Consider the following 53,787-nt stretch of genomic DNA (forward strand, 5'->3'; position numbering starts at 1 on the left):
CTGGCCGAGTACTACGACCCGGCCGGCAACGGCGGCAAGGGCGGCTGGATATACCCGCCGGCCGACGGCTACGTCACCCTGCCCGACGGCAGCCCGATCGAGTTCGACCTCACGCTCTACCCGAACCAGAACATCGACCGCTACGGCAGCGAGTACGGCGCCTACCTCGCCCCCGAGGGCCTGCCCTACGCCAACCGGGCGCTCCCGCCGCAGAGCCTGGACGGCAACCCGCCGGCCGCCTGCAACTACCACGACTACAAGGTGGTCAAGGCCTTCACCGTGCACGCCGGCCCGATCGCGCCCTGGTTCAACCAGCCCGGCTGGGGCCTGCAGTACCAGCTCGACGCCACCCTGCTGCCCGGCGGCCCGGCCAAGCTGAACGTGCTCTGGCTGGTGGAGAACGGCTACCTGGCCCGGATCTGACCCCGCCCCGCCCGCCCGGCGGCGCCCGGTGACCGACCGGCCGCCGCCGCGTGGGCCGGGGGACCGACCGGCCGTCGCCGGGTGCGCCCGGCCGCCGGGAAATTCGCTGGCGGGCCCGGGAGACGTGGGGATAGGAAGACGGGATGACCATCAGCGATCCGGCCACCGACCGCCGCGTCTTCCGCCCCACCGTCCTCGACCTCGGGGACGCCCTGCTGCGCCCGTGGGGGCCCGGCCTCGACGTGGCCGGTGGCATCGGGCCCGCCCTGACCGCCGCCGCGGCGGACCCGGCCGTCGCCCGCTGGAGCCCGCTCGGCGCCGGCGGCCCGGTCGTCGTCGAGACCTACCTCGCCCGTTGCGAACAGCGCTGGGCCGACGGCACCGCGGCCCCCTTCGCCATCGTCGACGCCGCCGACGGCAGCCTCTGCGGCAACGCCTACCTGGGGTGGACCAACCGGGACGACGGAGTGGCCATGATCGGCTACTGGCTGCTCGCCGCCGCCCGCGGCCGGGGCCTGGCCAGCCGGGCCACCACCGCCGTCACCCGCTGGGCGGTGGAGCACGCCGACGTCCGCCGCATCGAGCTGTACCACGCCGTCGCCAACGAGGACTCCTGCCGGGTCGCGGTGCGGGCCGGTTTCCCGTACGAGGGCACCCTGCGCGGCTCCTACACCTACGGCGGGGGCGTCTACGTGGACGAGCACCTGCACGCCCGGCTGGCCTCCGACCCGTTCACGGACTGAGGGCTCCCCGGCGGGAGCCCTCAGTCCGTGAACGGCTCAGCCCCAGACCGTCCCGCCGTGGACCCCGCCGAACACCGGGGTGGCGGACTCGGTGAAGCGCTCCTCCTGCATGGCCGTCAACCGCTGGACGACCAGGACGGCGAAGACCGCGGCCACCACCGACAGCAGGTCGGCGATCAGCAGCCAGCCGACGGCCTCCTGGTAGCCGTCCGCGTACTTCGCCGCGCTCGTACCGAGGTAGTGGCTGCCGAACCGGTCGGCCGCGTTGGAGAGCCAGAAGGTCGCCCACCAGAGGGTGAGCAGCGTCTGCGGGAGCCGCATGCGGATCCCCGAGGCGTCCGGTCGGGCGGTGGCCTGCCAGATGTCGCCCGCGATCTGCCGCGGGAACCAGAGGGCGACCACGGGGGTGAACCAGCCGCCGATCGCCCAGCCGCGCCGGAACCGGTGCCCGTGCGGGTCAAAGACCTCGGCGTTCACCCGCACCCGGTAGAACCAGACGAGGAAGGCGATCGCGGAGGCGGCCAGGGCCACCACCTGGAGGAGGCCGACGCCCTCGTAGAGCTGCGCGGCGTCCATCAGCGCGGATCCGTCGGCTTCGACGTCGTCGGCGAGCTTGCCGGCCTCCAGGTAGAGGCGGAAGCCCGTGCCGAGTGAGGCGAGCGTCGCGGCGCCGGCCACGGCGAGCAGGACGGTGGAGACGGTGGCGGTGGGTCTCGGCGAGCGGTACACGGCGGGCGAGGACATCGGGGTACGGGCTCCTGGACTGGACCAATGTGATGGAGCGACACCCTAGGGCCTGTGGATCATCCGTGACCACTCCCTTCTCGGGCCCCGGCGCAGCCTGCGCGCGCGGCCGGGGAACGACCTAACCTGGAAGGGAACGTTCGGCGCGTCGCCCGCGAACGGAAGCGGTGGTCATGACGGTGGTCTCGGCGGCCCTCTTCGGTACCGACTGGTGGCAGCCCGCGCTGCCCGGCGGTGCCGAGTTGCTGCACGAGTGCGCCGTCCGGGGGTGGACGGTGGTGCTGACCGGCCCAGGGCCGGCCGGCGCCCCGGCGCTGACCGTGGCCGATCCCGGGGACGACCCGGTGCGGGCCGCGCTGGATCTGGTGGACGGCAGGCCCTGGCACGCCGTGGCCGTCGCCGGGAGCGTGCGCGAGGTACGGGCGGCGCGGCGGGCCTGGGTGCCGTGCGTGGCCCTGGCGGCCGGCCGCGACACCGGCCCGCAGCTGCGGGCGGCAGGCGCGGTCGAGGTCCACCGCGACGCCGCCGCCCTGTTGAGCGTCCTGGACGACAGCCTGCTCGCGCGCCCCCGGGCCTTCGGGCCCGTGGGCGCCGGAACAGGCGGTGCCCGGAACGGTTAGCGCCGGTTCGTACCGGGCAACCGCCCGGGTGCGAGCACGTCACCCGAAGTGTCGGAGGTGACCGAGATGGACGGACCCGCGTTGAGCGGATGGGAGCGGCGGCTCCTCGAGGAGATCGAGTCCGATCTGCGCCAGGACACACGGCTCGACCGGAAGCTGAGCACGATGGGCGCCAAGCCGCCCGGTCGGGTCCGGGGCGTGCTCCGCGCAGTGGGGCGCAGGATCTCGGCGGGGGTCGTGCTGACCGCCCTGATGATGACGGCGATCTGCCTCGGCGTGGGCGTACGGACACCCGCCCCCGCGGTGCTGGTCGCGCTCGGTGTGGTCTGGGCGGCCACGGTGGCGGCCGCGGTCGCCGCCTCCGAGCTGCTGCGCCGCCGGCGCACGGCCCGCGGCGCCGCCGGACTGATCGACCCGGCGGAGGCCGGGGAACGTCGGGAGCGCCGCGAGCGGCGCCCATGGGACCGTCCGGAGGCGTGAGCGTGATGACCACCGACCTGTGGGAGTACCGCCCGGGCTCCCATCCCGCCGCCGAGTTCACGCTGGTCGGGTACGAGGTGCGCGCCACCGACGGCCTGGTCGGCCGGGTCGAACAGGACACCGGGGACCACCTGCTGGTCGACGCCGAGCCCTGGGTGCCCGGCACCCGGGTGCTCGTCCCGACCGGACTGGTCGCCCGGCTCGACCACCTCGACCGCGCCGTCCACCTCGACTGCCCGCGCGCCCGGCTCAGTTCCGCCCCGCCCGCGGCCGTCGACCTGACCGCCCCGCACCCGCGCTGAGCGAGGGCGCCATGGGCTGGCCCTCCACCACGCTCACCGGCCGGACGATCGCCTTCCTGGTCGCGCCGTACGGGGCCGAGCAGGTCGAACTGACCGACCCGTGGCAGGCGGTCGCCGAGTCCGGAGGCATTCCGCGGCTGCTGTCCACGGCCGCGGGCCGGGTCCAGGCCGTCCGGCACCGCGCCGCGGGCGACACCTTCGCCGTGGACGCCCTGGTCGCCGAAGCCGACCCGGCCGACTACGACGGGCTGGTCCTCCCCGGCGGCGTCGCCAACCCCGACCGGCTGCGCCTGGACCGCCCGGCGGTCGCCTTCGTGCACGCCTGCTGCGCCGCCGGCCGGCCGGTCGCGGCGATCTGCCACGCGGCCTGGACGCTCATCGAGGCCGACGCCGTGCGCGGCCGCACCCTCACCTCCTGGCCCAGCCTGCGCACCGACCTGGTGAACGCCGGCGCGCAGTGGGTGGACGAGCCGGTGCACGTCTGCCACGACGGCCCCGGCCCGCTCGTCACCAGCCGCAAGCCCGGCGACCTGCCGCTGTTCGACGACGCCTTCGTGACGGAGTTCGCCCACGTGACGGCGGAGCGGCGGGGGTGAGCGGGGGCGGGCAGGAGTCGGTGGTCAGTCGCCCCGGAGACGGACGAAGGTGGCGGTGGGCGGCCGGCCGGTGAGGGTGAGTTCGGCCCTGAGCGGGGACGTCAGCGGGTGGACCGGGCCGTGGTCGGGGTCGGTGGCGGGCGGGCCGAGCAGCGGGCGGACGACCTCGGCGACCTCGCGGGACCGGACCGGGGTGAGCCGCGGGGTGGTCAGGAACACCCGGCCGTCGTCGAGCTGGAGGACCAGCGCCTGCGGGTGGACGGCCGGGCCGGTGACGGCGCGGACGGTGGCGTCGAGGGTGTCGCTGCGACGGTACTTGACCCAGACGCGGCCCGCGCCGCGCGGGCGGTAGGGGGCGGCGGCGGCCTTGCAGACCAGGCCCTCCACCCCGGTGTCCGCGAGCCGCTCCATCCACTCCAGCGCCTCCGCCCGGTCCGTGGTGGCCATGACCGGCTGGACCGGCGGCGGGACGTCGGCGAGCGCCGCGAGCAGCAGTCGGCGGCGGTCGGTGAGCGGCAGCCGGCGGATGTCGCGGCCGGGCAGCGCCAGCACGTCGAAGGCGATCAGGCCGAGCGCCACCTCGGGGGCGGCGGCCCTGGCCCGGGGGGTGTGCAGCAACTCGCCGAAGGCGAACCGGCCGTCGCGCCAGGCGACCAGCTCGGCGTCCAGCACCAGCCCCTCCGGCAGCCGGGCGACAGCGGCGGCGATCGACGGGAACTCGGGGGCGAGGTCGCGGCCGCTGCGGGACTGGAGGTACGCGGGACGCTCGCCCCGGGCGAAGGCGACGCAGCGGAAGCCGTCCAGCTTCAGCTCGTACTGCACGCCTCCGCCACCCAGGCCGTCGGCGGGCGGGACGGAGGTCACGGCGGCCGGGCGCATCACCTCGACAGGCGGGTGCAGCACCTGACGCGCCGGTGGTTCCGGTCCGGCGGCGGCTCTCCGTCGGGCGGTCCTCGGTCCGGTCGGTTCCGCGCCGGCCGCCGAGGGCGCGGACGGCAGCGGCCTGGCCCGCCCCGGGTCCAGCAGCGGGGCGAGCAGGTCGCCGTGCGCGGCGAGCCGGCCGGGCACCTCGGCGAGCGTGAAGACCAGGTCCCGCTCGTCGGCGGCCGCGTCGAGTTCCGCCCAGGCCAGCGGGGTGGAGACGGTCGGCAGCGGCCGGGCCCGCAGGGTGTACGGCGCGGCGGTGGTCTTCTTGGCGTTGTTCTGCGACCAGTCGACCAGCACCCGGCCCCGGCGGCGGGCCTTGGCCATGGTGTGCACCACCAGCTCCGGGCGCTCGGCCTCCAGGGCGGCGGCCAGCGCCTTCGCGTACGCGGAGACCCGGGCGCTCGGCGTGGGCTCGATCGGGACCAGCAGGTGCAGGCCCTTGGATCCCGAGGTCTTCACCCAGGCGGCCAGGCCGTCCGCCGCGAGCCGCTCGCGCAGCAGCAGCGCGACCGTGCGGCAGGTCAGCACGTCCGCGCCCTCGCCCGGGTCGAGGTCCAGTACCAGCCGGTCGGCGAGGGCCGGCGCGGCCGCGTGCCACTGCGGGACGTGCAGTTCCAGGCAGCCCAGGTTGGCGAGCGCGAGCAGCGCCGCGCCGTTCTCCAGCACCACCTGGCGCAGCTCGCCGGTGTTGCTCGGCACGTCGACCGTGCGCACCCAGTCCGGGGTGCCGGGCGGCGGGTTCTTGGCGACGAACACCTCCGCCTCGACGCCGTCCGGGCAGCGCAGGAAGGAGACCGGGCGGTCGCGCAGGTGCGGGAGCAGCGCGGTGTGCGCGGCGGCGTAGTAGCGCAGCACCTCGCCCTTGGGGGTGCCGGTGCGCGGGTAGTAGACCTTGTCGAGGTGGGACAGCGCGAGGGTGCGCCCGTCCACCGTCATCTGCGGCACGGTCCGCCTCCGACCGCTCCGCCGGTTCCGGGGGTTCCGGGGCTTCCGGCCCGGTGGCCCCCGGGCGGCCGCTCCGCCGGCGAGCGCACCGCGTCACCCCCGCGGGCGGGCGACCGGCCGGGGCGCGCCCGGGTAGGTGCCGAAGAACCAGCGGTTGCCCTCCGGGTCGGCGGCGGTGAAGTCGCGCGAGCCGTAGTCGGTTTCGTACAGCCCGCTGACGATCCGGGCCCCGGCGGCCACCGCGCGGGCGTGCACGCCGTCCGGGTCGGCGGTGACCACGTACGCGGTGAAGCCGCCAGGCCTGCTCGGCCAGGGCTCGTCGCCCTCGGGCGTCCGGCGGTCGGAGCCGAGCATCACGCCGCCGCCTTCGGGCCAGGCGAGTTCGGCGTGCGCGACGAAGTCGCCCTCGCCGTAGGTGACGACCTCCCGGAAGCCGAAGGCGTCGACCAGGAAGCGGATCAGGGCCCGGGCATCGGTGGCGCGCAGGTTGGGCCAGACCTGCGGGGCGGGGGTCTCGGTGGCGTCCACGGCTCGCTCACTCCTCGGGAAGCACGGGCGGTTCCGCCTTCCACTCTGCGGCCGCACCGGCCGTCCTGGCCTCCCGGCGCCGGGCCGGGGTCGCGGGCGGGGGCGGGGCTGCTTATGGTGAGGACGCGGTCACCCGGCCTCCGCTCCGCCGGAGGGAGCCCGGGAGCACCGCCGGGGGAGGCGGGGGGACCAGCGGGGGGAACCACCGACGAAGGAGTCCCCGTGACCACTGCCCGAGACATCATGCACACCGGCGCCCAGTGCATCGGCGCCCACCAGACGCTGGCCGAGGCCTCGCGGATGATGCGTGACAAGAACGTGGGTGCGCTGCCGATCTGCGGCGACGACCAGAAGCTGAAGGGCATCATCACCGACCGCGACATCGTGCTGCGATGTATCGCGGAGGGCAAGGACCCGGCCAAGATGACGGCCATGGAACTGGCCGGCCACCTGCACTGCGTGCGCGCCGAGGACAGCATGGAGGTGGTGCTGCGCAAGATGGAGCAGCACCAGATCCGGCGCATCCCGGTGATCGACGGGGACCGGCTGGTGGGCATGATCAGCGAGGCCGACCTGGCGATGGGCCACCGCGACGGCCAGCGGCTCACGGACCAGCAGATCATCGAGTTCATGGACAGCGTCTACATGAAGCACTGACCGCCCCGCACCCCGCCGGACCCGTGCCGAGGTCCGCTGCCGTCGGGAAGCACGACGAGGCCGCCGCACCCCGGGATGGGGTGCGGCGGCCTCGGTGCGCGCGGTCTCGGCGCAGGGGGTCCTACTTGGTCAGACCGGCCTTGCCGGAGCAGATCGGCCAGGCGTTCGGGCCCTGGGCAGCCAGGACCTTCTCGCCGATGGCGATCTGCTGGTCCTTCGTGGCCTGGTGGGCCTGCGGGGCGTAGGCGGTGCCACCGAAGGCGGCCCAGGTGCTCTGGGTGAACTGCAGGCCGCCGGAGAAGCCGTTGCCGGAGTTGATCGCCCAGTTGCCGGTCGCCTCACAGGCGGCGACCTTGTCCCAGACCGAAGTCGGCGCGGCGGAGGCGCTGGTAGCCGTGACGAGGCCGGCCACCGGCAGGGCGGTGACCGCCCCGGCCATCAGAGCCATCCGGACGCGGTTGCGGCGCTTCGGGGTGGCAGTGGTGGTGGTGGCGGCGGTCTCGTTACGGAAGGTCATGGTGTTCCTTTCGGAGGGGTCTGCGAGCGCGCGGAACCAGGCCCTCGGAAGGCCGTCGGTTTCGGGGACACGTCACTCGCGTGGTCCTGCACCGTTGTGCTCGGGGGCGGTCGGCCCGGCCGGAGCGAATCGCTCGGTGCAACAGGTTCGAAGTTACGGGTGCGGTCGGGGCGGTTTCAAGGATTCGAAGGTTTGGCCACGTCAGAGGCCGGTTACCGGGGGTAAAGATCAAAGAAATGTAGCGATTTCGCCCGATTTGCCACCATTTTCAAGATCGAAGAGCCCTCTGAAGTGGCCCGCGCCACTCCGGATCCGCCCCGGAACCGCTGTGAGGCCGCCCACACGGTCGACAGCGCGTGACGGTCGGCCAGCCGCCGGTGCCGATTCCGCCGCCGCGGCCGTCCGCCCGGGTGGCCCGGGCCACAGGCCTCACCCGGAGTGCCCGGTGCCGTCACCGTCGGTGGCGGGCATAGCCTCACCCCCATGAGCAACGAGAGCGATGCGGCGGACACGGCGGACGCGGGAGAGGTGGACGCCGGTACGGGCGGGACGGCGGACGCCGCTCCCGGAGGGGCCGCCGCGGCGGGGGCGCCGACCGGGGCCGGGGACCACGAGGCCGCGGCCGCGCCCGCGGGCTTCGAGCTGGGCACCGACGGCCCCGGCGTGATCCTGGCGGGCCTGGACGGCTCGGACTCCTCCTGGCGCGCCACCGCCTACGCCGCCGGACTGGCCCGCCGGCAGGGCGCCGTCCTCGCGGTGGCGTACATCCAGCCGATCCTCGGCGCCGCGACCGCCCTGGCCGGGGCCGCGGTGGAGGAGACCACCCAGGAGATCGCCGAGGAACTGCTGGCCGCGCTGCGCGAGGCCGAGCGCCGGGTGCGCGAGGTGTGGAAGGTGGAGTGGCGCTTCCTGACCATGCGCGGCGACCCGTACACCGGCCTCGCCAAGCTCGCGGACGAACTGCGCGCCGACGCCGTGGTGGTCGGCGTCTCCGAGCAGGCCGGGCACAAGGTGATCGGATCGGTGGCGGTCCGGCTGGTGAAGGCCGGCCGCTGGCCGGTCACCGTCGTGCCGTAGCCCCCTGTAGGGGTGGTGGGGCGGCGGGGCGGCCGCCGGGAGGCGGCCGGTAGGGTGCGTGACCATGACGGACACGCGGGGCACGCACCCCTCCGAGCCCGCCCACCCGACCGGGAACGACCTCCACCTCGACCTCCCCGCCACCGGCGGCCGCCGCGCCGCCCTGATGGCGGCCCTGCGCGAGGCGATCCGCAGCGGCAGACTCGCCCCCGGCACCCGGCTGCCGCCCTACCGCACCCTCGCCGCCGACCTCGGCCTGGCCCGCAACACCGCCGCCGAGGCCTACGCCGAACTCGTCGCGGAGGGCTGGCTGACCGCCCGGCAGGGCTCCGGCACCACCGTCGCCGAACGCGCCGAACCCGTTCCGCGCAACCGGGCCCGCCGGCCCTCCCGCCGCCCCGGCCCCATCCACGACCTGCGCCAAGGGCGGCCCGACGCCTCCTCCTTCCCCCGAACCGCCTGGCTCGCCGCCGCCCGTCGCGCCCTGACCGCCGCCCCCAACGAGGCCTTCGGCCCCGGCGACCCGCAGGGCCGGCGCGAACTGCGCACCGTGCTCGCCGACTACCTCGCCCGCGCCCGGGGCGTGCGCACCGACCCCGACCGGATCGTGGTCTGCTCCGGCTTCGCCCACGCGCTGCGGCTGCTCTTCGACGGCGCCGCGCCCGTCCTGCCGCCCGCCGAGCACGGCCCGCTGGCCGTCGAGGCGTACGGGCTGGGCTTCCACCGCGGGCTGCTGGCCGCCGCAGGCGTCCCCACCGTCCCGCTGCCGATCGACGAACGGGGCGCCAGGACGGGCGACTTGGCGCAGCACCCGGACGTCCGGACGGCGCTGCTCACCCCCGCCCACCAGTTCCCCACCGGCGGCCCGCTGCAGCCGGGCCGCCGCGCCGCCGTCGTCGACTGGGCGCGCGGGCGCGGCGGGCTCGTCCTGGAGGACGACTACGACGGGGAGTTCCGCTACGACCGCCAGCCGGTCGGCTCCCTCCAGGGCCTCGACCCCGAACGGGTGGTCTACCTCGGCAGCACCAGCAAGAGCCTGACCCCCGCGCTGCGGCTCGGCTGGATGGTGCTGCCCGACCACCTGGTGGACCGGGCGCTCGCCGCCAAGGGGGAACGCGAGGGCTGGGCCAGCGCCCTCGACCAGCTGACCCTCGCCGAGTTCATCGACTCCGGCGGCTACGACCGGCACGTGCGCCGGATGCGCCGCCGCTACCGGGAGCGCCGGGACCAGCTGGTGGCCGCGCTCGCCGCCCGCGCCCCGCACGTCGAGGTGTCCGGCATCGCGGCCGGCCTGCACGCGGTGCTGCGCCTGGAGCCGGGCACCGAGCGCTCGGTGCTCAAGGCCGCCGCCTACCGGGGCCTGGCCGTCGAAGGGCTCGCCGACTACCGGCACCCGGCGGTCGGCGAGGAGGCGATGCCCGCCGTCGACGGCCTGGTGGTCGGCTACGCCACGCCGTCGGACCACGCCTACCCGGCGGCGCTCGGCGCGCTCTGCGACATCCTGCCGCCGAGCGCGTGACCGGGCTGTGCACCGAAGGGCGTGGTTCGGGGCCGGGGGAGGGGCGGCGAAGCATAGGCCCCCGGGTCGGCCCGTGGGGCCGGAACGCGGGCGGGCCGGTGCGCGGTGTCCGCTCGCCGCTCCTGCGTCGGTACGGACCGGGGCAGAGGAGCGCAACCCTGGCGGAATCGGCGCCTACGCTCCTTGGTCATGCGCAGAACACACCTGAGTCGCGCCGCGCTCGCCGCATGTCCGGCCCTCGTCGTCGGACTGCTCCTCTCCGCCGCCCCCGCCGCCCGGGCCGACAGCCAACTGCCGCTCACGGCCGTCTCCGACAAGCAGACGACCGTACGCGGCGGCGAGTTCACGCTCACCCTGACGCTGACCAACCCGTACGACACCCCGATCCAGTTCGTCTACCAGAGCGTCCAGGAGACCTACGCCACCAGCCTGGAGACCGGTCTCAAGTTCAGCGCGACCGCCTGCGGCACCCAGACCAACGGGTGCAGTGACAACGTCCACGGCGGCATAGCCCGTTACAACGTGCCGCTCGCCCCCGGTGCCAGCAGCGCCTTCACGGTGACGTACACCGTCGCCCCCGACTCGGCCTGCGGCCCCGCCACCCGGATCGACTTCTACTCCTACCTGTACTACGAGTACAACGGCGGCGAGTCCAACAACTCGGGCATCGTCGGCGTCCCCGGCACCCAGGTCGCCTGCGCCTGACCTCCGCCGGAGCCGCGGGCGTCGCCGGACCGGCCTCGCCGCGTGGGATTCCCGGTGCGGACCCCACTGCGCACCCCCGTTCACCCGTCAGGTGCCGGTTTCCCCCCGTGCCGGCCCTGGCGGGCCGTTCGTTTGTCCGCGGCCGGAACGGTGTGCCGGGTTGATGCCGGGTTGACGCCGGGTGACGGCCTCCGGGTCGTCCGGCAGGGTTCCGGCCAGGGGGAAGGTCGTTGGTAGCACGGGGGCCGCCGGGGCGAACGGATGTTCCCGGAGTTTGTGGGGTCATGGGGGCGGACCGGCCGAGATTCACCCTATCGGGGGGTAGTCGGCCCTCGTACGGGACCGGTCGGGCCCTGGTGATCTAGGGTTCCGGATGAGTCGCCGGGAGACGGTGGCCACACTTCGCGAAACTCGCCAACGCCCCCACCAGTAAGCGGATCTGATGATTCGCCATGCCATGCGCCAGGACGGGCCCGTACGCCCCTGGACGTGTGACCCGATCACAGGAATGGAGAGCCCTGCCGATGACCGTGGACACGAGCCCGGAGGCAGTGCAGGCCAAGCAGCAGAGCCTTGCGACGGCTGCTGCCCGGAACCTTGCCACCACGACCAAGTCCGCACCGCAGATGCAGGAGATCACCTCCCGCTGGCTGCTCAAGGTGCTCCCCTGGGTCCAGGCCGCCGGTGGCGCCTACCGCGTCAACCGTCGGCTCACCTACGCCGTGGGCAACGGTGTGGTGGAGTTCATCAAGACGGGCTCCCAGGTCCGGGTGATTCCGGCCGAGCTGGGCGAGCTGGCGCTGCTGCGCGGATTCGAGGACGAGGACGTCCTCACCGCCCTGGCCGACCGTTGCCAGCAGCGGGACTTCGGCCCCGGCGAGGTGCTCACCAACCAGGGCGAGGCCGCCGACAAGATCTTCCTGATCGCGCACGGCAAGGTCAACAAGATCGGCACCGGCAAGTACGGTGACGACACCGTGGTCGGCGTGGCCGGCGACGGCGACCGCTTCGGCGACGACGCGCTGCTGAACCCCGACGCCGTCTGGGAGTTCACCGCCAAGACCGCCACCGCCGGTGTCGCCCTGACGCTGACCCGGGCGGACTTCGCCGCCATTCGGGACAACGCCCCCAGCCTCCAGGAGCACCTCCAGGGCTTCCTGGCCCTGCCGCTCCAGGCGCAGAACGAGCGCGGCGAGGCCGAGATCGCCATGTCGGCCGGCCACCACGGCGAGTTCGAGCTGCCCGGCGCCTTCGTGGACTACGAGCTCAAGCCCCGTGAGTACGAGCTGAGCGTCGCGCAGACCGTCCTCAAGGTCCACACCCGCGTCGCGGACCTGTACAACCAGCCGATGAACCAGACCGAGCACCAGCTGCGGCTGACGATCGAGGCCCTGCGCGAGCGCCAGGAGCACGAGCTCGTCAACAACCCGGAGTTCGGCCTGCTCAACAACGCCGACTTCGACCAGCGCATCCAGACCCACTCCGGCCCGCCCACCCCGGACGACCTGGACGAGCTGCTCAACCGCCGCCGCGACCCCGACTACCTGCTGGCCCACCCGCGGACCATCGCCGCGATCGGCCGGGAGTTCAACGCCCGCGGGCTGTACCCCAGCCACGTCGACCTCGGTGGACAGCAGGTGCCGGCCTGGCGCGGGGTGCCGATCCTGCCGTGCAACAAGATCCCGGTCACCAAGGAGAACACGAGCTCGATCCTCGTGATCCGTACCGGTGAGGACAACCAGGGCGTCATCGGCCTGCACCAGACCGGTATCCCGGACGAGTACCAGCCGTCGCTGTCGGTCCGCTTCATGGGCATCGACGAGAAGGCGATCATCTCGTACCTGGTCAGCGCCTACTACTCGGCCGCCATCCTGGTGCCGGACGCGGTCGGCGTGCTGGAGAACGTGGAGATCGCGAACCGTCCCAGCTGAGCGCGGAGAACGGCGAGCACGGGGCCGTCACCGGTCGGCTCGAAGATCGTTTGACCTGATGGCGGACGGCCCGCCCCCGAAGGCGGGCCGTCCGCCTGACCGTGTCTGATCACTTCTGGTCGTACCCGACGGAGTTCTGTCGGGAATGTGGCCGAGTTCGGTCTCTTCGCCGGTTCTGCCCGTTCAACCCGTTCCTCCGGGGCCGGTCGGCCCGCGGCCGTTCCGTCCTCCCCGGACGATCCGAGAGGTGTGTGGAGCCCATGCCCGTGCGTCGGCAGATCCGCCGGATATCGCCCGGTGGCGGTGGGGGCGCGGCCCGCGGGCGACGGGTACGGCTGCTCGGCGCGTCGGCCGGCGTGGTCGCGGTCTGCGCGCTGGTCGGAGGTGCGACCGCGTCCGGCGCCGGCCACCCCGGCGGGTACCCGCACGGCCCGGTGGTGGACGTCTGCGTGTGCGACGAGACCGACGTGTCGATGTCGGTGGGGCCGGACGGTCGGGTGAGCATCGGCGTGGACGTGGACGTCCAGGTCGGGGTCGGCGTCGCGCCGGGCCTCGGCCCGGGGCATCACGGGCACTGGCCCCCGCACGGGCACCACCACTGCCACTCGCCCACCCCCACGCCGACTCCCAGTACCACGTCGTCGCCGAGCCCGAGTTCAAGCCCGAGCCCGATCCCCACTCCGACGCCGACAACGCCGTCGCCCAGTCAGACACCGGCCCCCAGCCCGTCGCCCGCGTCACCCACGCCCCCGGCATCCCCGGCGCCGTCCGCTCCCGCATCACCGCCGGCACCTGTTCCGTCGCCCGTGCCGCCCGCGCCCGTCCCGGCCCCCGCGCCGCCCGCCCCGGCACCGGCCGTGCCCGCGCCCGATCCGGCGGTCCCCGCGCCCGCGGCCCAGAGCCCCGCGGTGCCCGGCACGTCCGCCCCCGGTTCGGCGGCCTCGCCGAGTGCGGCGCGCCCGAGCCCGCTGTGGCCGACTCCGTCGGCGCAGGCGGTGTTCCACGTGCCCAGGTCGCAGCCCAAGGCCATGGCCAAGCAGCACCAGGGCACCTCGATGACCACCACGCTGCTGGTGATCATGGTCCCGGGGGTGCTCGCGGCGGTGGCCCTGCGTCCTGGGCGTGGTGGTGGCCGAGGACGCGGCCGTTCGGGCCCGTCCTGACCTCCTCCTGACGGCCCGCCGGGCGGTTGCCGGCCGACGGCGGGCCACGCTCCCCGGCCGGGGGCGCCCCACCGACCTTTCCGTTACGTCACAAGCCAAGCCAGAGAAGGGAGTTCCCATGTCCGAGTGGGTGGCGGTGGTCATCGCCTTGGCGTCGGCCTGTGCCGTCGTGGTGGCGGTGGTGGTACTCAGGCAGCGCCGGCCGATCGCGGCGGACAGCACCGACGAGACCCCGGACGTCATCGAGTACATCACGATGATGATCGGGGTGGTCTACGCGATCGTCCTCGGTCTCGCCATCGCGGGTGTCTGGGAGGCGCGCGGCGCCGCCCAGGACGACCTGTTCCGCGAGGCGCAGTCGCTGCGCGAGGTGAGCGACCGCGCGGTGATCTACCCGGCGGAGTTCCGTGACCAGGTCCGGGCCGACGTGGACGCCTACGTCTCGTACGTGGTGAACACCGAGTGGTCCTACATGCAGGAAAACGGGGGCATCACCGAGAAGGGCGACCAGCTGCTCCTGAAGCTCCAGAACGACGTCGCCACCCGGTCGCCCGCCTCCGACCTGGAGTCGCAGGGCTACCAGCCGATCATGGACCGGGTCAGCCAGGCCTCCGAGGCCCGCAACTCGCGTGGCCAGAACGCCGGGCCGACGATGCCCGGGGTGGTGTGGTTCGGCCTGATCGGCGGGGCGGTGGTGACCGTCGGCATGCTGTTCGCGCTGCAGATCCGGCGCACGCCCAGGGAGTTGACGCTGGCGCTCTGCTTCAGCGTGCTGATCGCCTTCCTGCTGTTCATGATCTGGGACTTCGACAATCCCTTCTCCCGGAGCGTCTCGGTGACCACCCAGCCGTTCGAGGACCTCTTCCCCGAGCTCAACCTCGGCGGCTGAGCGCGGGGTACGGGGCCACGGGGTTGAGGCACCGAGGCGCCGAGGGGCAGGCGCCGAGGGGCGGGATCCGGGCGGATGATCTTCGGATAATCTTGCCCGGATCGTCGTGGGTCGGCCCCCGACGGAGAGAACGAGGGGGTCCTCAGCAGTGTCCGACCCGACGCCGGATCTCGGCGCCCACTACCCACCGGCCCGCCCGGAGCGCGCCTGGTGGTGGCTGCCCGCCTCGGAGCGGCTGCGGCGGAAGAAGCAGCGCCGGGTCTGGGAGGACTACCGGGAGCGCTACCGCAAGGAGGACCACGCCAAGGCCCGGCGGCGCAAGCACTTCCGGAACGAGGGCGCGGACTGCTGCTTCGACGGCTGCTGCGAGATCGCCGATCCCTGCCTGATCGTCCTGATCCCGGTGATGATGGTCTCCGGCGTCCGCTTCGCCCTCACCGGGTGGCGCGGGCACCGGACGGCCGACCCGTCCGCCCCCGCCCCGCGCGGGTTCGCGGCCGGGGTGCTGTACGGCGCGGTGCGCTACTACCGCACCGAGGTCAGCCCCCGCCGCCCGGCCTGCTGCCCGTACACGCCGTCCTGCTCGACCTACGCGGTGCAGGCGCTGCACCGGCACGGTGCGGTGCGCGGGGCCCGGCTGACGGCCGGGCGGCTGCTGCGCTGCCGTCCGGGCGCGGGCGGGACGGACCCGGTGCCGCCGGGCCGTGGCCGGACGCGCTGAGGCCGATCGGGCCGCGCCCGGGCGGGACGGGTACGGCAGGACGAGCCGCGGGTGGCCCGCACGGATGCTCCGTGCGGGCCACCACTCGTTTCCGACGGATCGTCAGCGCAGGCTGCTGTCCATCGAATTGAGCATCGTGCCGGCGGCGTCGTCGTTCTCCAGGGAGAAGGCGAACAGCCCGCCCAGGCCCTTGCTCTTGGCGTACGCCCCGCGTGCCTGGACGGCCTGCGGGGTGTCACCGGTCCAGAAGTTGGTGCCGTCGTAGACCCAGCTGCTCTCGGTGACCGGGTCCCAGTGGGTCTGGGCCGCGGTCGGGTTGAGCTCCTTCCAGGCGGCGAGGCCGGCCTCCTGGCTCAGCGGCTTCTTCGCCGTCGGGCCGGTCGCGCTCTGGTACAGGCCGTAGTTGGAGCCGGCCGGGACACCGGTCCAGCCGCGCCAGTAGAACGGGATGCCCAGCACGATCTTGTTCGCCGGGAAGCCGCCGGGGATGCCGTACTCGGGCAGGCCGGTGGTGTACGCGGCGAGCGTGGTGTCCACGTTGTACTTGCGGGTGCCCGGGGTGATCGGCGTGGTCGGGTCGGCCGGGCTGTCGTGCAGCGGGTCCTGGTGGTTGGTCGGGCCCGTGGCGTCCCAGGCGCCGTGCATGTCGTAGGACATCACGTCGGCGTAGTCCAGGTAGGCGCCGATCTTGTCGGTCTCCAGCTGGGCGATCTTGTCCTGGCCGCTGGGCAGCGCGGCGGTCAGCAGGTACCGCTTGCCCTGGGCGGTGCCGAGGGCGTCCAGCTGGGTGCGGAACTCCTTGAGCAGCAGGGTGAAGTTCTGCTTGTCGGCCGCGGAGTAGTGGTTGCCGGTGTGGCCGCCGGCCGAGCCCGGGTACTCCCAGTCGAGGTCGATGCCGTCGAAGAGGCCGGCCGCCGAGGCCGGACCGCCGGAGGCGTCACCGGCCACGCCGGTCGGCAGGTTCCCCTTGAGGAACATGTCGACGCACGAGGAGACGAAGGTCTTGCGGGAGGAGTCGGTGGCCGCAGCGTCGGAGAAGTACTTGGAGTACGTCCAGCCGCCGATCGAGATGGTGAAGCGCAGGTTCGGGTACTTGGCCTTCAGCTGGCGCAGCTGGTTGAAGTTGCCCTTGAGCGGCTGCTCCCAGGTGTCGGCGGTGCCGTCCACGCTGGTGCCGGAGCCGTAGTCGGCCTGGTAGTCGGCGTAGGCGTCGCCCGCGCCGTCACCGGCGTTCGGGTTGGACTCGTTGGCCGAGTCGGAGGCCTTCACCGCCTGGAAGCAGGTGAACCTGGTCGGGTCGATGTTGGCGAACGCGTAGTGGACGACGTCCAGCTTGGCCGCCGCGCCGCTGGTGTCGACGTTCTTCGCGTTGTACGCGTTCTCGTAGACGCCCCACTGGTCGAAGTAGGCCGAGCGGACCGGCTGTTGGGCGGGGGCCGCCGCGGTCGTGGTGCTCACCGGCGCGGACTGGGCGGAGGCGTGGCTGCCGGAGTAGCCCTGGACGCTGAAGGTGTAGCTCCTGCCCGGCAGCAGCGAGCTGACCGTGACGGAGGTGCCCATCGAGGTGGCGACCAGCTGGCCGTTGGACCACACCTTGTACGCGACCGCGCCGTCACCGCTGGTGAGGGTGGACGGCTGCCAGGTGAGCACCACCGCGTTGGACGTCGTCCTGGTGGCCGCGAAGCCGGTCGGCGTGGTGACCTTGCCGTCCCCGGCCGGGCCGCTCGCGGTGGCCGTCGGGGTCGGGGTGGTGGTCGTGGGGGTGCCCGTCGGGCTTCCGGTGGCGGTGGGGCTGCCCGTCGCGGTGGGGCTCGCCGTCGCGGTGGGGCTGGCCGTGGCGGTGGGGCTCGCGGTGGCCGTCGGGCTGGCGGTCGAGGTGGGGCCGGCCGGGCCGGTCAGCGTGAGGTCGTCCGCGTAGTACGTGCCGGTGCCGTACCAGCCGTGGGTGAAGACCGTCACGGAGGTCGTGGTGGCACCGGTGGTGAAGGTGGTGCTCAGCTGGTTCCAGCCGGTCCCGCCGGGTGTCCAGACCGAGGAGTTGACGCCGGTTCCGGTGGCGCCCAGGTAGACGTAGCTGCCCTGGACCCAGCCGGCCAGGGTGTACGTGGTGTTCGGCTGGACGGTGACGGTCTGCTGGCACTGCGCGGTGTCGCCGGCCGAGGCGGCGCCGCTGAGCGCGTGGGTCCCACCGTGCACCGGGGTGGTGACGACCGACCCGTTGGAGCAGGTCCAGCCGGCCAGGGTGCCGGCCTCGAAGTCGCCGTTGGCGAGCAGGTTGACCGGGGCCGCCGAGGCGGAGCCGAAGGTCAGGGCGATGGCGGCGCCGCTGGTGGTCAGGGTGGCGGCCAGGGCCAGTGCGGTGGCCCTTCTGCGGTGGGCGGCCCGGCGGCCGGCGCGCTCCCCGGTGGGGTGAGCGGGCCGTGCGGGCAGGACACGGTCGTGCATGCGGTGGGTCCTCCGGATGTGTGGGGGTTTCCGGCGGTGCGGTGGCCCGGGTGGGCCGAGGGGAGCCGGCCCGGGCGCGGTGGGGGCGCGCGGGCAGGGTGACGCGTGCTGACGGGCGGTGCGCGGACACGACGGGCGGCCGACCCGTGCACGTCACGACTGAACAGATTGGACTGGACCAATATTCGCCGTCAAGGGTGTCCGCCCGCTGGACCGCTTCCGGCCGGGTCGGCGGCGGCCCGGTAGGTTGGCCGGTACGAGCAGGCCCGTCGAACGGAGGAGGCGCGATGGACAGCCAGGACTGGGACGACCGCTACGCCGCGAGCGAGCTGGTGTGGGGCGCCGCGCCCAACCAGTGGGTGGTCCGCGAACTGACCGGCCGAACCCCCGGCCACGCCCTCGACCTGGCCGCCGGTGAGGGCCGCAACACCATCTGGCTGGCCACCCAGGGCTGGGAGGTCACCGGACTGGACTTCTCCGCCGTCGCCCTGGAACGCGCCGAACGCCTCACCGCCGACCTGCCCGACGAGGTCGCCGACCGGCTCACCTGGCGCCACGGCGACGCCCGCGCGCTGGAAGCCCCCGCCGCGGGCTACGACCTCGTCCTGGTCGCCTACCTGCAACTCCCCGCCGCGGACCGCCGGACCGCCCTGCGCCGCGCCGCCGACGCGCTCGCTCCCGGCGGCACCCTGCTGGTCCTCGGGCACGACCTCAGCAACCTCACCGAGGGCGTCGGCGGGCCGCAGGACCCGGCCGTGCTCTTCACCCCGGAGGACGTCCTGGTCGACCTCGCCGACCACGGGCTGCGCACCGTCCGGGCCGAGCGGGTGCACCGTGTGGTCGGCGGGGAGCCGGGCCACAAGGGCGGCGAGACCGACGGGGGCGGTGGGGCGGCTGACGGCGGCCGGGTCGCGGTGGACGCGCTGGTCCGGCTGGAGCGGAGCGCCGGCTGACGCACCCGGCCGGCGGGGCCCGCGGCGAGGTCCGCCCGCCCCTGCCGGCCGGCGGCGCCTGATCCGCCTGGCGGCGTACGACAGCTGACGATGCGTCAACTAGCTTGTGGGCATGAGGACTCATGCGCTCGGGGCGGCCGCCGTGGCCGCCGCCCTGCTGCTGGCCGGATGCGGTGGCTCGGGCTCAGGAACCGGTGCGTCGCCGGCCGGCAGCCCGCCGGTCGACGCGCCGTCGGCCGAAGCGCCGTCGGGGGGTGCGCCGCCGGCCGGCCCGCCGTCGGCCGGTGCCGAGCGCCGCGCCGACGGCGCCCGGCTGCTCTACCGCCCCGGCGGCGGGCACAGCGCGCAGAACCCGGCCTTCGCCCCGGACGGCCGCTCGGTGCTGCTCACCGAGTTCAGCGGGGGCTACAACAAGGGCGACGCCGCCCTCGGCATCCTCCCGCTGGACGGCGGCGCGCCGCGCAAGGTGGTGGAGGATCCCGACAGGGCGGCCGTCAACCTCCCCGGCACCAGCTGGAACGCCGCCGCCGACGCCTTCGCCTTCGCCACCGACCGGGAGTCGGAGCACGACGAGGTCTGGCTGATGAGGCCGGGCGGCGCCCCCGAGCGGGTGACCAGGCACAGCGACGGCAGCGGCTACAGCGAGCCGAGCTTCTCCCCGGACGGCGAGTGGATCGTCTTCCAGCAGAGCCGGGAGCCGGAGCACACCGCCGGGCAGGGCGACCCGGCCGGGCGGGACTCGATCCGGAAGGTCCGCCGAGGCGGCGGCGAGCCCGTCCTGCTGGTGGACGGCCCGGGCACCGGCACCGACAACCGGCAGCCGAACTGGTCCCCGAAGGGCGACCGGATCGTCTTCCAGCGCCGGAGCGCGGGCCGTGACGACTGGTCACTGTGGACGGTGGGCGCGGACGGCGGCGGACTGCGGCGGGTCACCGACGTCCCGGGCGAGCACACCGACCCGAGCTGGTCCCCGGACGGCCGCTTCCTGGTGTTCTCCTCCAACCTGGGGGACCTGCCGAACGCCCAGGTCTTCGTGGTCGACGCGGAGGGCGGAACCCCCGTCCGGGTGACCCACGACGACACCGCCTACGACGGCGCGCCGAGCTGGTCCCCGGACGGGCGGTGGATCGCCTTCGAGTCCGCTCCGGGCGGCGAGACCAACCCCGCCGCCCTCTGGCGCGTCCCCGCGCCCGCTAACCCGCGGTGATCGTCACCACCGAGTACTGGGCGACGGTCAGCGGCACGCTGACCGTCGAGCCGGTGACGGTGTACGGGACGGCCTTGGGCGCCGGGTCGGTGCCGTCCGGGCTGGCGACCGTGACGGCGGTGACGCTCGCCCCGGCCGGGAGGGCGTAGGAGAGCGTGCAGTTGGCGGGTGCGCTGCGGAACGCCGCCGGGGTGTCGGCGAAGTTGCTGAAGTTCACCAGGTGGACGACGGTGTCGGTGCCGAGCCGCCGGGCGTCCAGGAAGATCCGGCGGTCCCCGGCCAGGGTGACCGCCGGCGGGGCGGACTGCCGTACCGCGGTGAGCAGTTGGTCCGCCGAGGCCTGGTCGGTCTTGGTCAGGTAGCTCAGCCCGGGCAGTGTCTTGACGTACCAGCAGCTGCCGCTGCCGTAGGAGTTCTGCCTGGTGGCGGGCAGCGGGTCGGCCCGGCGCAGGCCGAGCACGTCGGAGAGTGCGAACTCGCTGCGCTGACCGCCCAGTTCGTCCAGTGCGGTGGGTGCCGGACCGGTGATGACGATCGTCCCGCCGGCCGAGACGAAGCCGCGCAGCAGCGCCGCCTCGGTGTCCGAGACCGCCTGGAGGTTGGGCAGCAGCAGGACCTTGAACCGGGCCAGGTCCTCGGCGGTCAGGCCGGGGCTGGGCACCGTGTCGAACGGGACGTGGGCGTAGACCAGCGCCTTGACGGCGCCCCGGAACTCGCCGAGCCAGGGCAGCGAGGCGCAGCTCATCTGCGGGTCGTCGCCGCCCCACCAGTCGGCGATCCCGGCCGGGGCCGTGGCGTTGACGTACATCCCGTTGCCCTCGCCCGGGGCCACGTAGTCCCGCGACGGAGCCGAGTGGTAGACGCCGACCTGCGCGATCGAGACCGGGTCGTAGAGCTTCGCCTGGTTGGTGCGCACGAAGCGGTACATCCGGGTGCGCATCGCGCCGTCCACGGTGTCGTTCTTGAACGGGGTCTTCACCTCGTACGGGTTGCACCCGGCCGCGATCAGCTGGGACATCACCAGCGAGGCGTCGTCGGCCTGCCAGCCGTAGGAGAACGCCCAGGCGGGCTTGGTGCCGCTGGCGGCGCGGGCGTACTTGTACATGGAGATCAGGCAGACCCAGTCGGAGGCGGTGGCGTGCCGCATGCCGTCGTAGTTGCCGAGGATGTCCACCTCCCAGACCTGGCTGACGGCGCCCGGCGCCTGGCGCAGGTAGCCGCCGTCCAGGCCGATCGAGGTGGCGTAGCGGTAGTCCATCGACACGGTCTCGACGAAGGTGACCAGGTCGGGGTTGACCGAGCGGCCCGCGTCGGCGATGTCCAGCTGGAACCGGAGCAGGTTGCGGTGGCGCCACTCGACGTAGCGGCGGAAGACCGGGTCGGCGAAGTTCTGGGCCTTGGGCAGGTCGAGGCCGGTGTCGGCCCTGAACGCGGCCGCGCCCCAGGTGGAGGCGTCGCACCAGGAGAGCACGCCGTCGAAGTAGATCGGGACGTCCGGCCAGATGCCGTCCACGCCGGTCGCGGCCACGCCCTTGATCCGGTTGAGGTAGTAGTCCCGCCAGGGGGAGTTGGGGCTGAGCCAGACGCTCTCGTCGCCCGGGTCGACCCAGACCACCACGCTGCCGTAGAACACGTTGGGCTTGCCGGCGAGGTCGCGCTGGACCCAGTTCTTGCCCTGGTCGTTCTTGTAGAAGGAGCGGCCCTTCTCACCGCCGGGGGAGATCAGTTCCAGCGACGGGTAGTACATGACGACCTTGAGGCCGGCGGCGTGGGCGAGGTTGGTGAACATCTTCACCTCGGCCATGTGGGCGGCGAACTGGGCGTCGGTGAGCCAGTCGGAGAGCAGGGTGTCCAGCTCGATGACGCTGACCTCCTGTGCCTTGAGGGCGTCCACGTAGCTCTGCATGTCGGCGGGCTCGTTGAAGGTGCCGTCGGCGATGCGGGCGTAGCGGGCCCAGTCCGGCCACACCTGTGCGGCGGCGGTGTCGGTGCGCAGGCCGGCCCGCCGCGCCTGCGGCCAGAGGCCGTCGTACTGCGCGGTGCCGTGGTCGGTGTCCGGCGCCGCGGCGGCCCAGGCCGCGCCGCCGGGCAGCAGCCGGGCGGTGGCCAGCGCGCCGCCCGCGCCGAGGCCGGCCCGGAGCAGCCGGCGGCGGCCGAGGCGGGAGCCTCCCGGGCGTCCCGGTGCCGGGTGCTGTGCGGTTCCTTCGTGCCGTTCGGTTCCTTCGTGCTGCTCGGGCATGGTGGTCCCCCCAGCGTGAGCGGGCCGGCGCGGGTCGGCCCCGGCCCGGGAACGGTCGTGAGCACTGCGATGGGTGCGGACGGCGGCGCCGTCCCGGGGCCGACCCTAGACCGCGCGCCGCCCCGGCCGTCCGGTCACGGTCGACGGCTACGCCAGACGTCGGACCGCCGGTTCCCTCAGTGTGCGGACCGTCGTCGGGGGTTCGGAGGTTCGGAGGTCCGGGGGTGAGGTCTGGGGGCGGCGGGGGTGAGGCCCGGGGGAGTACGGGGTAGGGGTGCTCCCAGGACACCGTCGATGATCATAAATTCTCTACAGTGCTGTAGATTCGCGGCACGGGCGGTGGCAGAACGAGGAGGACGCGATGAGCGTTTCGCTGGCCAAGGGGCAGAAGATCAGCCTGGAGAAGCCGGGCGGCGGGCAGCTGAGCCTGGTCCGGATGGGCCTCGGCTGGAAGGCGGCGGAGCGCAAGGGCTTCCTCGCCAAGCTGCTCGCCGCCGGCCGGGAGATCGACCTGGACGCCTCGGCGGTGCTGTTCGCCCAGGGGCGGCCGGTGGACGTGGTGTTCTTCCAGCACCTCAACAGCAACGACGGCTCGGTCCGGCACAGCGGGGACAACCTGGTCGGCGGCGCGGGCGACGCGACCGACGACGAGTCGATCACGGTCGACCTGACCGCCGTCGCCGCCGAGGTCGACCAGATCGTCTTCACCGTGAACTCCTTCACCGGGCAGACCTTCCAGGAGGTCGAGGCGGCCTTCTGCCGGCTCGTCGACGAGACCACCGGCGTCGAGCTGGCGCGCTACACGCTCACCGGCGGCGGCCCGTACACCGCCCAGGTCATGGCGAAGGTGCAGCGCACGGCGACCGGTTGGCAGATGACCGCGATCGGCCAGCCGGCCGGCGGGCGGACCTTCCAGGACCTGATGCCGGAGCTGGTCAAGTACCTCTGAGCCCCGTGGCGGGGCCCGGCGCCGGGCGTCAGTCGATGTCGCGGCGCCGGAAACCGACCAGGGCCAGGGCGATCAGGGCGGCCGCGACCAGGGTGAGCACGGCGAGCGGCGTCCAGTCCATCGCGGCCGCCGGGAGCCGGGGCACCTGCCCGTACGGGGAGAGCCGTTCCAGGCCTGCGGGGAGGTCGAGCAGCGGGCCCAGGTAGCCGATCACGAACGCGTACGCGGGCACCAGCCAGGCCAGTGGCGTGGCCCGGGGCAGCCAGCCGTAGACCGCGGCGGCGAAACCCACCGTCACCCACTGGGCGGGCGCGAAGGCCAGCGCCGCGCCGGTCAGCCGCAGGAACGCGCCCCCGTCGCCGCTGGACAGCGCCCCGGCCAGGCCGAAGCCCACGCCCGCCGCGAGCAGCACGGCGGTGGAGCCCAGCAATGCCGCCGCCAGGTGCCCGCCCAGCCAGGCCGACCGTGAGACGCCGGTGACCAGCACCGGCACCGCCCGTCCCGCGCTCTCCTCGGCGCGCGGGCGCAGCGTGGCCAGCACCGCGTGGACGCCCGCGACCACCGCGACGACCAGCATGGTCAGCGCGGCGTAGGAGTCGGCGAGGGTGTGCCCGCCGAGCCGGTCCAGCGCCTCCCGGATCCGGTCGACGCCCTTGAGCATCGAGTCGGCGTCGCCGAGCAGTGAGCCGTACATCGCGCCGAGCAGCAGCAGGGCGGCCGCGAAGCCGCCGAGCAGGCCGCGGTGCAGGCGCAGCGCGAGGCCGAGCGGGGTGCCCAGGGCCGGGCTGCCGGTGGCCGGGCCGGGACGGGCGGCGCGCAGGCCGGCGCCGTGGTCCCGCCGGCTGCTGAGCGCGAACCCGGCGGCGGTGGTCGCGGCGGTCAGGGCGAGTGCGGGCAGCAGCGGCCACCAGCGGTCGTCCACGAAGGGGTAGCTGCGCTGCAGCCAGCCGATCGGGGAGGCCCAGGAGAGCGCGCCCGAGCCGGCGTCCCCGGCGGCGCGCAGCGCGTAGGCGGCGCCGAGCACGGTGAGGGCCAGCCCGGAGGCGGTCCGGGCGTGCGCGCTGAGCTGGACGGTGACGGCGGCCACCGCGGCGAACAGCAGCCCGGCGAGGGCGGTCGCGGCGCCGTACAGCGCCGATCCGGCGGCGGTGAGGCCGGGGATGCCCAGCGCGGGCAGGCCGGCCGCGAGCAGCAGGCCGAGTGCGAGGTCGGCGACGGCGGCGGTGGCCAGGGCGGCGGCGAGCGGGGCGTGCCGGCCGACGGCGGCGGAGCGGACCAGTTCGGCGCGGCCGCTCTCCTCCTCGGCGCGGCTGTGCCGGGTGACGGTCAGGACGCTCAGCAGGCCGGCCAGGACGGCCAGCAGGCCGAGCATCCGGTGGCCGAGCATGGCGCCCCAGGTGTAGTCGGCCAGGTAGTGGGCCGGGCCGCTCATGGCGAGCAGCGCCGGGTTGTCCGAGCCGTGCGCGATGGCGGCGCGGTCGGCGGCGGTCGGGTAGACGGAGCGGACGCTGTCGGCGGTGGCCAGGGTGACCAGCCAGAGGCCGAGGACCCAGGCGGACAGCCGGAACCGGTCGCGGCGCAGGGCGAAGCGGAGCAGCGTGGCGGTGCCGGCCAGGGTGGTGCCGGCTGGGCGGCGGGGTACGGCGGTACGGCCGGTGGCCGGTCCGGCGGCGGTGGCGGTCATCGCAGGGCCTCGGTGTGGTGCCCGTTGGCGGCCAGCTCGTCGCCGTAGTGGCGCAGCATCAGCTCCTCCAGGGTGGGCGGGTGGCTGACCAGGCCGCGCAGTCCGGCCGCGCTCAGGAGCCGTACGGCGGCGTCGAGTTCGCTGCTGTCCACGGCGAACCGGACCAGGTCGCCCTCGGTGCGCAGGCCGTGCACGCCGGTCAGCGCGTCCAGTCCGGCGACCGGGCGCAGGGTGCGGGCTTCGACGGTGGTGCGGGTGAGGTGGCGCAGTTCGTCGAGGGTGCCGCTCTGCACGACCCGGCCGTGCCGGATGATGCTGACCCGGTCGCCCAGCTTCTCCACCTCGTCCAGGATGTGGCTGGAGAGCAGGACGGTGCGGCCCTCCTGCTTGGCCTGGCGCACGACGTCCTGGAAGACCACCTCCATCAGCGGGTCGAGGCCGGAGGTCGGCTCGTCGAGCAGCAGCAGCTCGGCGTCGGAGGCGAGCGCGGCGACGATGGCGACCTTCTGCCGGTTGCCCTTGGAGTAGCTGCGGCCCTTCTTGGTGGGGTCGAGGTCGAAGCGCTCGACCAGCTCGTCGCGGCGGCGGCGGTCGAGCCGGCCGCGCAGCCGGGAGAGCAGGTCGATGGCCTCGCCGCCGGTGAGGTTGGGCCAGAGCTCGACGTCGCCGGGCACGTAGGCGAGGCGGCGGTGCAGTTCGACGGCGTCGTGCCACGGGTCCCTGCCGAGCATCCGGGCGCTGCCGCCGTCGGCGCGCAGCAGGCCGAGCAGCACGCGGATGGTCGTGGACTTCCCGGATCCGTTGGGGCCGAGGAAGCCGTGGACCTCGCCGGTCTCGACGGTCAGGTCGAGGCCGTCCAGCGCGGTGGTCCGGCCGAAGGTCTTGCGCAGGCCGGACAGGGTGATGGCCTTGGTCATGCTTCTGAAGCTACCGTAGTTTCAGAAAAACGTGAATATTGGGAAGACGTTAAAGTCGACATCGGGGACGAGTGATCACCGGAGAGGGGCGCGGGGATGGTACAGGGAAGCAAGGGGCCGGGGAAGTCGGAGGAGGAGCACGAGGACACGGCGGTGTCCGACTTCGTCGAGCGCTTCGCGGCGGAGCTGGTGGTCGCGGGCATGGGCCGGATGCCCTCCCGGATCTTCTCCTGCCTGATGGCGGAGGAGAGCGGGGTGCTCACCTCCGCCGAACTCTCCGAACGGCTGCGGATCAGCCCGGCCGCCGTCTCCGGCGCGATGCGCTACCTGACCCAGATCGGCCTGGTCGCCAAGGAGCGCGAGCCCGGCTCCCGGCGGGACCGCTACCGGGTGCTCGACGACGTCTGGTTCGCGTCGCTGACCCGGCGCGACGAGAACATGCTGCGCTGGATCCGGGTGCTGCGCGACGGCGAGGCCACCGTCGGCGCCGGCACCGCGGCGGGGGAGCGGCTGGCGGAGAGCGCCGCCTTCTTCGAGTTCATGATCGACGAGCTGCACGGGATGCTGGGCCGCTGGCGCGAGCACCGCGCGGCCCAGGGGCTGTGAACGAGGGGGCGCGGGTTCCCCGGGAGGAACCCGCGCCCCCGTCCGGTCACTTCGTCGGGGCGGCCGACGGTGAGAAGGCGGCGCTGGGGGTGGTGCCGGGTGCCGCGCTCGGGGTGTCCGTCGCGGTGGGGGTGGGGGTGGGGCAGCCCGGCAGCGGCGTCGCCGTCGGGGTGCCGGTGGGCGTGGCGGTCGGGGACGGGGAGCCCGTCGGGGTGGGCGTGCCGGTGGGCGTGGCCGTCGGGTCCGGGCAGGCGGTGGGCGTACCGGTCGGCGTGCCCGTGGGCGTGCCGGTCGGGGTCGCCGTCGGGGAGCTGCCGCCGCCCGGGGTGGTCGTCGGCGTCGCGGACGGCGAGGTCGAACCGCCGGGCGTGGGAGTGGTGGTGCTGCCCGGGCTAGGCGTCGGCTGGGCGCTCGGCGACTGGTCCGGGGTGGGCGTGACCGGAGCGGGCGGCTGCGGATCCGTGGTGGGCGTGCCGCCGGCGCCCGGGCCCGAACCGTCGGCCGGGAGCGTCGGGAGGCCCGGCGCGGGTGGCGAGGTGGGCGGGACCAGCGGCCCCGGCCGGTTCGGGACGGTGGCCACCGCGCCGCTGCCGAAGTGCGCCATCCAGTTGCGGACCGTCCGCAGGTACTCGCCGGAGTTGTTGTAGCTGAGCACCGCCCGGTCGAGCTGCGCCGGGTCGGCGAGGTCGCGGCCGCCGGCACACAGGTAGCGGCCGGCGGTCTCGGTGGCGTCGAAGACGTTGTTCGGGTCGGCCTTGCCGTCACCGTTGGCGTCCACGCCCCAGGAGGCCCAGGTGGACGGGATGAACTGCATCGGCCCGACGGCGCGGTCCCAGCGGGCGTCGCCGTCGTAGCGGCCACCGTCGGTGTCGGCTATCGCGGCGAAGCCGTTGCCGTCCAGCGCCGGGCCGAGGATCGGCGTCAGGGTCGTGCCCGTGGCGTCCACCTGACCGCCGTTGGCCTGGCCGGACTCCACCTGGCCGATCGCGGCGAGCAGCTGCCAGGGCAGGTGGCAGCCCGGCGAGCGCTGCGCCAGCGAGGCCTCGGCCTGGCGGTAGGCGGCGAAGACGGTGGCGGGCAGGGAGGCTCCGGTGGCCGCGAACGGGCCGGCCGAGGGCAGGCCGGGCAGCGCGCCGGGCGGCTGCGGGAGCTGGACGGTGCCGCCGCCGTCGGCCGGCACGCCGGTGCCGAAGGTGCCGGGGGCGTCCGTCGAGGGGCCGCCGCCGGGCAGCAGGCGGCCGGCGCCCTGGCTCGCGGTGTCGTTCGCCGGGCCGGCGTCGGCGACCGCGACCGGGGCGAGCCCGATGCCCGTCACCTGAGAGCCGGTCAGCGCGGCCAGCGCGGCGAAGGCCGCAGCCGTCCCCGTGACCCGCTTGCCGATCCGGAGCTTGCGCCCGCCCGTGGTTTTGCCGATCCGCACCGTCATCCGCTGCCCCTCCCCGTCGCCGTCCGGACCTTCCCCGAACGGTTGAGCTGTCGTCATCGTGCCCGCCCAGTCGAGGACGGGGCCCGCCGCCGGGACGATTAGTATCACGACGATCTGACAGGGACAGGGTGACCGGGAGACGGACCGGAGCCCTCCGAGGGGTTAACTCGGCACTTCAGCCGGGGTGCGGCCCCGCTCCGGGGTCCGCGACCTGTCGCCTCGTCGGCGCCGCCCGGCGGCAACTCCCGCGGCGAAGCCGAAAGTTGACCGGGGGACCAACTGTGGTGGGACGGGCGCCACCCGGCGCCGGACCGGCGGTTCGGAGCACGGGGGTGGTGCGTGCGCGGTGTTTCGGGCTCCCCGGAGCCGCCGGTGGCCGCCCCCTGCTGACCTGCCGGAACGTCGGGGAACGGGCTCGGCCTGCCTTACCAGGACGGGCGCCGGGGCGCCAGGGAACGGCCCGGACTCGGCCCTGGACGGGTGACGTTCTGGTGAAAGTGGGCATGCCAGGAATCACCGCCCGGCATGCTGTGCCGCGTGATGATGCGGATGGAGGTCCAGACCGTGAGCGCGAACCTGCCGGAGACCCTCGCCGAGGGAGCGGTGGTCCTGCCGGCTCCCCCTCGGGTGGTCGACGACCTGGCCCGTGACCTGACCCAGGCCGCCGCGGCCGTCCGGGCGGTGTCGCGCACCGGCCGCTCCGGCGCGGACGTCGCAGTCGCCGCGTACACCGCCGTGGTGTGCACCGGGCGGTCGGCCGCCCGCGCCCTGGAGGAGGCCGCCGCCTGGTGCCGGCAGGCCCCCGAGGCCGAGGTGCACTCGATGGCGTGGGCGCGGGTGCCGGGGCACCGGGAGGACGTCCACGAGTACCGCGTCACCATGGCCGTCAGCTTCCCCGACGGCGAGACCGGTGAGTACGTCGGCGACACCCATCACGCCTGCCGCTGACGCCGTATCATCACCTCCATGACTGAGGGGGGTACGAACGACATGGTGAACGGGCCGACCACCGGTCAGGACGGTGCGGCCGCGGGGGAACGCGCCGACGGCCCGCGGGAGTTGTCGCGGGCCGCCGCCGTCGCGGTCACCGTGCTCGCGGCGGTGTTCGGCGCCGCGGTGCTGCTGGCCGTGTTCCACTGGCTGGGGTGGACCGTCCCGTGGATCGGCTGGATCGTCGCCAAGGCCGGGATCAAGCTCGCCGTCGGAGGGTTCGCCGGGCTGGCCGTCGGCTTCGCCTGGCTCCGGGCCGGGCTGCGGGCCAGGACCGGGAGCTGACCGACCGCTCAACCGGCCTGCGGGGACGGGCAGGTGAGGTCGCGCTCGGGTGCGGTGTCGTCCAGCAGGTAGCGCTCGACCACCCCGCTGACGCAGGCGTTGGACGTGGGGTACTGGCCGTGGTCGCCGTTCCCGGTGACGGTGACCAGCCTGGAGCCGCGCAGCGCGCGGTGGGCGCCGAGCGCCGCCTCGTAGTACGTCGCCGGATCGTGCACCGAGTTGAGCATCAGCGTGGTCGGCAGATGGGCGCCGGTCACCTTGACCTCGGGCGCCGGGGCGACCGGCCAGGCGGCGCAGACCGCGCTGAAGGCGAGCGTCCGGGCGCCGGCCAGCGGCCAGCGGGCGGTGTTCTCCGCGCCGCGCCGGATCCAGGTGCCCAGGTCCCTGGTCCACGGGGTGTCGTTGCAGGTCACCGCGAAGTACTCGGCCGCGAACTCCGGGCTGAGGTAGCTGTTGTAGGCCTTCGCGGCCGCCGCCCGGGTGGCGGGGTCGGCGTCCTGCCAGGTGTCGAGGGTGGCCAGCAGCCGGGCCAGGGCGGGGAAGTCGGACGCCCGGTAGATCGCCGACATGGCGAGGCTGTCCAGCTGGTTCGGGCCGATCGTCAGCGCCCCCTCGACGATGGGGGAATCGTGCAGCGCGGCGCGCCGCTGCTCCCAGTGCGCCCGCACCTGCTCCGGCGTGGAGCCCCAGTGGTAGGTGGCGTCCCTGGCCGCCAGCCAGGGCGTGAAGTCCTCGTCGAAGCGGCGCTGGAAGCTCATCGGCTGGCCCAGCTGGTACTTCTCCCAGGTGCCGTCGAAGCCGATGTTGCTGTCCAGCACCATCCGCTCGACCCGGTGCGGGAAGAGCGTCCCGTAGTAGGCGCCGACCATCGAGGCGTAGGACGGGCCGTAGTAGCTGATCTTGCGCTCGCCGAGCAGGCCGCGGAACAGGTCGATGTCGTGGGCGGTCTGCTCGGTGGTCAGGTAGGGCAGGAGGTCTCCGCTGCGCTCCTGACAACTGGCCGCCAGCTTCCTGGAGTTGGCGATGACCCGGTCGATCGCCGCGGGGGACTGGTCGCGGTAGTCGCCGGCCAGGAACTCCTGGAACTCCTCCCGGGTCTGGCAGACCGCCCTGGTGCTCTCGCCGACGCCGCGCTGGTCGAAGCCGACGATGTCGTACGCGGCGGCGACCGCCGGGGCGCCTGCGGCCAGGTAGGCCGGGCGCGCCAAGCCGGTGCCGCCGGGGCCGCCGGCCGCCATCAGCAGGGTGCCCTTGCGCTTGGCCGGGTCGGTGGCGCGGTGCCGCGAGACGGCGATGGTCAGGTCGGCCCCGGCGCCGGGGTGGTGCCAGTCGCGCGGGGCGGCCATGGTGGCGCAGTCCAGCGTGGGCTGCCCGGCGCAGGGCTTCCAGTCGAGGGTCTGGTGGGTGTAGCGGGCGGGCGCCCGGTCGGCGTCGCCCGGGTCGCGGCCGGTGGCGGCGCCCGCGGTGGAGGGTGAGGCCAGGCCGGCCAGGACGGCGGCGACGGTGAGGGCCAGGGTGGTGCGGCGGGTGCGCCGGGCGCGGGGTGCGGCGGTTCCGGTCTGCCGGGTTGCGGTCTTGGTCACGGGAACGATCCTGCCCCGGGCCCGACCTGATGACCGATCTCGCCAGCCCCCGTCTTCGGGGTGGTGCTGGGTACACCCCCGCCGGGGCGGGGGCTCCAGTAGGCCCGGCGGGCGGCGGGTCAGTAGGCGGCGGGTCAGTAGGCGGCGGGTCAGTAGGCGGCGGTGAAGCGGGCCCGGCGGTGGGCGGGCCGCTCGGCCTCGTCGAGGAGCGCGACGGCGAGGTCCTCCATGGAGATCGCCGAGTCGCCCGCGGCGTCGACCAGCAGTTCGTCGCGGCCGATCCGGAACCGGCCGGTGCGCACACCGGGCTCCAGCACCGCGGCCGGGCTCAGGTACGTCCAGTCGACCTCCGGGTCGGCGGCGCGGTAGAGGTCGAACTGCTCGCCGCAGGCCAGGGCGATCGGCCGGATCTCGTCGGGGAATCCGGGGCTGTCGACCAGGACGGTCCCGCCGCCGCCCGGGACGAGCAGGTTGCCCGCGCCGCCGACGGCCAGCAGCCGCGCGCCGGTGCCGGCGATCCCGGCCAGCAGGCCCCTGGTGGCGACGGCCAGTTCGTGCTCGCTGCCGGGCAGCGGACGGGTGGCGGTGATCACCACGTCCTGCCCGGCAGCGATCCGGGCGACGTCCTCGGGGTCGCGGGCGTCGCCGACGGCCAGGGTGACGGCGGACGGCAGGCCGTGCGGCTTCGCCGGGTCCCGTACGACGGCGGTGACCCGGTGGCCGCGGGTCAGGGCCTCGGTCACGACCCGGCTGCCGACGTTGCCGGTGGCGCCGAACACGGTGATGCGCATGGGGAACTCCCTGGAATGGTGGGGAACGGTGGTGGGGGGCGGGGTCAGGCGTTCTCGCGGGCGGGCCGCGGGGCGGCCGCCGGCTCGGCGTCGGGCGCCGGCTTGGCTGCGGTGCGCGGCCGTTGGGTCTGGGCGGCGATCAGCGCGCCGAGCACGACCAGCGCGCCGAGCGCCTGGAGCGGGCTGAGGTCCTGGCCGAGCGCCAGCCAGCCGAGCAGGGTGGCGACGACGGGGCTGAGCAGCGAGAGGAAGGAGACCGAGGTCGGCGGCAGCGCGCGGAGCCCGCGGAACCAGAGCGCGTAGGTGACGGCCGCGCCGATCAGGCACAGGTAGGTGTAGCCGAGCACGTTGGCGAGGCTGTAGTGGGACGGCGGCGCGCCCTCGGCGAGCAGCGTCACCGGCACCAGCAGCAGCCCGCCGGCGGTGAGCTGCCAGCCGGTGGTGGCGAGCATCGGCGCGGGGGAGACCCACCGCTTGGCGAGGACGATGCCGGCGGCCATCACCACGGCGCCGCCGAGCGCGGCGAGCACCCCGACCGCGTCCAGCGCGGCGTTGGCCCGCAGCACCAGCAGGCTGACGCCCGCGACGCCCGCGAGGCCGGACAGCACGGTGCGCAGGGTGAGCCGGTCGCCGAGGAGCAGGGCCGACAGCCCGGCGGTGACCAGCGGCTGGACGGCGCCGACGGTGGCCGCGATGCCGCCGGGCAGGCGGTAGGCGGCGATGAAGAGCAGCGCCTGGAACACCCCGATGTTCAGGGCGCCGAGGATCAGTGAGCGCCACCACCAACTGCCCTGCGGCAGACGGCGGGTGAGGGCTATCAGGAGGATCCCGGCGGGCAGGCAGCGGATGACGGCGGCGAGCAGCGGGCGGCCGGGCGGCAGGAGTTCGGTGGTGACCAGGTAGGTGGTGCCCCAGACCGCGGGGGCGATGGCCGTCAGCAGGACGAGGGCGAGGCGATTTCTTAGCACTAAGGCAATGTACCTCAGCGCTAAGGCATCTCACCGTGCCGAGGGAGTGATGTGGCTCACAGTTATCTCACCGCTAAGGAATTCTTCCGGGATCGCCTACCCTGAACCCGTGGCAGATCATGTGGACCGCGTCGTCGCGCAGTGGGGCGCCGAGCGCCCCGACCTGGACGTCTCCCCGATGGAGGTGTTCGGCCGACTCAAACGCCTCTACCGGCTGGTGGACGCGGCGCTCAACCGCACCTTCGCCGAGCACGGGCTGGACGCCGCCTCCTTCGACGTCCTCGCCACCCTCAAGCGCAGCGGACCGCCCTACCGCCTCACCCCCACCGGTCTGATGCAGTCCGCGATGGTCACCTCGGGCGCCATCACCCAGCGCCTGGACCGGCTGGAGGCCCGCGGCCTGGTCACCCGTACCCGCAGCGACCAGGACGGCCGCAGCCGCGAGGTGGCCCTCACCGCCGACGGCCACGCCCTGATCGACCGCGCGCTGCCCGACCACCTCGCCACCGAGTACCGCATGCTGGCGGGCCTCGACGAGGCGCAGCGGACGGCGCTCGTCGAGGCGATGCGCGCCCTGCTGGCGGACCTCGGGGAGAGTCCGGAGTAGCCCGGAGTGGCCCGCGCCGGGGCCGGTGCCCGTGCCGGTCGGCTACGGCCTGACCGCCACCGCCTTGAAGAAGGCGTAGTGGAACGTACCGCCCGGCTCGGCGGCGCGGCGCAGCTCGGTGACACCCCGGTCGAAGTCCTCCGGGGTGGTCAGCCCGGCCGCCAGCGCCTCCGCGCGTACGGCCTCGACCATCGCGACGAAGGTCCGCCGGGTGAAGCCCTCCACGAGGGCCGGACGGGAGTCGTCGGCGTAGACCGTGCGAGGGCGGACCGACACCCGGGCGAAGCCGGCCGCGGTCAGCAGCGGATGGAGGCGGCGGCCCAGCAGGCCGTCGCCGCCCGCCCGGGCCTGCAGCCGCACCAGGTGGTCGACGGTGCGGCGGGCCGCCGGGCTCTCCGGGTGGAACAGCGCCGAGCCGTGGTCGCCCTCGATCACCGTGATCGTCCCGCCCGGCCGCAGCACCCGGTGCAGCGCCGCCAGCCCGGCCGTCGGGTCGGGCAGGTGCTCCAGCACGAAGCACAGGAAGACGTGGTCGAAGGAGCCGTCCGGGAACGGCAGCCGGTGCAGGTCGCCGTGATGCCAGGTGACGTCCGCGGCGGGCGCCTGGGCGGCCACCCGGGCGCGGGCCAGGGCCAGGGAGTCCGCCGAGAGGTCCGCCGCCGTCAGCCGTACGCCCGGGCTGGCGGCCAGCAGGTGCACGGTCTGCGCCCCCACCCCGCAGCCCGCCTCCAGCACCCGGCTGCCCGCCGGGTAGGCCGTGCCCGCGTGCAGCAGTTCGGCGAGGGTGTCGGCCTGGTCGCCGAGGCGCCGCGCCTCGGTCCGCGAGTAGCCGTGGACGTAGTCACTGGGGTGCTCCGGCGCCGCGGCAGCCGCGGGTGTGGACGTTTCCGTGGTCATGGCCCCACCCTCGCCGCCACTATGGTCCGGTGAACAGGTCCAAAGTCGAGGCATCCGACCGGTCCAAAGAGGCCGGCGCCGACTTCCTCCAGCTCGACACCGCCGACGCCCCGCCCGGCGGCCTCACCGACTGGCTCGCCCGTCGGCTGCGCGAGGCCGTCGCCGACGGGCGGCTCCCGGCGGGCAGCCGGCTGCCCGCCAGCCGGGTGCTGGCGGCCGAACTCGGCGTCTCCCGCGGGGTGGTGACCGACGCCTACCGGCGCCTCGCCGAGGAGGGGCAGGTGGCCGGCCGCGGGCGCGGCGGCACGGTCGTGGTCGCGGCCGTCGCCGCCTCCTCCTCCGTCGTACGGGGGGAGGAGCCCGGGGTGGACCGGCCCCGTCCGGCGCCCGCGCTGTTCCTGGACGACCCCGCCCCCGAGGTCTTCGACCGACTGCGCGCCGCGCCCGCCCGGATCGACCTCACCCCCGGCGTGCCCGACCTCGCGGCCTTCCCCCGCACCGCCTGGCTGCGCGCCGAACGCGCCGTCCTCGACGGCCTCGCCGCGGCCGACCTCGGCTACGGCGACGTCCGCGGCACCCCCGCCCTGCGCCGGGCCGTCGCCCACTGGCTGGCCCGCAACCGGGGCATCCGCGCCGACCCGGACGAGGTGCTGATCGTCGCCGGCACGGCCCAGGCCCTCGCCCTGCTCGGCCGCGCCCTCGGCCGGGCGGGCGTCGGCGAGGTCGCGGTCGAGGACCCGGGTTCGCTCGGCGCCCGGCAGCACCTCGCCCACTGGCTCGCCGCCACCCCGCCCGTCCCGGTCGACGCCGAGGGCATCCGGGTCGACGCGCTGCGCGCCACCGGCGCCCCGGCCGTCCTGCTCACCCCCGCGCACCAGTACCCGACCGGCGTCGTCCTCGGCGGTGACCGGCGGCGCGCACTGCTGCGCTGGGCCGCCGAGGGCGGCCTGGTCATCGAGGACGACTACGACGCCGAGCACCGCTACGACCGTCCGCCCGTCCCGGCGCTGCGGGCCGCGCTGCCGGAGCAGGTCTGCTACGCGGGCAGCGTCTCCAAGCTGCTCGCCCCCGCGCTGCGCACCGGCTGGCTGCTGGTCCCGGCCCGGCTGCGGGACGCCGTCCTGGACGCCAAGCGCTTCGCCGACCTCGGCAACCCGGTGCTGCCCCAGCTGGTGCTCGCCCGGCTGATGGAGTCCGGTGAGCTCGACCGCCACCTGCGGCTGCTGCGCCGCCGCCACCGGCGACGCCGGGACGCCATGATCGCCGCCATCCGCACCCACCTGCCGGGAGCCACCGTGCACGGCGCGGCGGCTGGCCTCCACCTGATGCTGACGCTCCCGGAGGAGCCCGGTCGCACCGACACCGAGTGGGCCGCCGCCGCGCTGGCCGAGGGGGTCAAGGTGCAGCCGCTGTCCTGGCACGCCCGGCTCCCGTACCCGCCCGGTCTGGTCCTCGGCTACGCGGCGGGCTCGACGGCGGAGATCACCGAGGGCGTGGCCGTCCTGGGCCGGTTGGTCCGGCGGTCGTCCTGACCTCGGCGTCGGCTCCGGCGCGGTGGGGACGTCGTGGTGGGCCCGGTGGGGGCTCGGTCCCCGGCCTCCGGAGTCTCTTGAGCACCCGGTCGGCGTAGGGCGCGGCCCCTGGTGGCTTATAAGTCGGAATATCGGATACACGGATACGGCTGCGCAGAGGGAATGCCGGGCCGTGTCCCGGGGTAAGTTGGCATGCTGTAGTCAAATACTGGCCCGGGAGGCGTGATGGTCCCGTTCCGAAGTGTCGCCCAGTTCGGCGTTGTGCTGGCCGTGCTGGGGGCCGCGCTCGGCCCGGTGCCGCTCGGATCGTCCGCCCGGCCGGGCGGCAGCCCGAGTGCTCCGGGCGGCCCGGGCGCTTCGACCGTATCGACTGCTTCGAGCGCTTCGGGCGCTTCGAACGAGAGGGGCGCGGCGATGGCCGGCCACGAGCAGGAGGACTCCCGGGTGCTCGCCGGGCGGCGGATCGTGCTGTCGTACCCCGGCCCGACACCGCCGCCCGGGGTGCTCCAGGTGATCCGGGAGGGCCGGGCCGCCGGGGTGATCCTGTTCGGTGAGAACGTCACCAGTCCCGAGCAACTCGCCGAGGTCGTTGCCGAGTTGAAGCAGGCCGCGGCCGAGGCGCCGCATCCGCGCACCCTGCTGCTGATGACCGACCAGGAGGGCGGCAAGATCCGCCGGCTGCCCGGCGAGCCCGAACTCTCCGCCCGGCGTGTCGGGGCGGCGGCGAACCCGCTCGCCGCAGCGGCGGAGACCGGGGCCGGTGCCGCCCGGACCCTCGCGGACGCCGGGCTGAACCTCAACCTCGCCCCGGTGCTCGACGTCTACGACACGCCGGACAACTTCATCGACCACTTCGAGCGCTCCTACGGCCAGGACCCCGCCAAGGTGGCGGAACTGGGCAGCGCCTTCCTCGTCGCCCAGCAGGGCCTCGGCGTGGCCGCGACCGCCAAGCACTTCCCCGGCCTCGGCTCAGCTCCCCGGGGTGAGAACACCGACGAGCGCCCGGTCACCCTGAACGTGCCGCTGTCACAGCTCCGCTCCCGCGGCGAGGCCCCGTACCGGGCGGCCATCGCGGCGGGCGTGCGACTGGTGATGGCCTCCTGGGCGGTCTACCCGGCGCTGGACCCGGACCACCCGGCCGGGTTCTCGCCGAGGATCATCCAGGGCGAGCTGCGCGGCCGGCTGGGCTACGGCGGCGTGACCGTCACCGACGCGATGGAGGCCCAGGCGCTCGCCCCGTACGGCGGCACCGGCGACCGCGCGCTGGCCGCCGCCGAGGCCGGGATGGACCTGCTGCTCTGCTCCGCCCGCGACCCCCGGCAGGCCGAGGACGCCACCGAGGCGCTGGCCGCCGCCCTGGACGACGGCCGCCTCGACCGGCACGCCTTCACCGACGCCGTGTCCCGCGTCGACGCCCTGCGCGCCTCCCTGGGCTGAGCGCGCGGGCGCCGGCGAGCGGGGCGAGGGCGGTCGCGGCGGCGGTCCCGGCAGCGGTTCGCATGCGGTTCACCTGGGCTCAAGGCGGGCGTCGCCCAGGCGTGTTCGGAAGTTCTGCCACCCAAGGGTGATTGAGCCATCGAAGGTCTGATTTTGGCCGAGCATTCGGTTCAAAGGGTAAATCGGGCTCTGGGCATATGAATCACATGGCAAAGTTCCTGTCGTGGACCTATGAAATGTCATATGTACCACGTCACCTGTCTCAGTCCGCCCTCGTTCCCCTCAAGGAGGAACCCATGAACCGGATCGCCCGGATCGCCGCCGGTGCCGCCGGCGCCGTCGCCCTGCTCTCGGCCCCCGTCCCCGCCTTCGCCGCGGCTCCGACCCTGGCCACCACCACCGTCACCACCTGCGGGAGCTACAGCCTCCAGGCCGGTCTGGCCACCTACGCCTGCGCCGACGTGACCGGTGACAGCGTCGCGATCTACGGCAAGATCGGCCTGGCCGGCCCGCCGTCCCCGGGCACCCCGTGGCCGCCGGCGCCGAAGGAGCTGGTGACCCACCTGTCGGCCGACGTGGTCGGCGGCACCTCGCTCGGCGCGGTCAGCGGCCGCACCGTGTTCCAGGTGAGCACCGTGCGGGTCGACGGCATCGCGGCCACCGTGGCGTGTGGGTCCACCGTGCACGTGTCCTTCGACGTCGAGGGGTTCTGGAGCGGTCAGGTGCCGGCCACCGCCGATGTGCCTGTAGTCTGCTGACGGCTCGTCACCGTGACTGCCGGGCCCGGGAGTTGGCAGCATCCTGGGCTCGGCTTTCGCCTGTCGTGACCCGGCCGGGGCCCGGTGGTCGATCCCGTGGCCCGGGCCCGCCCGGCGGTCGACGCACTGTGACGACTTGAAGAAATCTTCATCTGTCGCGATGATGCCTACCGGCCGCGGCGACGATCCCGCCCGGCCGGACGACCACCGAGCCGGACCAGAGGGAGCGCGCGGACGATGCCGGTACCGCTGTACCAGGCCAAGGCGGAGTTCTTCCGCACCCTCGGCCACCCCGTGCGGATCCGGGTCCTGGAGCTGCTCCAGGACGGACCCAGGCCGGTGCGCGAGCTGCTGGCGGAGATCGAGGTCGAGCCCTCCAACCTCTCCCAGCAGCTCGCGGTGCTGCGCCGCACCCAGCTGGTCACGGCGACCCGCGAGGGCAACACCGTGGTCTACGCGCTCAGCACCCCGGACGTCGCCGAGCTGCTGCGCGCGGCCCGGCGGATCCTGACCGAGCTGATCACCGACCAGGGCGCGCTGCTCACCGAGCTGCGCGCCCCCGGCGGTCGGCCCCGCTGAGCCGAGCCCGGTCCGTCCGCCCGATCCGAGGAGAAGCACCACCATGAGCGACAGCACGAGCGACGAGGGTACGAGCGAGGAGAAGCGGCGCCGCAAGGCGATGCTGATCCGCGCGGGCATCTACATCTTCGCCACGCACCTGTTCGCCGGTTTCGTGCTGCTGCTGTTCGCGCTCGGCGGCCGGAAGTAGCGCGCCGCGGGCGGGAGCCTCACCTGCGCCGGGAGCGGGACGCTCGGCTGCGCCGGAGGCGGGACCCTCACCGGCGCCGGCCGCGGTCCGGCACCAGGTAGCGGTTGCTGGTGCTGGTCCAGGCCAGCACGCCGGCGATCAGCTCCCGGGTGCCGTCCAGGTACCAGCGCCCGGCCGGGTGGCGGCACAGCAGCTCGCGGCGCAGCTCCTCGCTCTCCTGCTGCAGCCGCACCACCTGGGCGCGCACCGAGTGGACCGCCCGGCTCCGGGTGCAGCCGTGGGCCCGCTGGAGGGCGATCACGGTGTTGAAGGCGGCCCCGGGCTGTCGTTCCTCGCGCCTCAGCGAGTAGAGGTCGTTGATCAGTGTGGCGGCGTCGGCGGTGTTGGCGCGCAGCCGGTGCAGCGCGGGCTCCGCGTGCAGCGCGGCCGGGGCGTCGGCGCCGTGGACCCGTTCCAGTATGTTCATGAACGGGTAGAGGCAACTGCCGTGCCGGCGCAGGTGCATGGTGTCCGTGAGGTCGAGGCCGAGGGCGGGCACGGTGCCGCGGGCGCGGTGGTCGGCCTCGGCGGGGAAGGTGGCCAGGCAGGCCCGCCACTCCCGGGCCGCCCGGGCGCGCCACTCCGGGGACATCGACGCGGTCTGCCGCTGCCACAACTCCCGCCAGGAGAGCAGCGTGTGGCTCTCGGACGGGCTTCCGCCGGGGGCTCCGTCGAGGACCGCGATCAGCGGGTCGACCAGGGCGCGGGCCTCGTCGGGGTGGCGGCCGGGCGAGCCGTCGAAGCGGTCGTCCAGGATGGTGAACCAGCCCAGCATGTCCACCAGGAGGTCGAGTTCGGCGCCCCGGGTGCGGGGGAAGGCGTGGCCGATCAGCTCGTGCAGCGCGTAGGCCCGGTAGCGGGGCAGCTCGGGTGGGGTGAGCAGGCCGTGGCGGACCACCCAGTCGGCGTGCCGGTCGGCGGCGAGGCGCAGGTGGGTGCGCGGCTGGGGGGCCGCCGGAGCGGCCGGGCTCGTGGGCGCGGCCGAGGTCGTGGCCGGGGCGGGGGCGGTCGCGCGGTCGGCGCCGGTGAACGGACACCGGTCGGGCGGTTCGCCCTGCGAGGAGGCCACCGCGTTCCCCGGTGAGGCGGCGGCGTCGCCGTCGCGGGAGGCCGCCGAGGTGCGCCCGCGTGGGGAGCGCGCGCCGCGTGGCGCGAGCCGCACCCGAAGGCCGTGCGCCTGGACCGTCGTCCACACCACCTCGCGGGCCCGGGAGCCCGGCACGGCCGTCGGGCGCCAGCGGCGCAGGATCGCCGCGGCCGCGACGGTCAGCTCCGCCCAGGCGAAGGCCTCGCCGATGCACTTGTGCTTGCCCGCCCCGAACGGCAGGAAGGAGGGCCGCCCGGTGCCGCCGCCGTCCTGCCAGCGCTCGGGCCGGAAGCTCGTCGGCTCCGGGTAGCGCACCGGGTCGCGGTGCAGCGCGGTGAGGCTGTACAGCAGCTCGGTGCCGGCCGGGACGCGGTACGGACCCAGCTCGACCGGCACCTGGGCGGTGCGCATCAGGAAGGCGTTGGGCGCGTGCAGCCGCACCACCTCCTGGGTGACGCTGCGGGTGTACGTGAGCCGGGCCAGTGCCTCGGGGGTGGGGACGGTGCCGACGGGCAGGTGCTCGTCCAGCTCGTCGAGGATCCGGGCCTCCGCCTCGGGGTGGCGCAGCAGCTCGTCCAGTAGCCAGGTGAGGGTGGTGGAGACGGTCTCGGTGCCCGCGCCGAACATGGTGATCGCCTCGGAGCGGACGTCGGCCTCGGTGAGCGGGCAGCCGGTCGCCGGGTCGGTGGCGGCGCGCAGCAGGGCGGGCAGGGTGTGTCGGGCCCCGGCCCCGGCCCCGGTCCAGGTGCCCGCGGTCGGGGCACGGCCGTTGACGGCCTGGTCGACCACCCGGTTGAGCACCCGCACGGCGTTGTCGAAGCGCCGGTTGACGGGCAGTGGCAGCCGGGCGAGCGACGGCTTCGGGTAGAGGGACTGGACGATCTGGCCCTTCACCAGGTCCGGCAGTGCCCGGTGGAAGGCGATGGTGGCGTCCTCGCTGAGCCGGGCGTCGAACAGCGAGCGGGTGACGATCTCCAGCGCCAGGTGGTTCATCTCCTTGGCCACGTCGAGGACCTGCCCGGGGCGCCAGCGCGCGGCCCGCTCCTCGGTGACCTGCTGCATCACGGCCAGGTACTCGCCCATCCGGTCCGGGCCGAAGGCCGGCTGGATGATCCGGCGGCGGTCGCGGTGGGCCTGGCCCTCGGACATCAGCAGGCCGTCGCCGAAGGCCGTTTTGAGGGTGTCCTGGACGGCGCCGCGCGGGCAGTCGTGGGCCAGTGCGACGAGCAGGGTGTGGACCAGCCGGGCGTCGGTCACCACGCAGACGGTGCGCGGTCCGAGTCGGATGCGGACCACCCCGCCGTGGCGGGAGAGCGAGCCGAGGAAGCCCAGCGGGTCGCGCAGCAGGGCGCCGGCGTGCCCGAGGCCGGGCAAGGCACCGGGGGCCAGCGGGGGGACGGCGGCGCGGGCCAGCGGGGAAGGGCCGGGTGCGGTTCTCGGCGGGACGATCAGCTTCCGAGTCTCGGTCAGCAGGGACATGACACTACCTCTCACCAGAGTGGCCGGTGCGGGCGATACCGGGTGGCAGCGGCGGGCCGGCCGGGAAGCGGGGGACCGCCCAGCGCGGCCCCCGCGCGCGCCCCCGGCGGGAGGGCGCACGTTGAGCAAACGCGCCGGTTTCCCGAGCGTTGCGCCGAATGTGCGGGGATCACTCCAACGGCCGAGTGGATCGACCCTTTCGTGCGTGCTCGAAGCTCCGTGTTGACCTGCGCGGATGTCTTCGCCCGGGCGGCCCGGCGGTTGCCCGGACTGCAGGGTCTTTGGACCCTCGCCGCACAGGCGTGCGAGGGACAGCATGGATGCGAAGAAGGAGGAACCTGATGACCCGTCTGCGCCACCGGCCGGCCCTCGACGTCCGGGTGGAGATCCGCGGCGAGCTGCCGCGTGAGGAGGCCGAGTACGCCCGGGTCCGGGCGCTGGCCACCGCCACGGCGCTCGGCCCCGACACCCACGCGCTGCGACTGCGGCTGACCCGCTCGCGGAACCGGTCGGTGACCCGGCCCGCGCTGGCCCAGGCGGACGTCGAGCTGGCGGGTCTCGGGCCGGTCCGGGTGCAACTGGCCACCGGCACCGCGCGGGAGTCCGTCGACCTGGTGCTCGGCACACTGGCCGGCCGGGCCGTTCGGCTGCGCGAGCAGGGCGACATCGGCTTCGCCGCCGCCTACGAGAGCGCCTACCGCCCCCAGTACGCCGACCGCCCGCTCGCCCAGCGGCGGATCGCCCGGCACAAGGCGGTCGTGCTCGCCCGCCGCGGCCCCGAACAGGCCGTGCTCGAACTGCTCGCCCTCGACCGGCGGTTCCACCTCTTCGCGGACGCCGCGACCGGGCGCGACGGCCTGGTCCACCGCTGCTCGCCGGGCGGCACGGTGGAGCTGTGCGCCGCCGGCACCAGCGCGATGCCCCCGCTCGACCTCGCCGAGGCGGCCCGCCGGCTCTGGCTCACCGGCCGCCCGTTCGTCGGCTGGACCGACCCCGGCGACCACCGGGCCCGGGTGCTCTACCGCCGCTTCGACGGCCACTACGGCCTGATAGCGCCGGTGTCGGACGGCCGGATCGGGGCAGGAACCCACTCGGCACAGGACTGACACCACGGCGCGACGACCACACCACGAACTCTCCACGACAAGGGGCCGGGACCATGGACTGCGAAGAAGTCATGCTGACCGTCCGGATCACCGCCGCCGAGCGCGCGCTGCTGCGCGAACTCGCGCGCGGACACGGTGGCGACGTCTCGGACGTGGCGGTGGACGGACTGCTGGAGGTCATCCCCGCGCTGCACGACGACACCTGCGTCCTGCCGCTGCTGCGCGTGCTGTCCAGACCGGCACCCTTCGCGCTCACCCTGTGGCTGCCCGCCCCGGTCGCGGACCTGCTGCCGCTGCTCGGTGAGCGGCTCGTGCGGACCGGCGGCCCCGCGGCCGGTCCGGCCAGTGCCGCGCTCTCGGCGGCCCTGCGGCTCTGGCTGGCCGGGGACCGGATCGCCCTGGCGGCCGGGCTGGCCCGCCTGCACGGGGGCTGCGGCGCCGGCGCGGTGGCGGCGGTACGGCCCGCGGTCGGTGCGGCGGCGGTACGGCCCGCGGTCGGTGCGGCGGCGGTACGGCCCGCGGTCGGTGCGACGGCTTTCGGGGCGGAGCGGGTGAAGGTCGCGGCCTGACCCTTCGGTTGTCCTGACTCTTCGTCATGTCCCGGTCCGCAGTGGCGAGTCCGGGGTGGAAGCGGTGTGCCCGGCAGTGGCCGGGCGCACCGCTTTTGCTTGAGTCGGACGGGGGAACTCCGCGGGCGATTTCTGTTATCTCCGGCCGCCCCTCCCGCTCTCCGGAGTGTCGGAAGGTCCGAGCCCCGCGCGTCAGGGGAGCCCGACCCGGGGGTGGTGCATGGCCGTTGAGGTGACCATGAGTCAGATTGCCTGTGCGTCGGCCGTCTTGGGTCGGCGCTGCGGCGGCCGGCGGTCGCCGGGCAAAGGCCCTTGGCAGAACCGGCCGCTGTCGAGGGCCTCGTGAGTCGTTCGGGGTAAGGCTGTTCCTGTGAGTCCGTGAAACCGGTCGGCCCGTGTGCCGGCCGACCCTTCGACCCGAGCTGCCGACGCCGTGAGCCCCGAGGCCCCGCGAGCCCCGAGGCCCGTAGGCCCGTCGCGCCAGGAACGTCGACCGCCCACCCGGCGGCGGCCGTTCCCGGCGCCGGCCGTTCCCAGCGCCCCCGCCCCCACACCGCCCCGAGGACCAGCCCGTATGCGAACCCGCCCCCACCTCGCCGCCCTCGCCCTGGCCGCCGCCGCCCTGCTGCCCGCCGCCGTACCCGCCGCCGCCCACGGCGACGGCGTCCACCTGGACGTCACCGGCCAGCGGAACGGCCGCGTGAGCACCGTCGCCACCTGGGAGAACGACCACGACCCGGTGACCGGGGAGTTCACCGGCACGCTCTTTGCGACGGCCTCCGACGGTCGCACCGTCGGCCCCTGGCGCCTGGTCACCGCCCCCGGCAGCCCCGGCACGTACACCACCCGGGAGGCCCTTCCCGTCGGGCACTGGCGGGTGACGGTGGACTGCGTCGTCCCCGCCCTCGGGCGCGGCGAGCGCGAACTCGACGTCGACACCGTCGCGATCGCCGACCCGACGCCCCCGGAGACGGAGGGCCCGGCGCTGTCCGAACTCTCGCCGCGGTCCGCTGAGGTGGCCCCCGCCCCGCTCCGGGAGACCGCAACGGCGGGAAGCACCGCGGCGGCGGGGGCCACCGCCGCCGCCGTCGCCGCCCGAGAGGGCTCGCCGCGCCCCGCCCACGCGACCACCTCCGACGCCACCACCTGGGCGGCCATCGGCACCGCCTGCACGGCCGTGGTGCTGGTCGCCACCGGACTCTGGCTGCGCCGCCACCGCGGCTGAGCCCTCCGGGACCGCCCGGCCGGGTCGCGGGGGCGCCCGGCGGAACCGGCCGGGTGCGAACCGACGTCCCTTTCGGTCACCGGGCGCCACCGCGGGCGCCCGGACGATCGCAAGGGAGCGTCCGCGCATGAAGAAGGTCCTGATCACCGGAGGTGCGGGATTCATCGGCAGCACCGTCGCCTCCGCCCTGCTCGACCGGGGGATCACCCCGGTCGTGCTGGACGACCTCTCCCGGGGACGGACCGAGTTCGTCGCGGACCGGGTCTTCTACCGGGGCGACATCGCCGATGCCGCCCTGCTCGACCGGATCTTCGCCGAGCATCCCGACATCGACGCCACCGTGCACTGCGCCGCGAAGATCGTCGTACCGGAGTCGGTGGCCAAGCCGCTGTACTACTACCGGGAGAACGTCGCCAAGACCGTCGAGCTCCTGGACGCCCTCCAGCGCAACGGCTGCACCCGGATCGTCTTCAGCAGCTCCGCGTCGATCTACGCCCCCACCCCCGACGCCCGGGTCGACGAGAGCAGCCCGGTCGACGCCGGCAGCCCGTACGCGCGCACCAAGCAGATGATGGAGCAGGTCCTCCAGGACTGGACCCGGGGCGAGGGCGCCGAGCGCCAACGCGTCATCGCCCTGCGCTACTTCAACCCGATCGGTGCCGACCCGCAGCTGCGCACCGGCCTCCAGGACCTCAACCCCACCCACGCCCTGGGCAAGCTGATCGAGGCGCACACCACCGGCACCCCGTTCACCGTGACCGGCACCGACTGGGCGACCCGCGACGGCTCCGGCATCCGCGACTACGTCCACGTCCAGGACCTCGCCGAGGCGCACGTCGCGGCGCTGCTGCGGTTCGACGAGGTGATCGCCCCGGGCGTGGCGGACCGCTACCGGGTGATCAACGTCGGCACCGGCGACGGGACCACCGTGCGGGAGCTGATCGCGGCCTTCGAACAGGCCGTCGGCGCCGGCCTGGAGGTGCGGGAGGCCGGACCGCGGCCCGGGGACGTGATCGGCTGCTACGCCGTCGTGGACACCGCGCGGGACCTGCTCGGCTGGCAGCCGCGGCGCGGCATCGCCGAGGGGGTCGCCGACGCGCTGGCCTGGCGGCGGGTCTGGTCGGCCCGGGTCGGCGTCAGCTGACCGCCGGAGGAGGCTACTTGACGGCCTCGCCGGACTTCGACCAGTTGTCGCGCAGTCGGTCGAGGTAGGACTGCGCCTGGGAGCCGATCTTGACGCCCCGGGCGAAGGCCAGCATGTTGCCCGAGCCCGCGTTGTAGCCGAGGGCGGCCAGTTCGTCCCGGGTGAGCGGCGCGCCCGGGCGGACGGGCAGCTGCGCGGCGAGGTCGTGCAGGTGCCAGGCGGCCGCCTGGATGGCCAGGTCGCGGTCGTCCGGCAGCTCCTCCCACTGCCGGGAGGCGAAGGGGCGGCCGGGCTTGGTGTCGTCGAAGGCGGCCCGGTGCATGTTGGCGATGCCGAAGGAGGCGTCCGGCTTGCTCCGCTGCCAGGCGCGTTCGAGCTCGGGGTCGTGCGGCTTGTACGCCTCGTTGTAGAGGATCGCCATCAGCAGCTGCGGGTTGACCCCGGCCTCGGCGGCGTACCGGCGCACCGGCGCCGCGTAGTCGGCGGGGTCGTAGGAGCCCGACGGCTTCGGGGGCTTCGACGGCGCCGAGGAGGCGCCGGCCGACGGAGTGGCGCCCGAGGAGGCGCCGGACGGGGCGGCCGCGGTCGGGGAGGGGTCGGCGGAGGCCGCGCCGTCGTGGCCGTTGCCGCGGACGAGACCCAGTCCGGCCACCACCACGACGCCGATCACCAGCCAGCGTCCCCGGCCGGACCCCTTCTTCTCCTCGCTCACCGCTGCCGCCCCTCCCCGTTCGCCCGTGTGCTCGTTCGACCGCCGCGCGGCTGATCGTGCCCCGCGGCAGGTTACTCGGTGGGCTTCCGGTCGCCGTCGAGGTTGCGCAGGAAGTCCTTCGCCTTCTCGACGCCGGTGTCGATCTGCCCGCTGTACTTGCCGTCCGTGCGGTCGTCGATCGCGTCGCCGACCTTGTCCAGGCCCTGCCCGATCACGTCGCCGTGCTCGCGGGCGAGGTCGGTGGCCTTGTCCGCGATGTTCTTCAGACTCTCAAACATGGTGACGCTCTGCTCCTCTGATGCGTTCCTGATGGTGTGCCGACGTGGCGGGGATCATGACCATCCTAACGACGGCCCACCGGGCGGTCCGTCGCTGCCGGGTGGCAGCGGATGACTTTGCTGAAATGGGTTTGTATGCTCCACCCCATCCTCTACAGCGATGTAGAGGATGGGGTCCCCACCAGGACGCCGGCAGGACCGAGGGCGTCCCGGCACACGCGGCGGTGCGATCGCGCCGCCGCGGCCGCAACGATCGAGGGAAGTGCGCATGGCCGGCCAGCGGGCGAGAACGCCGTACCAGGACGCGGGACCGCGTACCGAGGACCGCGCCCTGCCGGCCCAGCGCTCCCGGGCGGTCGGCGCGGGAGCCGCAGGCGCCCCCGGCGCCGCCGCGGCCCCCGTCGCGCCCCGGCCGCCGCGCCCCGGGGCGGCCCGCCGCCACCAGCAGGCGCGCCGACGGGCCGGGGCGGCGGCCGCGCTCTCGGCGGTCGGGCTGCCGCTGCTCGGCGCGGTCGCGGACGAGCTCGACGGGCCGGGCGTCGGCCTCCTCTTCGCGGTGGGCTCGGTGCTCGGGACGGCGGCCGCCGCGGCGCTGTGCAGCCGGGCGGGCCGGTGGTGGGTGGTGACGGCCGCTCCGGTCGTGGTGCTGCTCACCGCCTCGGGCGTCGAGTACCTCGCGCAGCCCGGGAAGTACCAGGGGAAGAACCTCGGCACCGGCGTGCTGCGCTGGGTGGTCGGGGCGTTCCCGGTGATGGCCGCGGCCGTGGCGGTGGCGCTCGCCGTGGTCGCGCTCCGCGCCGTGTCGGCCCGCCGCCGGACGGTGTCGGAGCGCCGGCGAAAAGGCAGGACGGCCGCCCCCGGCGGAAGGGGCCGCCGTGGCTGAGCGCGGCAACAGCCGTACCGGCGGCCGGGGTCAGCGCGGGCACCTCCCGCGCCGCGGGGCCGCCCCGATCACCGTCGCCGGGCGCACCCTGGCCTGCACCGTCTCGATCGCCGTACTCGGGGCCAGCGGCTTCACCTGGTACGAGTACCGCAGCCTGGACGACGGCATGATCAAGTCCTCCGCGCTGAGCGAGGCCAAGAAGAACGCCCCGCCGCACCTCGACAAGTCCGTCAACCTGCTGCTGATCGGCCTGGACAGCCGCAAGGACATGGACGGCAACGACTTGCCCAGGCAGTTCGTGGAGGACGAACTGCACGCCGGCTCCAGCGAGATCGGCGGGTACAACACCAACGCCCTGATCGTGCTGCACATCCCGGCCGGCGGCGGCAGGGTCACCGCGCTCTCCGTCCCGCGCGACGACTACGTACAGACCGTCGGCGCCGACGGCAGGATGCACAAGGTCAAGGAGGCGTACGGCATCGCCAAGGTGGCCGCGGAGCAGAAGCTGGCGGGCAGGGGGCTCTCCAGGGCGGAGCTGGAACGGCGCAGCCGGGAGGCCGGCCGCTCGGCCACCATCCAGACCGTGCAGTCCTTCCTGGACGTCCCCATCGACCACTTCGCGGAGGTGAACCTGATCGGCTTCTACGACATCGCCAAGGCGGTCGAGCCGATCCAGGTCTGCCTCAACCACCCGGTGGACGACCCGATCACCGCCCGGACCGCCACCCACGAGGGCGGTGGCACCGGCCTCAGGCTCCCGGCCGGGATCAGCTCCCTCGACGCCGCGCAGGCGCTCTCCTTCGTCCGCCAGCGCCACCACCTCGCCAACGGCGACCTCGACCGCACCCACCGGCAGCAGGCGTTCCTCTCCTCCGTCGAGTACAAGCTCAAGCAGCAGGGCATCCTGAACGACCTCGGGCAGATGCAGAAGCTGTTCGCGGTGGTGAAGAAGGACGTGGTCATCGACAACGAGTGGAACATCCTCGACTTCGTCCAGCAGGCACCCAACCTGACCGGCGGCAACGTGGAGTTCAACACCCTGCCGATCAGCGGCTTCAAGACCGTCGGCGGGCAGGAGGTCAACACCGTCAACCCGGACCTGATCAGGAAGATCGTCCGACAGCTCTTCAACCACGAGGCGGCGCCGGTCGTTCCGGCCGCCCCGCCGGGGGACGCGCCCGTCGAACCGGGCCCGTCGTCCTCCGCCGCCCCGGGTGCGGTACTCAAGGCCGTGGTCGACGTCAACGCGGCCGCGGGGGCGGGGGTGGCGGCCGATGAGTCCAGGGCGCTGGCCGAACTGGGCTACCAGGTGGGCCGGATCGGTGACGCCCCGGCCAGGACGCGGTCCACCGCGGTCAGCTACGGGGCCGGGGCCAAGACCGACGCCCAGCGCCTCGCCGCCCGCTACGGGGTGAGCGCGGTCTACTCGGCGGCCGTCCCGGCGGGCCGCGTGGTGGTCACCCTCGCCCCCGTCCGCACCCCGAGCCCGACGGCGGTGCCGTCGGGTGCCCCGGTGCAGGGCGAGCCCTCCGCCGACCCGGCGGTGGGGCTGCCGATGCAGGGGCCGGCGGTGCGGGCGGGTGGGATCCCGTGCGTGGACTGAGGCTCCTCGGGGCGGCGGACCGGTCCTCGTGGTGCTCGGCCAGGGTCAGGTTCTCGTGGTGCTCAGCCCCGGCCTGGTCCTCGGTCCGGGCCGGGTTCTCAGTCCTGGCCCGGTCCTCGGCCCGGGCCGGGGCGGGTGTCCCGGAGCGGCTCGCGGTCGAGGACCTCGACGTACACGATCCGCCCGTCCACGACGTCCAGGACGAGCATGCCCTCGGCCGGATCGAGCGGGACGCACCGGTGGCCCCGACCGTACGGCCGGCCGTCCGGATGCGGAGCCGTCCGGAAGCTCTGGCAGAAGTCGTCCCCGCAGCGGCACTCCGCGACCAGCCGCAGGCTCCAGGCGGCCCGCGACGGGGTCTCGGTGGTGTCCCACGGGAAGCGGGAGTACGCACCGTCGTGGAGTACAGCCCTGGCTCAGCTCCTCGGCCGGGGCGGCGTCGACCTCCCGGTGGATGAGCTCGAAGAGTTCCTGGAGCGGTGCGGGTCGTCTGGCGGCGGCCTCGGGCAGGACTTCCGGGACCTCCGCCGAGTCCGGGCCGATGAACTCGTAGGCGGTGAGCGCATTCAAGATCTGCGCCCCGTCGCCGTAGCGCCGGACGGCGGCGGCTGGGAGGGTGGTACGGCCGGTGGCGTGGCAGGCGGCCCGGGGCCGCCGGTGAGGAAGCGCAGGTCGCCCATGGTGGTCGTGGTGTTGCTGCCGAAGGCCACCGCGAGGTTGAGGGGGCTGGGGGGTGGCGCCGCCTTGGCCGAACGGGACGGTGAGGGGCCCGCAGATGGACTCGGTTGCGTCTGGGAAGGACGCCTGACAGGTGCTCCCGCCACCGGGGCGGTCGCCGGTGGCGGGAGGCGAGGGCGGTGGTGCCCAGGGCACTGCTGGCCACCGCTACGACGGCGCGCCCGCCAAGGCGGGAAGCGACCGCGCGTGCTCGTCGTGTTCGTCCTTCCATCCCCTTCGAGTCCCGTCCTGACACGGTCACGGAGGCGCCCTGCGCTCCGGCTCAATCCGATGGCGAGCGATCGGGTGGGATTTGACCTGGCACGGCCAAGGTCCGGATGGCTCAGGAAGTCGGACGGATCCCTCCTGCCGGGTGCGTCCGCTACGCCCCACACGTCATGTAGCCACCATAGGCACGAGCAACTCCACGGGCGCGGGGCCAACGCCCGTGTCGGTCGGGTTCGCGCTATCAGTTTCCGGACCGGGGGTTGCCGTTCTGGATGGCCGAAGATCGCAGCTTTGCGAATTTCGCGACAGTCCCAACGCGCGGGCTGTGACCTTTCTATGGCCTGGTGGCTTCGTTCACGCGGTCCAGCACGGCTGGGTCTGCGAGCAGTTCCTCGCCGGGCATGTCGAGGCCGACGCCGAGGTCGCCCTGCTTGTGGACCCGGTCACCAGCAAAGCCCTCACGGTGCCGCTCATCAACGTGCGGTGGACGTTGAACCCGGCGGCCAGGCCGTCGGTACGGGTCTCGGCCGCGGCCCGTTCCAGTGCCTGGTCGAAGGCGCCCTCCACCGCTGCTTCGTCGGTGCCGCAGGCCATGACCTCGATGGTGCGGCACAGGCTGTGGCGCAGCTGTACGGAACCGACGGTGGTCTGGGGCGGTGTACAGGTCGCGCTCGAATTCGAAGCACGGCCGCCTGGTGAGCGGCTGGCCAGGGCACAGGGCCGGCGCGATTCTGGGGAGTTGGCCGTGACCGACGGCCGGTGGTGCGGTTGGGTCGCGCCGAGGCTGGGCCGGGTCAGCCGCGCGACCGCCGACACGGACGCGCGTGGACCGGGGCGGATGAAGGAGCGGTCGGCGTGCCGTCGCCGCACGGTGGTTGCCCAAGTTCCGCGCGGTCGTGGGCGGTCCTTCCAGACGGGTGGACGTATTCGGCAAGGCCGCCATCCGCGGCTCGCATTGACGCTGACCTGTACGGATGTGGCCTTCGGTGTACTGGCGCAGTCGGTGCGGCACATGCTGGGACTGCTCGCATTGGCGGTGGACGGCAGGACGCTAGGGCCCGGCGCGGGCCAAGGTGCGGGCATGACGACGAGCCCCGTTCCCGCCCTTCCCGACCCCCAGGTCCAACCAACGATGACTGTCCCTGAGGCCGGCCGGCTCTTCGGCCTCGAGCGCGCCGCCAGCTACAACGCTGCCCGGCGCGGCGAGATCCCGACGATCACTGTCGGCCGTCGCCTCCTCGTGCCGACCGCGAGGCTGCGCGTCCTGCTGGGCATCGACCAGGGCACCGACACCGCTGCCTGAGCGTCGCCAACCCCCGACCGCCATGCCGGACCGCGGACCCGGCACCTTCACCTTAGTAGGAGACCATCGGCATGCCCTGGTTCGCCGTCGGCGACAGCACGGACGACCACCCCAAGATCCTCACCGCGGGCAACGCGGCCGTCGGCCTGTGGGTACGCTGCGGCGCCTACGCGAGCGCCCACCTGACCGACGGGGTGATCCCCGGAGCGGTCGCAGCGAGGAGCGGTACCGCCACGCAGATCGCCAAGCTGCTTGCCTCTGGGCTGTGGCACGAGGCCGGGCACGCGTGCACGCGCTGCCCTCAGCCGCGGCGCGGCGACTACGTCATGCACGGCTATCTGGACGCCAATCCGAGCCGCCGTCAGGTCCAGGAGCGGCGCCGGCGCGCGACCGAGAAGAAGCGCCAGCAGCGCAACCCGCCGCCGAACGGAGACGATTCCACCGCCGATCCGGGAACAAACCGTGCCCCAGCTGGTGAGGAATTCACCGGCCAGCCGCCCGCGTCCCCAGGGGACGCCCAGAGCCCTCGCACGCGCCCGGCCCCTCCCCTCCCCTCCCGCAGGGAGGGGGCGGGTGTGGGTGGAGAAGGTGCAGGTGGGTGGGGCTCGGCGCGCCGACACCCCCTGCCCGATGGCTTCTGGCCGGACGCCCCGGCGCTGCCCTGGGCTGCGGGCGACGGCCACCTGGACCGCCTCGGTGGCCCGGCCGGACTGGCCGCCGTGACGGCGGCGTTCACGGACTGGCACCGGGGTCGTGCCACCCTCGGCGCGGACTGGCAGGCCCTGTGGCGCAAGTGGGTGCGCGAGCAGCGGGAGCGGCCCGGGCATGCGTCGCCGGACCGCCCCGTCCGGCGCGGCCGCCGCGCTGCGGCACGCAGAAGGCCAGCTCCTGCGGCGCAGATGAGCGTCGCGGACCGGTTCGCCTCGATCGAGACCGCGATAGCCAGCGACCAGGAAGCTGAGCCCGCCGCTGATCGGCCGCTGACGTTGCTGCCCAGGTTGCCAGAGGGTGGGGCCCGGCCCGGAAGTGCGGCACTGATGCCGGGGCAGCGGCCGCTGATGGCCGCGCTGCCTGAAGACCGCGCGGAGGCTTCCGACGCGCTGGAGGTGCTGGAGGCGATTGCTGACCACGGCCAGGCCCACGCCGTCGCCCTCTACGGCTGGCGGCCGGTGGCGGCGCTCCTCGTTGGCGACACCGCGGCAGTCGGAGAGGCGTGAGCATGCTGCCGAAGCGAGGCCTCGCCCGGTGCCGCCGGTGCGGAACAGCGGTGCACTGGACCATCACGGCCGCCGGTGCTCGGCTGGCCGTGGACGCGAACCCGTGCGTGCTTGGCAATACCGCGGTCTACCGCGACGGCACCGGCACCATCCGCTCGCGTCGACCGACCGCGGAGCTGCCGCTGCTGTCGTACGAGCGGCTGCACCTGCCGCACGCGGCTACCTGCATCGCACGGCCCTCGTAGGGCAACTCCTCGTGCCGTCGCGCGTCTAGACGGTATGAGGACGAACCAGCCCGCTAGTCCAGCAGGCTGATTGAGACCAGATCGACGGAGGAAGGGCGCGTGCAGAAGTACGAGGCAGTGCTGGCAGCACTGCGCCGGTGGGGGAACGTCAGGCCGACCGAGGGCGGCTGGCTGGCGCGTTGCCCGGCGCACGACGACCGGCAGGGGGCGCTGCTGGTTCTCGCCGCCGGGGACGGCCGTGTGGAGCTGGATTGCCTGGCCGAGGGATGCGAGACGCAGGACATCGCGGCGGCGCTACGGCTGAGCCCGGAGCACGTAGTGGTCGCGCCGCCGACGTTCGAGGACGGCCCCAGCTGGATCTGGCCCGGGTACGTGCCGGCGGCGGGCGTGAGCCTGATCGACGGCGAGGACGGCGTGAACACACTGGCGGTGGCCTTGGACATCGCGGCCCGCACGGCGGCCGGCGTGGCGCTGCCGGATGGGCAGCAGCCCCGCGTGGCGCGCACCGTGATGGTGCTCGCATCCCCGCAGACGGCCGGGCAAGCCGCGGAACTGCTGGCGGTGTGCGGCCCAGGAAGCGAGCACGTGGAGGTTGCAGCGTTGCTCGGTGGGCGTGGCGGGCAGCGAGGGCTGCGCCTGCCCGCCGACGCCGACCGCCTGGAGCAGCTCCTGCACGAGCGCCGCCCGGACCTCGTGGTGCTGGACCTGATGACGATCTGCCCGTACCGGGTTCCCGTCGAGAGGGCACTGCAGGTGCTGGCTGAAGTGTCTCAGCGCGTCGGCACAGCCGTCCTGGCGGTGCGAGAGGCCTCCAAACGCGCGGGCTGGTCGTCCACCCGCAGAGCGATGGAGGCGTCGCGATCCTTGCACACGGCCGCGGTACACATGGCGGTCCACGGCGCGAACGGGGCGATGGCGCTGGTACCGGTGGCCAGCAGCGAGTGGGCGGTCATGGGCGGCTTGCAGTTTCACCAGGCGGGCCGGACCCGGCCCGTGGTGTGGAGCAGTCGCTCCGCCCGCGGCCGCGATGAGGCGATGGCCGGAGCGGACCTGTCGCGGCGGCGCCCGGCGAGCACCAGCGCCTACAGGCTCCTGAGCCGCCTGCTGGCGGCCGGCCCGGTGCCGACCCGGGACGTGTTGGCGGCGGCAGCAGCCGTCGGGCTCGCCCCGCGAACGGTGCAGCGGGCGCGGCGCCAGCTCGGAGTGGTGGCGTCGAAGACGGGAAACGGCTGGGTGCTATCCCTGCCGGACCGGGGCTCCTCGGGCGGAGGAGCCCCGGTCTCAGATCAGTGACTCGGCTGAGGGCCGCGCGGGGCGCTCGGGATCAGTGACGGGGTCGAGTTCGCCACGAAGGTTCAGATGGCCCGGGCGATGGTCCGCAAGGCGATCGAGGACGGGATCCCGTTCCGGTGGGTGACCGCG

51 protein-coding genes and 2 pseudogenes (1 of these 53 running past the window's edge) are annotated in these 53,787 nt (G+C 74.3%); 35 read left to right on the forward strand and 18 right to left on the reverse strand.

The annotated features are described in order from the left end of the window. Together ACGF0D_RS13515 and ACGF0D_RS13520 are read left to right on the forward strand one after the other, a co-directional pair. Positions 1-423 carry the 3' portion of a TNT domain-containing protein gene (locus tag ACGF0D_RS13515; RefSeq protein WP_392915681.1) on the forward strand. It extends 234 nt beyond the left edge of the window, so 423 of the gene's 657 nt are visible here — the last part of the coding sequence; its start codon lies beyond the left edge, outside the window; the stop codon is at positions 421-423. A gap of 143 nt (positions 424-566) precedes the next feature. Then, positions 567-1,166 carry a GNAT family N-acetyltransferase gene (locus tag ACGF0D_RS13520; protein WP_392877928.1) on the forward strand — a complete coding sequence of 200 codons (600 nt, stop codon included), beginning with the start codon at positions 567-569 and terminating at the stop codon, positions 1,164-1,166. Between the two features lie 36 nt (positions 1,167-1,202). On the opposite strand, the gene ACGF0D_RS13525 is transcribed toward ACGF0D_RS13520, so the two are convergent. Next, on the reverse strand, positions 1,203-1,910 hold the full coding sequence (locus ACGF0D_RS13525; protein ID WP_392877926.1) for a DUF4328 domain-containing protein: 708 nt from the start codon (positions 1,908-1,910) through the stop codon (positions 1,203-1,205). A 173-nt stretch (positions 1,911-2,083) separates the two neighbouring features. Here ACGF0D_RS13525 and ACGF0D_RS13530 point away from each other — a divergent pair, with 173 nt between their 5' ends. The 4 genes from ACGF0D_RS13530 to ACGF0D_RS13545 all read left to right on the forward strand — a co-directional run bounded on the left by ACGF0D_RS13530 (position 2,084) and on the right by ACGF0D_RS13545 (position 3,908). Next, positions 2,084-2,530 (forward strand): hypothetical protein, encoded by a 447-nt coding sequence (locus tag ACGF0D_RS13530; RefSeq protein ID WP_392877924.1) that lies wholly within the window; start codon positions 2,084-2,086, stop codon positions 2,528-2,530. Between the two features lie 66 nt (positions 2,531-2,596). After that, positions 2,597-3,010, forward strand: coding sequence for a hypothetical protein (locus tag ACGF0D_RS13535; RefSeq protein WP_392877922.1), 414 nt, complete (start codon positions 2,597-2,599; stop codon positions 3,008-3,010). Further along, complete coding sequence (locus tag ACGF0D_RS13540) at positions 3,007-3,312, forward strand: PRC-barrel domain containing protein (protein WP_392877921.1); 306 nt, start codon at positions 3,007-3,009, stop codon at positions 3,310-3,312. Before ACGF0D_RS13535 ends, ACGF0D_RS13540 begins: the two co-directional genes overlap by 4 nt. Before the next feature lie 11 nt (positions 3,313-3,323). After that, complete coding sequence (locus ACGF0D_RS13545) at positions 3,324-3,908, forward strand: type 1 glutamine amidotransferase domain-containing protein (RefSeq protein ID WP_392915684.1); 585 nt, start codon at positions 3,324-3,326, stop codon at positions 3,906-3,908. Between the two features lie 24 nt (positions 3,909-3,932). On the opposite strand, the gene ACGF0D_RS13550 is transcribed toward ACGF0D_RS13545, so the two are convergent. The 3 genes and pseudogenes from ACGF0D_RS13550 to ACGF0D_RS13560 all read right to left on the reverse strand — a co-directional run bounded on the left by ACGF0D_RS13550 (position 3,933) and on the right by ACGF0D_RS13560 (position 6,308). Continuing rightward, positions 3,933-4,787 carry a DNA ligase gene (locus ACGF0D_RS13550; protein ID WP_392915764.1) on the reverse strand — a complete coding sequence of 285 codons (855 nt, stop codon included), beginning with the start codon at positions 4,785-4,787 and terminating at the stop codon, positions 3,933-3,935. Positions 4,788-4,901: 114 nt separating this feature from the next. Continuing rightward, positions 4,902-5,771 (reverse strand): annotated as a pseudogene (gene ligD / locus ACGF0D_RS13555) (non-homologous end-joining DNA ligase); the annotation flags it as partial. A 102-nt stretch (positions 5,772-5,873) separates the two neighbouring features. Then, positions 5,874-6,308 carry a VOC family protein gene (locus ACGF0D_RS13560; RefSeq protein ID WP_392877917.1) on the reverse strand — a complete coding sequence of 145 codons (435 nt, stop codon included), beginning with the start codon at positions 6,306-6,308 and terminating at the stop codon, positions 5,874-5,876. A gap of 222 nt (positions 6,309-6,530) precedes the next feature. Here ACGF0D_RS13560 and ACGF0D_RS13565 point away from each other — a divergent pair, with 222 nt between their 5' ends. Next, entirely contained in the window at positions 6,531-6,965 is a 435-nt protein-coding gene (locus tag ACGF0D_RS13565) for a CBS domain-containing protein (RefSeq protein WP_392877915.1), read from the forward strand. A 124-nt stretch (positions 6,966-7,089) separates the two neighbouring features. On the opposite strand, the pseudogene ACGF0D_RS13570 reads toward ACGF0D_RS13565, so the two are convergent. Further along, positions 7,090-7,482, reverse strand: a pseudogene (locus ACGF0D_RS13570) (transglycosylase family protein); the annotation flags it as partial. A gap of 642 nt (positions 7,483-8,124) precedes the next feature. On the opposite strand from ACGF0D_RS13570, the gene ACGF0D_RS13575 reads away from it, so the two are divergent. The 4 genes from ACGF0D_RS13575 (at position 8,125) to ACGF0D_RS13590 (ending at position 12,714) form a co-directional block, all read left to right on the forward strand. Continuing rightward, on the forward strand, positions 8,125-8,559 hold the full coding sequence (locus ACGF0D_RS13575; RefSeq protein WP_392915767.1) for a universal stress protein: 435 nt from the start codon (positions 8,125-8,127) through the stop codon (positions 8,557-8,559). Between the two features lie 64 nt (positions 8,560-8,623). Continuing rightward, positions 8,624-10,078 (forward strand): PLP-dependent aminotransferase family protein, encoded by a 1,455-nt coding sequence (locus ACGF0D_RS13580; RefSeq protein WP_392915686.1) that lies wholly within the window; start codon positions 8,624-8,626, stop codon positions 10,076-10,078. Positions 10,079-10,267: 189 nt separating this feature from the next. Continuing rightward, a complete protein-coding gene (locus tag ACGF0D_RS13585) occupies positions 10,268-10,783 on the forward strand; it encodes a hypothetical protein (RefSeq protein WP_392877912.1) in 516 nt (171 codons plus the stop codon). A gap of 524 nt (positions 10,784-11,307) precedes the next feature. Then, the gene (locus tag ACGF0D_RS13590; protein WP_392877910.1) at positions 11,308-12,714 is read left to right on the forward strand and encodes a family 2B encapsulin nanocompartment shell protein; all 1,407 of its coding nucleotides are present in this window, start codon (positions 11,308-11,310) and stop codon (positions 12,712-12,714) included. 706 nt (positions 12,715-13,420) lie between these two features. On the opposite strand, the gene ACGF0D_RS13595 is transcribed toward ACGF0D_RS13590, so the two are convergent. Further along, entirely contained in the window at positions 13,421-13,795 is a 375-nt protein-coding gene (locus ACGF0D_RS13595) for a hypothetical protein (RefSeq protein ID WP_392877909.1), read from the reverse strand. A gap of 200 nt (positions 13,796-13,995) precedes the next feature. Between ACGF0D_RS13595 and ACGF0D_RS13600 the strand changes: the two genes are divergently transcribed. Further along, positions 13,996-14,766, forward strand: a complete 771-nt coding sequence (locus ACGF0D_RS13600) for a hypothetical protein (RefSeq protein ID WP_392877907.1) — start codon at positions 13,996-13,998, stop codon at positions 14,764-14,766. Positions 14,767-14,914: 148 nt separating this feature from the next. Continuing rightward, on the forward strand, positions 14,915-15,487 hold the full coding sequence (gene yidD, locus ACGF0D_RS13605; protein WP_392915688.1) for a membrane protein insertion efficiency factor YidD: 573 nt from the start codon (positions 14,915-14,917) through the stop codon (positions 15,485-15,487). Between the two features lie 102 nt (positions 15,488-15,589). Here the strand turns inward: yidD and ACGF0D_RS13610 are convergent, their stop codons facing one another. After that, on the reverse strand, positions 15,590-17,932 hold the full coding sequence (locus ACGF0D_RS13610; RefSeq protein ID WP_392915691.1) for a glycosyl hydrolase family 18 protein: 2,343 nt from the start codon (positions 17,930-17,932) through the stop codon (positions 15,590-15,592). Positions 17,933-18,219: 287 nt separating this feature from the next. On the opposite strand from ACGF0D_RS13610, the gene ACGF0D_RS13615 reads away from it, so the two are divergent. Beyond that, entirely contained in the window at positions 18,220-18,885 is a 666-nt protein-coding gene (locus tag ACGF0D_RS13615) for a class I SAM-dependent methyltransferase (protein WP_392915694.1), read from the forward strand. 112 nt (positions 18,886-18,997) lie between these two features. Then, complete coding sequence (locus tag ACGF0D_RS13620; protein WP_392915697.1) at positions 18,998-20,092, forward strand: TolB family protein; 1,095 nt, start codon at positions 18,998-19,000, stop codon at positions 20,090-20,092. On the opposite strand, the gene ACGF0D_RS13625 is transcribed toward ACGF0D_RS13620, so the two are convergent. Next, the gene (locus ACGF0D_RS13625) at positions 20,079-22,331 is read right to left on the reverse strand and encodes a hypothetical protein (RefSeq protein ID WP_392915700.1); all 2,253 of its coding nucleotides are present in this window, start codon (positions 22,329-22,331) and stop codon (positions 20,079-20,081) included. The two genes, ACGF0D_RS13620 and ACGF0D_RS13625, sit on opposite strands and share 14 nt — an antisense overlap. Before the next feature lie 361 nt (positions 22,332-22,692). Between ACGF0D_RS13625 and ACGF0D_RS13630 the strand changes: the two genes are divergently transcribed. Further along, entirely contained in the window at positions 22,693-23,280 is a 588-nt protein-coding gene (locus ACGF0D_RS13630) for a TerD family protein (RefSeq protein ID WP_392877895.1), read from the forward strand. A 28-nt stretch (positions 23,281-23,308) separates the two neighbouring features. Here the strand turns inward: ACGF0D_RS13630 and ACGF0D_RS13635 are convergent, their stop codons facing one another. Together ACGF0D_RS13635 and ACGF0D_RS13640 are read right to left on the reverse strand one after the other, a co-directional pair. Further along, on the reverse strand, positions 23,309-24,964 hold the full coding sequence (locus ACGF0D_RS13635; protein WP_392915703.1) for an ABC transporter permease: 1,656 nt from the start codon (positions 24,962-24,964) through the stop codon (positions 23,309-23,311). Continuing rightward, positions 24,961-25,881: an ABC transporter ATP-binding protein gene (locus tag ACGF0D_RS13640; RefSeq protein ID WP_392877892.1), complete on the reverse strand. Its 921-nt coding sequence runs from the start codon at positions 25,879-25,881 to the stop codon at positions 24,961-24,963. The genes ACGF0D_RS13635 and ACGF0D_RS13640 overlap by 4 nt, the downstream gene beginning before the upstream one ends. A 96-nt stretch (positions 25,882-25,977) precedes the next feature. Here ACGF0D_RS13640 and ACGF0D_RS13645 point away from each other — a divergent pair, with 96 nt between their 5' ends. Further along, positions 25,978-26,487, forward strand: coding sequence for a GbsR/MarR family transcriptional regulator (locus tag ACGF0D_RS13645; protein ID WP_392915706.1), 510 nt, complete (start codon positions 25,978-25,980; stop codon positions 26,485-26,487). 46 nt (positions 26,488-26,533) lie between these two features. Here the strand turns inward: ACGF0D_RS13645 and ACGF0D_RS13650 are convergent, their stop codons facing one another. Next, on the reverse strand, positions 26,534-27,913 hold the full coding sequence (locus tag ACGF0D_RS13650; protein WP_392915708.1) for a lytic murein transglycosylase: 1,380 nt from the start codon (positions 27,911-27,913) through the stop codon (positions 26,534-26,536). Positions 27,914-28,477: 564 nt separating this feature from the next. Between ACGF0D_RS13650 and ACGF0D_RS13655 the strand changes: the two genes are divergently transcribed. Together ACGF0D_RS13655 and ACGF0D_RS13660 are read left to right on the forward strand one after the other, a co-directional pair. After that, the gene (locus ACGF0D_RS13655; RefSeq protein ID WP_392877886.1) at positions 28,478-28,861 is read left to right on the forward strand and encodes a hypothetical protein; all 384 of its coding nucleotides are present in this window, start codon (positions 28,478-28,480) and stop codon (positions 28,859-28,861) included. 18 nt (positions 28,862-28,879) lie between these two features. Beyond that, entirely contained in the window at positions 28,880-29,188 is a 309-nt protein-coding gene (locus ACGF0D_RS13660; protein ID WP_392915711.1) for a hypothetical protein, read from the forward strand. 8 nt (positions 29,189-29,196) lie between these two features. Here ACGF0D_RS13660 and ACGF0D_RS13665 read toward each other — a convergent pair whose 3' ends face one another. From ACGF0D_RS13665 to ACGF0D_RS13675, 3 genes are all read right to left on the reverse strand, one after another. After that, the gene (locus tag ACGF0D_RS13665; RefSeq protein WP_392915714.1) at positions 29,197-30,771 is read right to left on the reverse strand and encodes an alpha/beta hydrolase; all 1,575 of its coding nucleotides are present in this window, start codon (positions 30,769-30,771) and stop codon (positions 29,197-29,199) included. 149 nt (positions 30,772-30,920) lie between these two features. After that, positions 30,921-31,562, reverse strand: a complete 642-nt coding sequence (locus ACGF0D_RS13670) for an NAD(P)-dependent oxidoreductase (RefSeq protein WP_392915717.1) — start codon at positions 31,560-31,562, stop codon at positions 30,921-30,923. Between the two features lie 44 nt (positions 31,563-31,606). Then, the gene (locus ACGF0D_RS13675) at positions 31,607-32,530 is read right to left on the reverse strand and encodes an EamA family transporter (protein WP_392915720.1); all 924 of its coding nucleotides are present in this window, start codon (positions 32,528-32,530) and stop codon (positions 31,607-31,609) included. Positions 32,531-32,639: 109 nt separating this feature from the next. Here ACGF0D_RS13675 and ACGF0D_RS13680 point away from each other — a divergent pair, with 109 nt between their 5' ends. Continuing rightward, complete coding sequence (locus ACGF0D_RS13680) at positions 32,640-33,137, forward strand: MarR family winged helix-turn-helix transcriptional regulator (protein WP_392877876.1); 498 nt, start codon at positions 32,640-32,642, stop codon at positions 33,135-33,137. Positions 33,138-33,179: 42 nt separating this feature from the next. Here ACGF0D_RS13680 and ACGF0D_RS13685 read toward each other — a convergent pair whose 3' ends face one another. Continuing rightward, positions 33,180-34,034, reverse strand: coding sequence for a methyltransferase domain-containing protein (locus tag ACGF0D_RS13685; RefSeq protein WP_392915723.1), 855 nt, complete (start codon positions 34,032-34,034; stop codon positions 33,180-33,182). A gap of 29 nt (positions 34,035-34,063) precedes the next feature. Between ACGF0D_RS13685 and ACGF0D_RS13690 the strand changes: the two genes are divergently transcribed. The 5 genes from ACGF0D_RS13690 to ACGF0D_RS13710 all read left to right on the forward strand — a co-directional run bounded on the left by ACGF0D_RS13690 (position 34,064) and on the right by ACGF0D_RS13710 (position 38,530). Beyond that, entirely contained in the window at positions 34,064-35,566 is a 1,503-nt protein-coding gene (locus tag ACGF0D_RS13690) for a PLP-dependent aminotransferase family protein (RefSeq protein WP_392915725.1), read from the forward strand. 414 nt (positions 35,567-35,980) lie between these two features. Beyond that, positions 35,981-37,003: a glycoside hydrolase family 3 N-terminal domain-containing protein gene (locus ACGF0D_RS13695; protein WP_392877871.1), complete on the forward strand. Its 1,023-nt coding sequence runs from the start codon at positions 35,981-35,983 to the stop codon at positions 37,001-37,003. A gap of 296 nt (positions 37,004-37,299) precedes the next feature. After that, the gene (locus ACGF0D_RS13700) at positions 37,300-37,761 is read left to right on the forward strand and encodes a hypothetical protein (protein ID WP_392877869.1); all 462 of its coding nucleotides are present in this window, start codon (positions 37,300-37,302) and stop codon (positions 37,759-37,761) included. Positions 37,762-37,998: 237 nt separating this feature from the next. Beyond that, the gene (locus tag ACGF0D_RS13705; RefSeq protein ID WP_049656769.1) at positions 37,999-38,340 is read left to right on the forward strand and encodes a helix-turn-helix transcriptional regulator; all 342 of its coding nucleotides are present in this window, start codon (positions 37,999-38,001) and stop codon (positions 38,338-38,340) included. 43 nt (positions 38,341-38,383) lie between these two features. Then, the gene (locus ACGF0D_RS13710; RefSeq protein WP_392877867.1) at positions 38,384-38,530 is read left to right on the forward strand and encodes a DUF6126 family protein; all 147 of its coding nucleotides are present in this window, start codon (positions 38,384-38,386) and stop codon (positions 38,528-38,530) included. Between the two features lie 67 nt (positions 38,531-38,597). Here ACGF0D_RS13710 and ACGF0D_RS13715 read toward each other — a convergent pair whose 3' ends face one another. Then, positions 38,598-41,135, reverse strand: a complete 2,538-nt coding sequence (locus ACGF0D_RS13715; RefSeq protein WP_392915728.1) for a cytochrome P450 — start codon at positions 41,133-41,135, stop codon at positions 38,598-38,600. A 341-nt stretch (positions 41,136-41,476) separates the two neighbouring features. Here ACGF0D_RS13715 and ACGF0D_RS13720 point away from each other — a divergent pair, with 341 nt between their 5' ends. The 4 genes from ACGF0D_RS13720 to galE all read left to right on the forward strand — a co-directional run bounded on the left by ACGF0D_RS13720 (position 41,477) and on the right by galE (position 45,179). Beyond that, positions 41,477-42,241 carry a sigma 54 modulation/S30EA ribosomal C-terminal domain-containing protein gene (locus ACGF0D_RS13720; RefSeq protein WP_392877864.1) on the forward strand — a complete coding sequence of 255 codons (765 nt, stop codon included), beginning with the start codon at positions 41,477-41,479 and terminating at the stop codon, positions 42,239-42,241. Positions 42,242-42,294: 53 nt separating this feature from the next. Then, positions 42,295-42,810, forward strand: coding sequence for a hypothetical protein (locus ACGF0D_RS13725; protein WP_392915730.1), 516 nt, complete (start codon positions 42,295-42,297; stop codon positions 42,808-42,810). Between the two features lie 574 nt (positions 42,811-43,384). Continuing rightward, positions 43,385-44,035 (forward strand): hypothetical protein, encoded by a 651-nt coding sequence (locus ACGF0D_RS13730; protein WP_392915733.1) that lies wholly within the window; start codon positions 43,385-43,387, stop codon positions 44,033-44,035. A gap of 127 nt (positions 44,036-44,162) precedes the next feature. Beyond that, positions 44,163-45,179: a UDP-glucose 4-epimerase GalE gene (galE, locus tag ACGF0D_RS13735; protein WP_392915736.1), complete on the forward strand. Its 1,017-nt coding sequence runs from the start codon at positions 44,163-44,165 to the stop codon at positions 45,177-45,179. 13 nt (positions 45,180-45,192) lie between these two features. On the opposite strand, the gene ACGF0D_RS13740 is transcribed toward galE, so the two are convergent. Further along, positions 45,193-45,891, reverse strand: a complete 699-nt coding sequence (locus tag ACGF0D_RS13740; RefSeq protein WP_392915739.1) for a lytic transglycosylase domain-containing protein — start codon at positions 45,889-45,891, stop codon at positions 45,193-45,195. Positions 45,892-45,962: 71 nt separating this feature from the next. Then, a complete protein-coding gene (locus tag ACGF0D_RS13745; RefSeq protein ID WP_363387466.1) occupies positions 45,963-46,169 on the reverse strand; it encodes an antitoxin in 207 nt (68 codons plus the stop codon). A 268-nt stretch (positions 46,170-46,437) separates the two neighbouring features. Here ACGF0D_RS13745 and ACGF0D_RS13750 point away from each other — a divergent pair, with 268 nt between their 5' ends. From ACGF0D_RS13750 to ACGF0D_RS13775, 6 genes are all read left to right on the forward strand, one after another. Further along, positions 46,438-47,052, forward strand: coding sequence for a DUF6542 domain-containing protein (locus ACGF0D_RS13750; protein ID WP_392915742.1), 615 nt, complete (start codon positions 46,438-46,440; stop codon positions 47,050-47,052). Further along, on the forward strand, positions 47,045-48,655 hold the full coding sequence (locus ACGF0D_RS13755; RefSeq protein WP_392915745.1) for an LCP family protein: 1,611 nt from the start codon (positions 47,045-47,047) through the stop codon (positions 48,653-48,655). The genes ACGF0D_RS13750 and ACGF0D_RS13755 overlap by 8 nt, the downstream gene beginning before the upstream one ends. A 1,270-nt stretch (positions 48,656-49,925) precedes the next feature. After that, the gene (locus ACGF0D_RS13760; RefSeq protein ID WP_392915746.1) at positions 49,926-50,903 is read left to right on the forward strand and encodes a TfuA-like protein; all 978 of its coding nucleotides are present in this window, start codon (positions 49,926-49,928) and stop codon (positions 50,901-50,903) included. A 71-nt stretch (positions 50,904-50,974) separates the two neighbouring features. Then, on the forward strand, positions 50,975-52,120 hold the full coding sequence (locus ACGF0D_RS13765) for a hypothetical protein (protein WP_392915749.1): 1,146 nt from the start codon (positions 50,975-50,977) through the stop codon (positions 52,118-52,120). Positions 52,121-52,170: 50 nt separating this feature from the next. Then, complete coding sequence (locus tag ACGF0D_RS13770) at positions 52,171-52,365, forward strand: hypothetical protein (RefSeq protein ID WP_392915751.1); 195 nt, start codon at positions 52,171-52,173, stop codon at positions 52,363-52,365. Between the two features lie 99 nt (positions 52,366-52,464). Further along, the gene (locus ACGF0D_RS13775) at positions 52,465-53,658 is read left to right on the forward strand and encodes a hypothetical protein (RefSeq protein ID WP_392915753.1); all 1,194 of its coding nucleotides are present in this window, start codon (positions 52,465-52,467) and stop codon (positions 53,656-53,658) included. Positions 53,659-53,787 lie beyond the last annotated feature (129 nt).

The organism is Kitasatospora sp. NPDC048298, from assembly GCF_043201465.1.
Lineage (GTDB): Bacteria > Actinomycetota > Actinomycetes > Streptomycetales > Streptomycetaceae > Kitasatospora.

Bases quoted from the DNA above. Each gene is read 5' to 3' on its own strand.
- ACGF0D_RS13535 (WP_392877922.1), top strand. From the start codon at position 2,597: ATGGACGGACCCGCGTTGAGCGGATGGGAGCGGCGGCTCCTCGAGGAG.
- ACGF0D_RS13720 (WP_392877864.1), top strand. From the start codon at position 41,477: ATGACCCGTCTGCGCCACCGGCCGGCCCTCGACGTCCGGGTGGAGATC.
- ACGF0D_RS13530 (WP_392877924.1), top strand. From the start codon at position 2,084: ATGACGGTGGTCTCGGCGGCCCTCTTCGGTACCGACTGGTGGCAGCCC.
- ACGF0D_RS13695 (WP_392877871.1), top strand. From the start codon at position 35,981: ATGGCCGGCCACGAGCAGGAGGACTCCCGGGTGCTCGCCGGGCGGCGG.
- ACGF0D_RS13700 (WP_392877869.1), top strand. From the start codon at position 37,300: ATGAACCGGATCGCCCGGATCGCCGCCGGTGCCGCCGGCGCCGTCGCC.
- ACGF0D_RS13585 (WP_392877912.1), top strand. From the start codon at position 10,268: ATGCGCAGAACACACCTGAGTCGCGCCGCGCTCGCCGCATGTCCGGCC.
- ACGF0D_RS13525 (WP_392877926.1), bottom strand. From the start codon at position 1,910: ATGTCCTCGCCCGCCGTGTACCGCTCGCCGAGACCCACCGCCACCGTC.
- ACGF0D_RS13620 (WP_392915697.1), top strand. From the start codon at position 18,998: ATGAGGACTCATGCGCTCGGGGCGGCCGCCGTGGCCGCCGCCCTGCTG.
- ACGF0D_RS13725 (WP_392915730.1), top strand. From the start codon at position 42,295: ATGGACTGCGAAGAAGTCATGCTGACCGTCCGGATCACCGCCGCCGAG.
- ACGF0D_RS13640 (WP_392877892.1), bottom strand. From the start codon at position 25,881: ATGACCAAGGCCATCACCCTGTCCGGCCTGCGCAAGACCTTCGGCCGG.
- ACGF0D_RS13730 (WP_392915733.1), top strand. From the start codon at position 43,385: ATGCGAACCCGCCCCCACCTCGCCGCCCTCGCCCTGGCCGCCGCCGCC.
- ACGF0D_RS13660 (WP_392915711.1), top strand. From the start codon at position 28,880: ATGACTGAGGGGGGTACGAACGACATGGTGAACGGGCCGACCACCGGT.
- ACGF0D_RS13625 (WP_392915700.1), bottom strand. From the start codon at position 22,331: ATGCCCGAGCAGCACGAAGGAACCGAACGGCACGAAGGAACCGCACAG.
- ACGF0D_RS13650 (WP_392915708.1), bottom strand. From the start codon at position 27,913: ATGACGGTGCGGATCGGCAAAACCACGGGCGGGCGCAAGCTCCGGATC.
- ACGF0D_RS13550 (WP_392915764.1), bottom strand. From the start codon at position 4,787: ATGCGCCCGGCCGCCGTGACCTCCGTCCCGCCCGCCGACGGCCTGGGT.
- ACGF0D_RS13595 (WP_392877909.1), bottom strand. From the start codon at position 13,795: ATGATCACCAGCAGCGTGGTGGTCATCGAGGTGCCCTGGTGCTGCTTG.
- ACGF0D_RS13685 (WP_392915723.1), bottom strand. From the start codon at position 34,034: ATGACCACGGAAACGTCCACACCCGCGGCTGCCGCGGCGCCGGAGCAC.
- ACGF0D_RS13520 (WP_392877928.1), top strand. From the start codon at position 567: ATGACCATCAGCGATCCGGCCACCGACCGCCGCGTCTTCCGCCCCACC.
- ACGF0D_RS13765 (WP_392915749.1), top strand. From the start codon at position 50,975: ATGCCCTGGTTCGCCGTCGGCGACAGCACGGACGACCACCCCAAGATC.
- galE (WP_392915736.1), top strand. From the start codon at position 44,163: ATGAAGAAGGTCCTGATCACCGGAGGTGCGGGATTCATCGGCAGCACC.
- ACGF0D_RS13670 (WP_392915717.1), bottom strand. From the start codon at position 31,562: ATGCGCATCACCGTGTTCGGCGCCACCGGCAACGTCGGCAGCCGGGTC.
- ACGF0D_RS13645 (WP_392915706.1), top strand. From the start codon at position 25,978: ATGGTACAGGGAAGCAAGGGGCCGGGGAAGTCGGAGGAGGAGCACGAG.
- ACGF0D_RS13745 (WP_363387466.1), bottom strand. From the start codon at position 46,169: ATGTTTGAGAGTCTGAAGAACATCGCGGACAAGGCCACCGACCTCGCC.
- ACGF0D_RS13580 (WP_392915686.1), top strand. From the start codon at position 8,624: ATGACGGACACGCGGGGCACGCACCCCTCCGAGCCCGCCCACCCGACC.
- ACGF0D_RS13710 (WP_392877867.1), top strand. From the start codon at position 38,384: ATGAGCGACAGCACGAGCGACGAGGGTACGAGCGAGGAGAAGCGGCGC.
- ACGF0D_RS13545 (WP_392915684.1), top strand. From the start codon at position 3,324: ATGGGCTGGCCCTCCACCACGCTCACCGGCCGGACGATCGCCTTCCTG.
- ACGF0D_RS13705 (WP_049656769.1), top strand. From the start codon at position 37,999: ATGCCGGTACCGCTGTACCAGGCCAAGGCGGAGTTCTTCCGCACCCTC.
- ACGF0D_RS13635 (WP_392915703.1), bottom strand. From the start codon at position 24,964: ATGACCGCCACCGCCGCCGGACCGGCCACCGGCCGTACCGCCGTACCC.
- ACGF0D_RS13615 (WP_392915694.1), top strand. From the start codon at position 18,220: ATGGACAGCCAGGACTGGGACGACCGCTACGCCGCGAGCGAGCTGGTG.
- ACGF0D_RS13715 (WP_392915728.1), bottom strand. From the start codon at position 41,135: ATGTCCCTGCTGACCGAGACTCGGAAGCTGATCGTCCCGCCGAGAACC.
- ACGF0D_RS13630 (WP_392877895.1), top strand. From the start codon at position 22,693: ATGAGCGTTTCGCTGGCCAAGGGGCAGAAGATCAGCCTGGAGAAGCCG.
- ACGF0D_RS13600 (WP_392877907.1), top strand. From the start codon at position 13,996: ATGTCCGAGTGGGTGGCGGTGGTCATCGCCTTGGCGTCGGCCTGTGCC.
- ACGF0D_RS13610 (WP_392915691.1), bottom strand. From the start codon at position 17,932: ATGCACGACCGTGTCCTGCCCGCACGGCCCGCTCACCCCACCGGGGAG.
- ACGF0D_RS13750 (WP_392915742.1), top strand. From the start codon at position 46,438: ATGGCCGGCCAGCGGGCGAGAACGCCGTACCAGGACGCGGGACCGCGT.
- ACGF0D_RS13590 (WP_392877910.1), top strand. From the start codon at position 11,308: ATGACCGTGGACACGAGCCCGGAGGCAGTGCAGGCCAAGCAGCAGAGC.